The 57671-nt window shown below is 60.8% G+C and carries 51 protein-coding genes and 1 pseudogene (2 of these 52 cut by a window edge); 28 read left to right on the top strand and 24 right to left on the bottom strand.

Annotated features, from left to right (window positions below; genetic code table 11):
• The 3 genes in view from CAF76_RS24690 to CAF76_RS24680 are tightly spaced (at most 23 nt apart) and all read right to left on the bottom strand, a layout consistent with a single transcriptional unit that may run on beyond the window.
• On the bottom strand, positions 1-70 hold the start of the coding sequence (locus tag CAF76_RS24690; protein WP_085648900.1) for a DNA-3-methyladenine glycosylase. It extends 548 nt beyond the left edge of the window; 70 of the gene's 618 nt are visible here — the first part of the coding sequence; the start codon lies at positions 68-70; its stop codon lies off the left edge, out of view.
• A 3-nt stretch (positions 71-73) separates the two neighbouring features.
• On the bottom strand, positions 74-871 hold the full coding sequence (locus CAF76_RS24685; RefSeq protein ID WP_085648901.1) for an isocitrate lyase/phosphoenolpyruvate mutase family protein: 798 nt from the start codon (positions 869-871) through the stop codon (positions 74-76).
• 23 nt (positions 872-894) lie between these two features.
• Positions 895-1977, bottom strand: coding sequence for a bifunctional transcriptional activator/DNA repair enzyme AdaA (locus tag CAF76_RS24680; RefSeq protein ID WP_085648902.1), 1083 nt, complete (start codon positions 1975-1977; stop codon positions 895-897).
• A 109-nt stretch (positions 1978-2086) separates the two neighbouring features.
• Here CAF76_RS24680 and CAF76_RS24675 point away from each other — a divergent pair, with 109 nt between their 5' ends.
• A complete protein-coding gene (locus tag CAF76_RS24675) occupies positions 2087-2500 on the top strand; it encodes a VOC family protein (protein ID WP_085648903.1) in 414 nt (137 codons plus the stop codon).
• Here CAF76_RS24675 and CAF76_RS24670 read toward each other — a convergent pair.
• Positions 2497-3117, bottom strand: coding sequence for a LysE family translocator (locus CAF76_RS24670; protein WP_085648904.1), 621 nt, complete (start codon positions 3115-3117; stop codon positions 2497-2499). The two genes, CAF76_RS24675 and CAF76_RS24670, sit on opposite strands and share 4 nt — an antisense overlap.
• 275 nt (positions 3118-3392) lie before the next feature.
• On the opposite strand from CAF76_RS24670, the gene CAF76_RS24665 reads away from it, so the two are divergent.
• Positions 3393-3998, top strand: a complete 606-nt coding sequence (locus tag CAF76_RS24665) for a biliverdin-producing heme oxygenase (protein ID WP_085613048.1) — start codon at positions 3393-3395, stop codon at positions 3996-3998.
• Positions 3995-6232, top strand: a complete 2238-nt coding sequence (locus CAF76_RS24660; RefSeq protein ID WP_085648905.1) for an ATP-binding protein — start codon at positions 3995-3997, stop codon at positions 6230-6232. Before CAF76_RS24665 ends, CAF76_RS24660 begins: the two co-directional genes overlap by 4 nt.
• Before the next feature lie 8 nt (positions 6233-6240).
• On the opposite strand, the gene CAF76_RS24655 is transcribed toward CAF76_RS24660, so the two are convergent.
• Positions 6241-6996, bottom strand: coding sequence for a type 1 glutamine amidotransferase domain-containing protein (locus CAF76_RS24655; RefSeq protein WP_085648906.1), 756 nt, complete (start codon positions 6994-6996; stop codon positions 6241-6243).
• Between the two features lie 142 nt (positions 6997-7138).
• Here CAF76_RS24655 and CAF76_RS24650 point away from each other — a divergent pair, with 142 nt between their 5' ends.
• Positions 7139-7765: a LysE family translocator gene (locus CAF76_RS24650; RefSeq protein WP_085648907.1), complete on the top strand. Its 627-nt coding sequence runs from the start codon at positions 7139-7141 to the stop codon at positions 7763-7765.
• Between the two features lies 1 nt (position 7766).
• On the opposite strand, the gene CAF76_RS24645 is transcribed toward CAF76_RS24650, so the two are convergent.
• The 3 genes from CAF76_RS24645 to CAF76_RS24635 all read right to left on the bottom strand — a co-directional run bounded on the left by CAF76_RS24645 (position 7767) and on the right by CAF76_RS24635 (position 13365).
• Positions 7767-11420 carry a hypothetical protein gene (locus CAF76_RS24645; RefSeq protein WP_085648908.1) on the bottom strand — a complete coding sequence of 1218 codons (3654 nt, stop codon included), beginning with the start codon at positions 11418-11420 and terminating at the stop codon, positions 7767-7769.
• A gap of 572 nt (positions 11421-11992) precedes the next feature.
• Entirely contained in the window at positions 11993-12826 is an 834-nt protein-coding gene (locus CAF76_RS24640; protein ID WP_085648909.1) for an AraC family transcriptional regulator, read from the bottom strand.
• 35 nt (positions 12827-12861) lie between these two features.
• A complete protein-coding gene (locus tag CAF76_RS24635; protein ID WP_085648910.1) occupies positions 12862-13365 on the bottom strand; it encodes a VOC family protein in 504 nt (167 codons plus the stop codon).
• A 148-nt stretch (positions 13366-13513) separates the two neighbouring features.
• Here CAF76_RS24635 and CAF76_RS24630 point away from each other — a divergent pair, with 148 nt between their 5' ends.
• From CAF76_RS24630 to CAF76_RS24620, 3 genes are all read left to right on the top strand, one after another.
• Positions 13514-14860, top strand: a complete 1347-nt coding sequence (locus tag CAF76_RS24630) for a hypothetical protein (RefSeq protein WP_085648911.1) — start codon at positions 13514-13516, stop codon at positions 14858-14860.
• A gap of 165 nt (positions 14861-15025) precedes the next feature.
• Positions 15026-15274, top strand: a complete 249-nt coding sequence (locus tag CAF76_RS24625; protein ID WP_085648912.1) for a transmembrane sensor/regulator PpyR — start codon at positions 15026-15028, stop codon at positions 15272-15274.
• Between the two features lie 2 nt (positions 15275-15276).
• Positions 15277-16431 carry an NnrS family protein gene (locus CAF76_RS24620; protein ID WP_085648913.1) on the top strand — a complete coding sequence of 385 codons (1155 nt, stop codon included), beginning with the start codon at positions 15277-15279 and terminating at the stop codon, positions 16429-16431.
• A gap of 4 nt (positions 16432-16435) precedes the next feature.
• On the opposite strand, the gene CAF76_RS24615 is transcribed toward CAF76_RS24620, so the two are convergent.
• Both CAF76_RS24615 and CAF76_RS24610 read right to left on the bottom strand, forming a co-directional pair.
• Positions 16436-17107 (bottom strand): bifunctional 2-polyprenyl-6-hydroxyphenol methylase/3-demethylubiquinol 3-O-methyltransferase UbiG, encoded by a 672-nt coding sequence (locus CAF76_RS24615; protein ID WP_085648914.1) that lies wholly within the window; start codon positions 17105-17107, stop codon positions 16436-16438.
• Positions 17108-17145: 38 nt separating this feature from the next.
• Positions 17146-18294 (bottom strand): GGDEF domain-containing protein, encoded by a 1149-nt coding sequence (locus tag CAF76_RS24610; protein ID WP_085648915.1) that lies wholly within the window; start codon positions 18292-18294, stop codon positions 17146-17148.
• A 110-nt stretch (positions 18295-18404) separates the two neighbouring features.
• On the opposite strand from CAF76_RS24610, the gene CAF76_RS24605 reads away from it, so the two are divergent.
• Positions 18405-18797, top strand: coding sequence for a GFA family protein (locus tag CAF76_RS24605; RefSeq protein WP_085648916.1), 393 nt, complete (start codon positions 18405-18407; stop codon positions 18795-18797).
• A gap of 38 nt (positions 18798-18835) precedes the next feature.
• Here CAF76_RS24605 and CAF76_RS24600 read toward each other — a convergent pair whose 3' ends face one another.
• Positions 18836-19666 (bottom strand): alpha/beta fold hydrolase, encoded by an 831-nt coding sequence (locus CAF76_RS24600; RefSeq protein ID WP_039770835.1) that lies wholly within the window; start codon positions 19664-19666, stop codon positions 18836-18838.
• Between the two features lie 240 nt (positions 19667-19906).
• Here CAF76_RS24600 and CAF76_RS24595 point away from each other — a divergent pair, with 240 nt between their 5' ends.
• The 6 genes and pseudogenes from CAF76_RS24595 (at position 19907) to CAF76_RS24570 (ending at position 25893) form a co-directional block, all read left to right on the top strand.
• Positions 19907-20362, top strand: a complete 456-nt coding sequence (locus tag CAF76_RS24595; RefSeq protein WP_085648917.1) for a (2Fe-2S)-binding protein — start codon at positions 19907-19909, stop codon at positions 20360-20362.
• A gap of 17 nt (positions 20363-20379) precedes the next feature.
• Positions 20380-22542 (top strand): xanthine dehydrogenase family protein molybdopterin-binding subunit, encoded by a 2163-nt coding sequence (locus CAF76_RS24590; protein ID WP_085648918.1) that lies wholly within the window; start codon positions 20380-20382, stop codon positions 22540-22542.
• Position 22543: 1 nt separating this feature from the next.
• On the top strand, positions 22544-23122 hold the full coding sequence (locus tag CAF76_RS24585; protein ID WP_064595487.1) for a hypothetical protein: 579 nt from the start codon (positions 22544-22546) through the stop codon (positions 23120-23122).
• Between the two features lie 61 nt (positions 23123-23183).
• On the top strand, positions 23184-24149 hold the full coding sequence (locus CAF76_RS24580; protein ID WP_085648919.1) for a sensor domain-containing diguanylate cyclase: 966 nt from the start codon (positions 23184-23186) through the stop codon (positions 24147-24149).
• A 144-nt stretch (positions 24150-24293) separates the two neighbouring features.
• Positions 24294-24488: pseudogene (locus CAF76_RS24575) on the top strand (LysR family transcriptional regulator); the annotation flags it as partial.
• Between the two features lie 193 nt (positions 24489-24681).
• Positions 24682-25893 (top strand): hypothetical protein, encoded by a 1212-nt coding sequence (locus CAF76_RS24570; protein ID WP_085648920.1) that lies wholly within the window; start codon positions 24682-24684, stop codon positions 25891-25893.
• A gap of 63 nt (positions 25894-25956) precedes the next feature.
• Here the strand turns inward: CAF76_RS24570 and fabI are convergent, their stop codons facing one another.
• The 8 genes from fabI to gloB all read right to left on the bottom strand — a co-directional run bounded on the left by fabI (position 25957) and on the right by gloB (position 36860).
• Positions 25957-26751, bottom strand: coding sequence for an enoyl-ACP reductase FabI (gene fabI / locus CAF76_RS24565; RefSeq protein ID WP_003202751.1), 795 nt, complete (start codon positions 26749-26751; stop codon positions 25957-25959).
• A 19-nt stretch (positions 26752-26770) separates the two neighbouring features.
• A complete protein-coding gene (locus CAF76_RS24560; protein WP_085648921.1) occupies positions 26771-28381 on the bottom strand; it encodes an ABC transporter ATP-binding protein in 1611 nt (536 codons plus the stop codon).
• 1 nt (position 28382) lies between these two features.
• Positions 28383-29402, bottom strand: coding sequence for an ABC transporter permease (locus CAF76_RS24555; RefSeq protein ID WP_007956945.1), 1020 nt, complete (start codon positions 29400-29402; stop codon positions 28383-28385).
• Between the two features lies 1 nt (position 29403).
• Positions 29404-30477 (bottom strand): microcin C ABC transporter permease YejB, encoded by a 1074-nt coding sequence (locus tag CAF76_RS24550; protein WP_039770815.1) that lies wholly within the window; start codon positions 30475-30477, stop codon positions 29404-29406.
• A gap of 4 nt (positions 30478-30481) precedes the next feature.
• Positions 30482-32323 carry an extracellular solute-binding protein gene (locus CAF76_RS24545; protein ID WP_064595499.1) on the bottom strand — a complete coding sequence of 614 codons (1842 nt, stop codon included), beginning with the start codon at positions 32321-32323 and terminating at the stop codon, positions 30482-30484.
• Positions 32320-34152 (bottom strand): extracellular solute-binding protein, encoded by a 1833-nt coding sequence (locus CAF76_RS24540; protein ID WP_085648922.1) that lies wholly within the window; start codon positions 34150-34152, stop codon positions 32320-32322. The genes CAF76_RS24545 and CAF76_RS24540 overlap by 4 nt, the downstream gene beginning before the upstream one ends.
• A gap of 365 nt (positions 34153-34517) precedes the next feature.
• Positions 34518-35993 (bottom strand): transglycosylase SLT domain-containing protein, encoded by a 1476-nt coding sequence (locus tag CAF76_RS24535; protein ID WP_064595503.1) that lies wholly within the window; start codon positions 35991-35993, stop codon positions 34518-34520.
• Between the two features lie 99 nt (positions 35994-36092).
• Positions 36093-36860, bottom strand: coding sequence for a hydroxyacylglutathione hydrolase (gene gloB, locus CAF76_RS24530; RefSeq protein WP_039770970.1), 768 nt, complete (start codon positions 36858-36860; stop codon positions 36093-36095).
• A gap of 65 nt (positions 36861-36925) precedes the next feature.
• On the opposite strand from gloB, the gene CAF76_RS24525 reads away from it, so the two are divergent.
• Both CAF76_RS24525 and rnhA read left to right on the top strand, forming a co-directional pair.
• Positions 36926-37684, top strand: coding sequence for a methyltransferase domain-containing protein (locus CAF76_RS24525; RefSeq protein ID WP_011333614.1), 759 nt, complete (start codon positions 36926-36928; stop codon positions 37682-37684).
• A 92-nt stretch (positions 37685-37776) separates the two neighbouring features.
• Complete coding sequence (rnhA, locus tag CAF76_RS24520) at positions 37777-38238, top strand: ribonuclease HI (RefSeq protein ID WP_085648923.1); 462 nt, start codon at positions 37777-37779, stop codon at positions 38236-38238.
• Here rnhA and CAF76_RS24515 read toward each other — a convergent pair whose 3' ends face one another.
• Entirely contained in the window at positions 38239-38544 is a 306-nt protein-coding gene (locus CAF76_RS24515; RefSeq protein WP_085648924.1) for a DUF2388 domain-containing protein, read from the bottom strand.
• A 188-nt stretch (positions 38545-38732) separates the two neighbouring features.
• Here CAF76_RS24515 and dnaQ point away from each other — a divergent pair, with 188 nt between their 5' ends.
• The 3 genes from dnaQ to CAF76_RS24500 all read left to right on the top strand — a co-directional run bounded on the left by dnaQ (position 38733) and on the right by CAF76_RS24500 (position 42531).
• Positions 38733-39491, top strand: a complete 759-nt coding sequence (gene dnaQ, locus CAF76_RS24510; protein ID WP_039770804.1) for a DNA polymerase III subunit epsilon — start codon at positions 38733-38735, stop codon at positions 39489-39491.
• 155 nt (positions 39492-39646) lie between these two features.
• Positions 39647-41902, top strand: coding sequence for an Orn/Lys/Arg decarboxylase N-terminal domain-containing protein (locus CAF76_RS24505; RefSeq protein ID WP_085648925.1), 2256 nt, complete (start codon positions 39647-39649; stop codon positions 41900-41902).
• A gap of 14 nt (positions 41903-41916) precedes the next feature.
• On the top strand, positions 41917-42531 hold the full coding sequence (locus CAF76_RS24500) for a GNAT family N-acetyltransferase (RefSeq protein WP_085648926.1): 615 nt from the start codon (positions 41917-41919) through the stop codon (positions 42529-42531).
• On the opposite strand, the gene CAF76_RS24495 is transcribed toward CAF76_RS24500, so the two are convergent.
• Positions 42497-43390, bottom strand: coding sequence for a LysR family transcriptional regulator (locus CAF76_RS24495; protein WP_039770801.1), 894 nt, complete (start codon positions 43388-43390; stop codon positions 42497-42499). The two genes, CAF76_RS24500 and CAF76_RS24495, sit on opposite strands and share 35 nt — an antisense overlap.
• Positions 43391-43475: 85 nt before the next feature.
• Positions 43476-43712 (bottom strand): hypothetical protein, encoded by a 237-nt coding sequence (locus tag CAF76_RS24490; protein WP_007956926.1) that lies wholly within the window; start codon positions 43710-43712, stop codon positions 43476-43478.
• A 185-nt stretch (positions 43713-43897) separates the two neighbouring features.
• Between CAF76_RS24490 and CAF76_RS24485 the strand changes: the two genes are divergently transcribed.
• Positions 43898-44455 carry an NADPH-dependent FMN reductase gene (locus CAF76_RS24485; protein WP_039770799.1) on the top strand — a complete coding sequence of 186 codons (558 nt, stop codon included), beginning with the start codon at positions 43898-43900 and terminating at the stop codon, positions 44453-44455.
• Between the two features lie 168 nt (positions 44456-44623).
• The gene (locus tag CAF76_RS24480; protein WP_085648927.1) at positions 44624-45907 is read left to right on the top strand and encodes an arsenic transporter; all 1284 of its coding nucleotides are present in this window, start codon (positions 44624-44626) and stop codon (positions 45905-45907) included.
• Between the two features lie 74 nt (positions 45908-45981).
• On the opposite strand, the gene CAF76_RS24475 is transcribed toward CAF76_RS24480, so the two are convergent.
• On the bottom strand, positions 45982-46932 hold the full coding sequence (locus CAF76_RS24475; protein ID WP_085648928.1) for a DUF1853 family protein: 951 nt from the start codon (positions 46930-46932) through the stop codon (positions 45982-45984).
• Between the two features lie 114 nt (positions 46933-47046).
• Between CAF76_RS24475 and CAF76_RS24470 the strand changes: the two genes are divergently transcribed.
• From CAF76_RS24470 to pepN, 6 genes are read left to right on the top strand one after another with little or no spacing between them, the layout of a single operon-like run.
• On the top strand, positions 47047-47937 hold the full coding sequence (locus CAF76_RS24470; protein WP_011333623.1) for an NAD(+) kinase: 891 nt from the start codon (positions 47047-47049) through the stop codon (positions 47935-47937).
• Complete coding sequence (locus CAF76_RS24465) at positions 47934-48908, top strand: metallophosphoesterase (protein WP_169432621.1); 975 nt, start codon at positions 47934-47936, stop codon at positions 48906-48908. Before CAF76_RS24470 ends, CAF76_RS24465 begins: the two co-directional genes overlap by 4 nt.
• Positions 48905-49774 carry a rhomboid family intramembrane serine protease gene (locus CAF76_RS24460; protein ID WP_064595524.1) on the top strand — a complete coding sequence of 290 codons (870 nt, stop codon included), beginning with the start codon at positions 48905-48907 and terminating at the stop codon, positions 49772-49774. Before CAF76_RS24465 ends, CAF76_RS24460 begins: the two co-directional genes overlap by 4 nt.
• A gap of 30 nt (positions 49775-49804) precedes the next feature.
• On the top strand, positions 49805-50065 hold the full coding sequence (locus CAF76_RS24455) for a YeaC family protein (RefSeq protein WP_085648930.1): 261 nt from the start codon (positions 49805-49807) through the stop codon (positions 50063-50065).
• Positions 50062-50892 (top strand): DUF2797 domain-containing protein, encoded by an 831-nt coding sequence (locus CAF76_RS24450; protein WP_064595529.1) that lies wholly within the window; start codon positions 50062-50064, stop codon positions 50890-50892. Before CAF76_RS24455 ends, CAF76_RS24450 begins: the two co-directional genes overlap by 4 nt.
• 10 nt (positions 50893-50902) lie before the next feature.
• Positions 50903-53560 (top strand): aminopeptidase N, encoded by a 2658-nt coding sequence (gene pepN, locus CAF76_RS24445; protein WP_085648931.1) that lies wholly within the window; start codon positions 50903-50905, stop codon positions 53558-53560.
• 323 nt (positions 53561-53883) lie between these two features.
• On the opposite strand, the gene katG is transcribed toward pepN, so the two are convergent.
• Complete coding sequence (katG, locus tag CAF76_RS24440; protein WP_085648932.1) at positions 53884-56151, bottom strand: catalase/peroxidase HPI; 2268 nt, start codon at positions 56149-56151, stop codon at positions 53884-53886.
• Between the two features lie 324 nt (positions 56152-56475).
• Here katG and CAF76_RS24435 point away from each other — a divergent pair, with 324 nt between their 5' ends.
• Positions 56476-57671 carry the 5' portion of a TonB-dependent receptor gene (locus tag CAF76_RS24435; protein ID WP_085648933.1) on the top strand. Its footprint extends 841 nt past the window's final position, so only the first 1196 of its 2037 coding nucleotides appear in the window; the start codon lies at positions 56476-56478; its stop codon lies beyond the right edge, outside the window.

Below are 57671 nucleotides of genomic sequence, written 5' to 3'. Positions count from 1 at the left end.
CGATGTGGCGCTGCCAGTCGGCGTCGAGGCTGGCCAGAAAATCACTGGCCGGTTGGTAGGAATCGGGCATGAGTTACTTCAGCAGACCGTTGACTTCGCCATAGGTGAAGGCCTTGAGGTCATGGGTGTCGAGCTTGCCGCTGGCGAGGAAGCTTTTCACCAGTGAGCCCATGGCGCCGTACAGGAACTCGGCGATCCCGGAACCGGCGCTCAAGCGGCGCACGCCAAGGGTTTGCAGTTCTTCGGGAGAGGGCAGGCAAGCGAAGCCCAGGACGTTGACCGGCAGGGTCGTACCTTTGCAGATCGCTTCGATTTCGTAGGAGGACGTCACCCCGGCAGCGAACAACCCATCGGCCCCTGCTGCCTGATAAAGCGCGGCGCGGTGCAGGGTTTCGGCGACGCGATCCTCGGCAGGCACCAGACTTTTCAGATAAACGTCGGTGCGGGCATTGATGAACAGCTTCACATTGCGCTTCTCGGCCACTTGTCGCGCGACTTCGATCTTGCGCACCAGCAGTTCCGGCGTGCCGCTGCCGTCTTCGATATTGATCCCGACCGCACCCGCAGCGATCACGGCATCGATCACTTCAGCGACCCGGTCGAGGTCATCGGAATAACCGGCCTCGATGTCCACGCTCAACGGCACTTTGATGACTCGCGCAATCGACTCCACGCTGCTGATCAAACGCTTGAGCGGCAGAGTATTGCCGTCCGGGTAACCGTGGGCCCAGGCGACCGCGGCGCTGCTGGTGGCGACGGCTTTGCCACCCAGTTGCTCGACCAGTCGCGCGCCTGTGGCGTCGGCAACGTTGGTCAGGATCAGCAGGCCATCGTGGTGCAACTGGTGAAACTGAGTGTCGAGCGCGTTCATCGAGATCCCTTCTTGTCGGTTGTTCAGAAAGCCAGTTGTTGCGTCAGCTGCACGGCGGCATTTTCCAGCCTGAGCAAAAACGCCTTGCGCGGTTGACCACCACCATAGCCGGTCAGCGAGCCGTCCGCACCGATCACCCGATGGCATGGCACCACGATCGACAGCCGATTGTGCCCGTTGGCCAGCCCCACCGCGCGACTGGCACCGGGTTTGCCCAGCCGTGCGGCGATGGTGCCGTAAGTGCTGGTGTGGCCGTAGGGGATTTGCCGCAGTTCGCTCCAGACCTGGCGGGCAAACTCGCTGCCGGGCAGGTGCAGCGGCACGCTGAATTCGCTCAGCTTGCCGGCGAAGTACATCGCCAGCTCGTTGTCGATCTGCTGCAAATGCGCATTGTGCCCCGGTGCGACCACGTAGCCGTAGCGGTTCTGCAGTTCTTCGACTTCCCGGGTCAGCGCCGGGCGGTCGAGAAACTCCAGCAGCACCAGTCCACGGCGTTCGGCCATGGCGATCATCGGCCCCAGCGGCGTGGTCAGGCGAGTGAACAGCAGCGGCTCGCTGGCTGCCGCGCGTCCCGGCGTGATGTGGAACGATTTCTGAAACGCATCGCGAAAACCGCTGAGGGATTCATAGCCGGAATCGAACGCGGCGTGGTCGATGGACGTGCCTTGCTTGATCCCGCCCAACGCCATGCCGAGCCGGCGGGTGCGCAGCCACGCGTGGAAGGTCATGCCGAAATGCTGCTTGAACCAGCGCCGCAATTTCAGCGGCTCGATGCCCTCGGCGAGCAACTGCGCATCGCTCCAGCGCAGTTCCGGATCGGCGTCGACCGCTTTGAGCAGCCGCTGCACCCAATCCGGAGCGTTGGCGGCAGCATCCAGCGGTTTACAGCGCAAGCAGGCGCGGTAACCGGCGGACAGGCACTCGTCAGCGTGGGCGAAGAACTCGACGTTTTCCGGTTTCGGCTTGCGCGCGGTGCAACTGGGGCGGCAGAAGATCCCGGTGGTTTTCACGGCCGTGAAGAACACGCCTTCATAGGCAGTGTCGCGTTCGAGCATGGCGCGAACCATTTCGGCGTGAGGGGGCAGGACAGCGGTCTGTATGTTCATGGGCCGAGGATAAAACCAGTTATTCGATGGCTCCACCGAAAAATCGACAGTGAATTTTCGGGCCGCTGCACTACAGTGATCGGGTCGCTACAACTCGGGAAATGAAGGTATGTCACCGTTCACGATTCAACACATCGATCACATCGTGCTGCGCGTCGCCGATCTGCAACGCAGCATTGATTTCTACGACCGGGTTTTCGGTGCCGAAGTGGTCAAGCGCAATGAAAAGTTCGGTCTGGTGCACCTGCGCGCCGGTACGTCGATGATCGATCTGGTCGACCTCGACGGGGAAATCGGCCGCAAGGGCGGCGCCGCTGCCGGCAGCGAACGGCGCAACGTCGATCACTTCTGCCTGCGCATCGAGCCGTTCGATGAAGCGGCGCTGGTCAGTCATTTGCAAGCCTGCGGCCTGACCGTCGAAAAAGCCGCCACCCGTTTTGGCGCCGAGGGCTACGGCCTGTCGCTGTACTGCTTCGACCCGGACGGCAACCAGGTCGAACTCAAGGGCCCTTCCGAGGCTTAGGCGCGCTTGGCCATTAACAATACCGAAGCTGCCGCCGACAGCAGCCCGGCGCAGCAACGGTTGAAGATCCGTTTGCCGCGCGGCTCGGCGAACCAGCGGCGCATGTGCAGGCCCATGTAGGCGTAAGCGCTGATGGCGATCCATTCCAGCAGCAGGAACAGCACGCCCAGCAGCATGAACTGCGGGGTGATGGCGCGGTTCGGGTCGACGAATTGCGGCAGGAATGCGGTAAAGATCAGGATTGCCTTGGGATTGCCTGCCGCCACCAGAAACTCCTGACGCGCCAGGGCCAGAAGCCCGCTCGCCGGCGCAGTAACCGCGTCTTCGGCGGCAGGATTGGCCCGCCACAGCTGCCAAGCCAGATACAGCAGATACCCCGCGCCGACAATCTTGATCCCATAGAACAACAGCTCGGACGTTTGCAGCACCACCGCCAGCCCCGCCGCCGCGAGGGCGATCATCCCGGCGAACGCCAGCAACCGCCCGATCCCGGCCACGCAGGCGCGGCGATAGCCGTAGCGGGTGGCGTTGCTGACCGACAGCAGGTTGTTCGGCCCCGGTGCCATGTTCAGGGCAAAACAGGCGGGCAGGAACAGGGAGAGGGTGGCAAGATCCATGGTGCGGGCTCCGGTGACGGGAGCGGTATTTTTATCACGCGGGCGTGCAGCCCTGAACCGTACAGTCAGGCAGCAGAGTCGCAGTACAGCGATGGACGGGCGCGAATCCGTTCGAACTTTCTGCCGCCCCGTCAACTCTGAAACCATCACAGGGTGATGAATCCGCCAGAAAAAAATCATCTGGCGGGTCAGAAAGGCCAATTGCCGTGTAAGCTTTCGCGCAATGCTTCTCCATTCCCCCATGGCCCCAGGCGGCCCACTGTACGAGCGACTACATGCAAGCAAAGGCCCGCGAGGTTCATGTACCACCGGTGTTGCAGGATCTGCGCGCCGGCACGGCCGAACTGCACATTGCTCTGGAAAAACGCCTTCCTTTCTTCTCCGATACCCTTGATCTGCAGGCTTTCGAGCGACTGATGCGCGCCTATTACGGCTTCTATCAGCCACTGGAAAGCGCATTGCAGGACAGCGGCGAGATCCCCGCCGATTTCGATCTGGTTTCGCGCCTCAAGACCCCGACCCTGCAACGCGATCTGCAGGCGCTGGGCGCAAGCGGCGGAGAGTTTTCGCTCTGCCGCCAGTTGCCCGCCATCGACTCCGCCGCCGCCTGCCTTGGCGTGCTGTACGTGCTGGAAGGCGCAACCCTTGGCGGACAGATCCTGCGCCGGGAGATCGCCACGCGGTTGAATCTCGGCGCGGACAACGGCGCAGCGTTTCTGGACATCTACGGCGCTGCCACGGGCCGGCGCTGGCGCGATTTCATCGAATACCTGGGCAGTCGCCCGATGGACGCCGACGAGCGTGAAGCCGTCGTGGCGGCCGCCCACACTACATTCAGCTGTTTCGAGCAGTGGCTCGAAAGCCAGGAGGTTCTGGTATGAACCCGCAAGACAAAGAAGCCTTTGAAGAGTTGCTGGCCAACTGTGCCGACGAGCCGATCCGCTTTCCCGGCGCGATCCAGCCGCACGGTTTGCTGCTGACCCTGAGCGAGCCGGACCTTTCGATCATTCAGATCAGCGCCAACGTCGAGACCCTGCTCGCACGCCCGGCGCAAGAGCTGATCGGCCAGCCCCTGCAAAGCCTGATCGGCGATGCCCATGCCGCACAGGTTCGCCAGGCCTTGCAGCAACCGACCCTGTCCGATGCGCCGCCGCTGCATTTTCGCCTCAACGGCACCGCGTTCGAAGGTTTGCTGCACCGGCATCAGGATGTGCTGATTCTGGAACTGGAAATCCACGTCGAAAACTTCCAGCCGCGCAACGTCGCCGGCACCGAAACCCATCTGGGGCGGATGCTCGCGCGCCTGCAAAAGGCCCAGAGCCTGCAGGCGCTGTACGACATCAGCGTCAAGGAAATCCAGGCCATGACCGGTTACGACCGGGTGCTGATCTATCGCTTCGAAGAAGAGGGCCACGGTCAGGTCATCGCCGAAGCGTCCGATCCGTCGATGGAAGTCTTTAACGGTCTGTTTTTCCCGGCCTCCGACATCCCCGAGCAGGCCCGGGAGCTGTACCGCACCAACTGGCTACGGATCATCCCGAATGCCGACTACCAACCGGTGCCGCTGGTGCCCAAGTTGCGCCCGGACACCCAGACCCCGCTGGACCTGAGCTTTGCGACACTGCGCAGCGTGTCGCCGATCCACTGCCAGTACATGAAAAACATGGGTGTGCTGTCCTCGATGAGCATTTCCCTGCTCAAGGGCGACAAGCTCTGGGGCCTGATCAGTTGCGGCAATCGCCAGCCGCTGCATGTACCGCATGAATTGCGCACCGCGTGCCAGACCATCGGCCAGGTGCTGTCGTTGCAGATCAGCGCGATGGAAGCACTGGAAGTCAGCCGTCAACGGGAAGAAAAAGTCGAAGCGTTGGCGTTGCTCAATCAGGCGATGATCGATTCGCCACAGAACGTATTCGATGGTTTGGCCAACCAGCCACAAGTCCTGATGGCGCTGGCCAATGCCGGCGGCATCGCGATCATCGAAGACAAGCAATTGCACCGTTACGGCAACTGCCCGGAGCCGGAAGAGATTCGCGCCCTGCACAAATGGTTGCAGGAGCGTGGCGAGCCGGTGTTTGCCAGTCATCACCTGGCCAGCGTCTATCCGCCGGCCGCGCACTATCAGCAGGTCGCCAGCGGTGTGCTCGCCATGAGCCTGCCCAAACCGGTGGACAACGGCGTGCTGTGGTTCCGGCCCGAAGTCAAAGAGAACATCAACTGGAGTGGTGATCCGCGCAAGCCGCTGGACCTGGAAAACTCTGACGCCGGCCTTCGTCTGCGGCCGCGTACTTCGTTCGAAATCTGGAAGGTCGAGATGGCCGGGATTTCCACCAAGTGGAGTCACGGCGATCTGTTCGCCGCCAACGACTTGCGTCGCTCGGCGCTGGAAAATGATCTGGCCCGTCAGGTGCGCCGGGAGCAGGAAGCGGTGCGTGCCCGCGACGAGCTGGTGGCGGTGGTTTCCCACGATCTGCGCAACCCGATGACCGTGATCTCAATGCTGTGCGGCATGATGCAGAAGGCTTTCAGCTCCGACGGGCCGCACACCTCGCGGCGCATCTCCACCGCCATCGACACCATGCAACAAGCCGCCGGACGCATGAACACGCTGCTGGAAGACTTGCTCGACACCTCGAAAATCGACGCCGGCCGCTACACCATCGCGCCGCAGAAACTCGATGTCGCGCAGATGTTCGAAGAGGCGCAATCGCTGCTCGCGCCGCTGGCGCTGGACAAGGACATCAGCATTTCGTTCGAGGCCGATCCCGATCTGAGCATCCATGCCGACCCCGAGCGGTTGTTTCAGGTGCTGTCGAATCTGGTCGGCAACGCGATCAAGTTCACTCCGCGCCTGGGCACGGTCGACGTGTATGCCAAATCGGTCGGTGACGACATCGTCTTCACGGTGCGCGACAGCGGCGAAGGCATTCCCAAGGATCACTTGCCGCACGTGTTCGACCGTTACTGGACGGTGAAGGAAGGCAATCCGACCGGCACTGGGCTGGGTCTGTACATCACGCAGGGCATCGTCGAGGCCCATGGCGGGCAGATCGTTGCCGAGAGTGAGCCGGGGCAGGGCAGCGAATTCCGCTTCACCGTGCCACGTCTGGACTGAAACGCGGATCAGCGCTCGGGTGGCTGCAACATGGCCACCCACTCGGCGGCGAATCGATGGCAATCGCCGGGCCAGCGCGCCGTCAGCAGTTGGCCGTCGCGCACCACAAATCCTGATTGCAGTTTCTGTGCACAATCGCGCTTGGCGATCAGCGGCCCGCGTTTGAAGTCGGCTTTGCTGGCCAGCGCGGTTTTCACTTCCGCCTCGACGGTCTGCTTGTAGGTGCGGTAGTAGCGCCCCAGCCACGCAGCTGTCATCAGCCACGCCGGCAACTCCATGGTTGCCGCGAGCAATGCCGTCACTTTGCGCCCGAACAACACCGACCGCCCGGTATCGGGCTCGAGCGTCCGGGCCAGCAACAGCACGCCATGACACACCGCCGCCACGGGTTTTTCGGCCTTGAAAAATTGCAGGGCGATCTGCTGAGCCTGCGTCGATTCGAGCAGCGTGCGCATCCCTTTGGCGTGGCCGCCGGGAATCAGCAGACCCTCAAATTGGCTCGTATCGACATCGGCATACGCCAGCGGCTGCCTGAACGCTTCGGACTCGATCATCTGCGTGTAACTGTCCAGATCGGCTTTACGCGTCATCAGCATCGGGCTCAACGGGCCGAAACCGATTGTCACCAAACGTGGGTCGGCGTGGGCGGGCAAGCCTTGTGGCGTGGCGAAACGCACTTCGATGCCCGCGTTACGCATCGCCTGCCAGGGCACGCTGCTTTCGGTCGGGTCGTAATCGGTGCTGGGCAGCAGAATCAGAATCATCGAGGGCAGACTTCCTGGTCAAAAGTGATCGCATAGCCAGAGCGTAGTGGGTCTGCGCGTGCGGGGGTAATTTCCTTCAATACCGTCCGGTGTGTGTTGGCTACCGTGGGTGCCTTGTTCCTCGATTTGAAGCAGGTGTGCGATGAGTCTGATTGTGTCGATGGCGGCGTTTGCCCTGGCCGCGTCCATTACCCCGGGGCCGGTGAATATCGTGGCGTTGAGTTCGGGGGCGCAGTTCGGTTTTCGCGCCAGCCAACGGCATGTGGCCGGGGCGACGCTGGGGTTTGTGTTGCTGCTGGTGTTGATGGGGCTGGGATTGCATGAAGTGCTGGAACTGTGGCCAACACTGACCCGTGTGGTGCAACTGGCCGGGGTGGCGTTTCTGCTGTTCATGGCCTGGAAACTGGCCACCGATGACGGCCAGTTGAGTGCAGGTGAATCGAAACGTGCGCCATCAATGCTCTATGGCGCAGTGATGCAATGGCTCAACCCCAAGGCCTGGCTGGCCTGCGTGGCGGGGATGGGCGCGTTTGTCGCCGATGGCGAGGCACGTCTGGTGTGGCAGTTTGCGGCGGTGTATCTGGTGATCTGTTATCTGTCGGTGGGGTGTTGGGCATATGCCGGGACTTTCTTGCGCGGTTATCTAGGGAATCCGGCGGGGATGCGCCTGTTCAACCGGGTGATGGCATCGCTGCTGGCGGTGAGTGCGATTTACCTGCTGGCGCCTCAAGCCCCGTGGGAATCACTCCCACGGGTATTTGCAGGTTGAATCAGTTCAGTCCGCTCAGGGCGTCTTCAGCCGCTTTACCTAAAGGATGAAAGCGATTTTTGCGCAGCTCCGCAATCGCATACACCGCTCGCGCCGTGCGCCCGTTGCCATCGACAAAGCTGTGATAACCGAGCATCGCTCCCAGCATCTGCCTGGAAAAATGTTCACCCGCAGGATCCAGAGCCTTGGCGTGTTGTTCCAGCAACGCTGCGCCTGAAACATTGGAAGGATAGCGTGCCTCCCCCGTTGGACTGCGCAAGCCGCCGGCATCCTTGGGAGCAATGCGTTTGTGCAGCTCGGCGTATACCGCCGGATCGTTCAGTGGCTTGTTGTTACGGCTGAATTCGAGCAGAAGGTCCTTCACACGATCGACGTCGTTACGAGAACTGGATGCGTGAACAATCCAGGCCGCGGCGCGATCTGTGTTATCGGTCAGTCCAGCGGGATTGAACTTCAGTTCATCCAGTAGGCTGTCGAATGGCGCCTTGCCCAAATCCGTGGTCAGCAGTGTGCGCTGGTGGTTGTGCATGAACTGCAGGTTTTTGTATTCAATGGTCAACGTCGTTTCGAACAACTCGGGCAGTGTCTTGTGATTGCTGAACTGGTGGAGATTAGCCAGCGTATATTTTTTCGCCTGTTGCCTGATCAGACTTTCGACCACTTGTGGATCCAGCACTTTCTTCAACGACTGGGCCGCGTCGGACTGGCGCGCAATGTCGCCCAATGTCTTTTCCAATAGGTGCGCGAGCTCCGACTCGGGAATCTTGCTCAATCGTTTTGCGTCGTTTGCATGCAGTTTCTGCAGAACCTGATGCGCATCCTCTATGAGATCATTTTTGAACAGTGCTCGAGCGTGAGCGACGGTATCCAGCGACGTTCGAAGTTGGGTAGCCGAGCCGGTGTGCTCAATGGCTTTGATCAGGTCGTAGCTGTTGGCACCGGTCAGAAACCTGAGTTGCTGCTTGGCTTGATGTGCCAGTGAGAACGTATGGCCGCTCAGTTTCGTCAGCCCTCGTCCGATCAGTTTGCCACCCGCCTTGAGCAGTTGCGGCAAACCCGATAACGGATTGAACAGGCTGAGGGCCGTCTTTGCCAGAACCCGCGAAGCGGACAGCAGTTTGCCGGCGATGGCCGCAGCTTTGCTGGCGGCGGCAGCGATCGCCACAGGCGCAGTGAAAACGGTCATCGCCAGTACGGCGGCATCGACAATGCAGTCGAAAATTGCACCATTCTGTTTTTTTGGATCCCCTGAGCTCAGTCCTTCCACGCAGCCCTTGAAGGGAATGATCAGGTTGAGAATCACGTTGAAGATGGCATCGGTCCTTTCAATCGCCTTTTCCCGTACGGTTTGATTGAGACCCAGTTGGTGAATTTCGCTTTCGGTGATGTAAGGGTTCTTTTCGGCGATCAGGCGCGCAAGCGCCACAATGCGTTCAGAGCTGAAAGAGGGAATCGGGTCGTAGTCATCGGTGTAGACACTGGCAGCAGCAAGCACACCGATCTTGCGTACGTTGATTCTCCTTTTAAGGCCGACCGAGGGGGCTACGTTCGTTAAGTAGGCCTTCAGATCGACAGGAACTTTTGTCATTTCTCGTTGATCGGCGAATCGGCTGTCGAGATTGAAGAAACCGCCGGAAACCAGCGGTGAAAAGAAACTTGTCAAATCCGGGTTGTAGCGACACTCCATGCGCAATGGAAACAACTCAAAGCATTTGATGGTGTGGTTGTGATGTGCGCACAAAATGACGCCGTAACGCCCAATTTCGCCAGGGGTGTAGGTGGCAGGTCTGACACCACCGCGTCCGTTGGTTCTTGCGGGTATGTAGTTGATTTTCTGAACGCAGTAAACGCCAATTGCAGCTTGTTTGAAAAATTCCGAATCCTGTAGAAACACATTGGAAATGGCGATCTGGGCGTTGCGTCTCAGGCCTTCGACAATGGCATTGAAGCTGCGGGATGTTTCTGTTTCATAAAGTTCGGCGACGGGAAACAGAAAGGGCAGGGACGGAAACGATTTGTAGATACTGGTGCCTTTGATTCGGTCCCAATCTTGAGTGTGAAGCTCATCTCCCATGTAAAGATCCAGCACCGATACTTTCCTGCCGGCACCACCGCCACTGCCGCGATGTTTCACCAGCAGTTCATTGGGGTCGCAATTTCGTTCCTGTGACCTCAATTCTTGCAGAGCCAGTTGTCTACGGTCGGGCAATGGCCTGGAAAATCGTTCGGCAGCTTCCAGCATCATGTCGACGTACTGATCGTATTCGCGTATGGCGTGCTCGATCTCTTTTGCGCTGACGTTGCCTTGCGCATCCCGCTTGATAAGTTCGTTCATCCAGGCCCAGGTCACCACCGGATCCACCGAGCCTTCGGCCTGCAAAGCCGCCAGTGGCGCGAGTGATTTCGTCGACTGGCTGAATCCCATCAGATGCTGATAGGTCAATTGGCGGCTGACACCGGGTGTCAGAGTTTCCACCAGATGCACAGCTTGCGTAGCGATCACCCAGGCCGGAGTTCCCATCTGCAGGCTGGACGGCCAGTCGGTAAAAAGATATTCCGGCGCCATGCCCGCCAGGATCATTTGCGATACCAGGGGGGCGAGCGCAGGAGCGACGTGCAGGTTCTTGATCAGATGCGCTTCCAGTTCCGTTCGAACCTGGGTCGGATGCTGTTTGAAGTAACGTTTGGAATACAGATCGAAACCGGCGAAGTGGGTATTGGTGCTATCGAGCGTCGGGTCGAGGTCGAACAGTATCGCGGCAACCATCAGTTGCTCTGAGAGTTCAGTCGACTGTTTTGTTACGGTCTCTTCAGTATCCCAACCGAGCCTGGAAAGGTACCGCTGGCCATGCCGGGAAGCTGCATTTTCGAGTAATTGTTGCAGGCGATAGTTGCTGCTTGTTGTCGCGCCATTGCCCGGCGTGCTGTCAATCAGCAAGTGTTCGCCCAGGCTATTTACGAGGGTTCCAACATTCAGAGTGTCACTCTGTATCAGATCAAGAATGATTGCCCGGTTGTCTCCTTCAAGCTGGTATGGCGAGTCCTCGGGAGCGTCCAGTAATGTCCAGTAGTTTCCATGTTTCGGAGGGGCGGGTAATGTCGAAAAATTCAACAGATCAAGCAAGTTGCGAGTGTCCTGTTCGTTATCCGGGACTTGCAATCCGTTGTAACGCAACCATTGACCGACGGTAACTTCATCTCCCGTAAGGATCCAGCCACCGCTTGCTGCCGCGACCTTGGCCAGAAGTTTGAGGTTGCCATCGAAGTCCCCCAGACCTGTGACATCAATGGTGATTTCTTTTGGAGAAACAAACGTGGTAGCGGGCCGGTCGTTACCGGAGACCAGGTTTCGGTAACTGAAATAGAGTCGCCCATTCTCATCCAGAAGAAAAATTGCGTTGTCCGGAATGCTGCGTCGAGCGCGGACAAACAGAAAATCGTCGTGGCGCAGAAGTATGGATAACGAAAGTTTTCCGCTGCGATGAGTTTGGTCAAGCGCGCTGTCTTCCACGCAGGGGACAAGAATTTCGTTCCAGGCCCAGGCGAGACGTTCAATAGCGTATTTGTCGTCGATAAAGTTTGTAATTATCCGGCTTACTGTCTTTTTCTGAAGTGTGTTAGTGGAGTCGTAAGCGTAGTTGTCTGTTGGCTTCATGATTTGGAATCCATTCTCTAACGGCGAAATAAATAGAATTATTCGTCGCTTGTTGAGTGTCGTGTTTATGAAGTGGCGAGTTTTTAGAATAAGTAGTTAAGGGAGAAGTTTGCGTGGATTAATGTTCAAGGTGTTTCTTTATGGTGGCGGGAACGAGGGGAGAGGCTGTTTTTAAAGGTCTGGAGCGCTGTTAGCGATAAATATGTATATCTTTCCGGGTATGTAGATTTATGAGCGTGATTGGATAAAGTCAGTTGGTCGCTTTAAATACATACTTGAAGTGGCCTGAAAAACGGTGGGGGGAGCAATCGGCTGTGGCGCAACACCGGGGTTGCAGGGGGCGGTTTAAAGGTATTTAAGAATGCTTCCGGCAAGCCGCGACACCGCGCGCCATTATTAAGCGATCGCCAGAATCCGCCGGCTTGTGCGCCTTGGGGGCGGGTTCTATGTTTGCCGGTCTGCAAACCCGCGTACAGCTGCCATCTCCCTTGGTTTCGCAGCGTTTGCGCGTCGAGCGTCGAACCGTCCGCGTGGGAACGATCCGATAAATGGCCATGCGGGCCGTTTTTGCGTTAACCCCGATACTGCCCCGGCGTAGCCGCCAAATGCTGCTTGAACGCCCGCTGAAAATGCGCCTGATCGGCAAACCCCGCCTCTAGCGCCACATCCGCAATCAACTGCCCGCGCCGCAGACGCTCGCGGGCGAACTGGATGCGCTGGTTGACCAAAAACGCATGGGGCGTCATGCCGAAGTGCTGTTTGAAAGCACGGATCAGGTACGACGGTGACAGTTCGGCAGCCGCGCAAATATCGTCGAGGCTGAGCAGCACGGTGCAGTGCTGGCGGATAAAGTCGGCGGCGCGTTCGAGTTTGAAGTTCGGTTCGCGCAACGGAGGTTCAATCGGGTTCAGGCGCAGTTGCAGGTCGCTGAAAAACTCCACCGCGGCACTCTGTTTACGCAGCACGTCTTGCTGCTCGTCGACCAACACGCCGTACAACCCATTCAAGTCGCGATACAGGTGGGTGTCATTCAAATGGGTATCGGAAAACCGCCGAAACTCAAGTTCCGCACTGAACCCCAGCTGATGCTGCAGATCCGTCAGCCACGGCGTTTCCACATACAACATCAAATACGACCACGGCTGGTCATCGATCGGGTTACACGCGTGCACGTCCCCCGGATTCATCAGCACCACGGTGCCGGCCGCCACTTCGAACGAGGATTGCTCATGCACATAGGTGCTGCGCCCGGCGGTGATCGCGCCGATGGAAAAGTGCGCGTGGGAATGACGGGAATAGCAGACCTCGCGGCCATCGGCGATGGCCCGCGCTTCAATGAAGGGCAGGGCATCGTCGCGCCAGAAGCGCGGGGCTTGTTCGGGGTTCTTGGCGGCAGCGTGTTTCATTGTTGGGGTTCTCGGCAGGCCAGGGCCCGAGTGTATTAGCTCTGGCCGACGAAGGCTCGCTCGAGTTCGGCGATGTCGAGTTTTTTCATCCCGAACATGGCCTGCATTGCCCGTTGGACTTTGGTCTGGTCGGGGTCGGTCATCATGTGCATGAACGCCACCGGCACGATCTGCCACGACACGCCGAACTTGTCCTTGAGCCAGCCGCATTGCTGCGCTTGCACCGGCCCGCCGGCGCTGAGGTTGCCCCAGAAATGGTCGACTTCCTCCTGGTTCTGGCAATTGACCTGAAACGAGATCGCCTCGTTGAACTTGAACACCGGCCCGCCATTGAGCCCGGTGAAGGTCTGGCCGTCGAGTTCGAAACTGACGGTCATCACCGAGCCCTCAGGGCGGCCGTGAAATTCCTGGCCGACCTTGCTGTAGTGGCTGAGGGCGGTGATTTTCGAATGATCGAAGATCGAGCAGTAGAACTTCGCCGCCGCTTCCGCCTGATCGTCGAACCACAGGCAAGGCGTCAGCTTTTGAAAGCGTTGCATGGCAGTCATCCTCGGCAGGTTGGACACGCTGGATTAATAGCGTAGTCAGTCCGAAGCGGGTCGTAGGCGCCATAGATCGACAAGTGCGCCCCAAAACGTTTGTCGTTAGACTTGCCGCCCCGATTTTGCCGCAAGGACGCTCTGCATCATGGTTGCCTCTCGTACATGGATTTTTTTCTGCCTGTTTGCCGCCGCGTCGGCCAGTGCCGAACCGTTGAGCTGTCAGCTCTCGGATCCGGCAAACAGGTACAGCGTCGATGTGACCATCGAGCATCCACCGACGCAGAACTTCGAACCAGTGGCGGCACAAGTCATCCTGCGCGACAAGTCCAGTGGCGAAGTGTTGCAACGAATCGACACGGCCGATGCCGTCGACCTGGTTCCGCTCAACGATTCAGTCAAGGCCTTGCGATGCGACGAGCAACGTCTGGTGGTGTTTGGCGACTTCAATTTCGATGGACACCAGGATCTGGCGCTCCGTAACGGTAACGACGGTGGCTACGGCGCGGCGTCCTACGACATCTATCTGTTCGATCCGTCGAGCCCGGTACTGGTGCCGAACAAGGCATTGTCGGAGCTGACTCGCGAACCGTATCTGGGGTTGTTCGAAGTCGATTCCGCCGCTCATCGCGTGGTCACTCACGCGAAAAGCGGTTGCTGCTGGCGCCAGAGCCGTACCTGGCAGGTGCAGAACAATTCGCCGGTCAAGGTGACCGAAACCATCGAGGTGACGCAGCGGCCGTCCGAAGGCAGCCCGCTGATGCCGGCGGGTTATACCGACGTCACGCAGCGGGAGTTGAAGGATGGCAGATGGCTGGAACAGCGTCGCCTTGAGGGGCCCGTGGGTGAAGCGCCGGTGATGCTGCGGGGCAAGCTTGACGGCAAGATCGCATTCGAGCTGTGGTGGCAGATGCTGGGTGGCGTCTACATTGGCGAGGTTCGTTATACGAAAACGGGCAATGGCCAACCGATCCGGCTGGTGGGCGAGACCTACGATGACGGAGCTGTATTGCTGCATGAGCTGGACGCCCAGGGCCGTGTCACCGGCGACTGGTACGTGGCAGGTGAGCCTGATGAGCACGGCTTTCAGGGCGGAACATGGCACGACGGCGACAAGTCTCTGATCTTCGAAGCACGGCCGACGGCATTCCGGGTTGCACCGCAAAAGTTTCAGACGCCCACGGGCGATCAGCGTGAAGGACGTTACGTGATGATGGCGCCGGACGAGCGATCGGCGTGGCTGACGATCAAAATCGTGCCGGCCACCGAGAAGGGCGCGGGTGAGCAGGCGTTGATCCAGATGGCCGTGACGCAACCGGGCAAGCCACCCCGTCAGGAGAACCGGCAGTGGCCGTTGCAGGCGGGCAATCTGGTGATTGGTCAGGATCAGATCGCCGAGCCACTCTATCGATTGCGGCTGCTCGACGGAGCGGTGCAAGTGGAGGGGGCCGGCGAGTTTTCTGATTTCAGAGGGGCTTACGCAAAGCAACCCTGAAGGCGATTGTTGTCGTTATGACAAACATAGAAGTCAATATGACTCTTTCCTGGTCGAGTCATATTGACTTCTTATGGATTATCTAGCTGATTTTTAACGATAAAAAATCTGGCACAAGAGTTGATATATCAATCGTACAAACTGATCCGCTCAGGAGTACGAAACATGTTCACTTTCTTCGAGAATCCGCTGAACGTTCTGCACCTGTCGAGCAAAGTGCTCGCAGCCGGTCTGGTCATGTTGCTGGCCGGAATCTACGGCGCTTATCTGTACCAGGGCCACATGCCGATTGCGTTGCTGGTGGCGATGCATGCGATGACCATCATCGGCCCGACGCTGATCAAAATCGGCTACGTGATGCGCCTCCTGTCGCAATATCGGCTGGGTCAGCATCACGCCGCCGTGGTGGCTTGAAAATGCGCAGACTCGCCGATACACCGCTGTTCAGCCTGGGCTTTCGGCCGCTGTTTCTGGCCGGGTCCGGATTCGCCGCGCTGGCGATCCTGATCTGGGGCCTGTGGCTTTACGGCAATTGGTTCGATCTGCAACCGGCGGGCGGCATGCTTGCATGGCATCGGCATGAGATGCCGTTCGGATTCGCATCGGCGATCGTTGCCGGGTTTCTGCTGACGGCGGTGCCCAACTGGACCGGCACTCCCGGCGTGCGCGGCGGGGCGTTGATCGCTCTGGTGTCGGTCTGGCTACTCGGGCGTGTGGCCTGGTGGCTGCCGTTGCCGACCGGGCTGATTCTGGCGCTGCAATGGGGTTTTCTGCCGCTGCTGGCGGTGATGCTGGGACGGGATCTGGTCGCCGCCCGCAAGCGCGACAACTATCCGATTGTGTTGGTGCTCGGGTTGATGGCGGGTTGTCAGGCGCTGACTTTGATTGGCCTGTACAACGACGACGCCGGGCTGCAACGCCAGGGTGTTCTGGGCGCTTTGTGGCTGGTGGCAGCGCTGATGACCGTGATCGGTGGGCGGGTGATTCCGTTCTTCATCCAGCGCGGCTTGAACCGTCCACCGGCGCCGGCCGCCAACCCACTGCCAACCCGCTTGCTGTTGATCGGCAGCCTGCTGACCGCAGTCACTTTTGCGGCAGGCCTCAATGATTCACCCCGGCTGTGGCTGGCAGGCTTGTTTGTGCTGACCGGCAGTTTGCAGTTGATGCGGCTGATCCGCTGGCATGATCGCGGGATGTGGCGGGTGCCGCTGCTGTGGTCGCTGTATCTGGCTTACGCCTGGATGGCGCTGGCAACCTGGGCCATGGCGCTGTGGCATCTCGGCTTGATCGGCCAGCAAAGCCTGGCGACCCATGCATTGGCGGTCGGCGGGGTGGGCGGGTTGATTCTGGCGATGATTGCGCGGGTCAGCCTTGGGCATACCGGCCGGTTGTTGCAGCCATCGAAAGGCATGGTGCTGGGCTTTGCGCTGGTGCTGATCGCGGCGGGTTGCCGGGTGTTGCTGGTGCCGTTTTCCAGTCTGGGGCTGGGGCTGTCAGTGGTGCTCTGGTGCGCGGGGTTCGCGCTGTTTTTGCGGCATTACACCGCGATCCTGCTCAAACCGAGGCTGTAGCTTTTTAGCCGCGACGCTCGGCAATCATCAGCAACGATTGCGGCACCGGGCTTTGCGGATGCTGCGGTTCGCGCAGGCCGGTCAACTGAAGACCGGCCATGTCCAGCGCATTGAGCCAACTGGACAGGGTGCGGAAATACCATGGCATCGGCTGCCACTGGCCTTTGAACCCGTCGAAGGTTTCCTCCCGCCAGCCATCCTGATAATCACCGGCGGCTACGGACCACGGATGCAGCGTCTGGATCACCAGCGCACCGCCGGGCACAAGCAGGGCATTCATCGCCGCGAGCAGCGGAATGATGTCCTGATGCAGCAGGGAAAAATTGGCGCAGATCAGGTCGTAATCGCGGCCAATGTCGACCTTCGCCTCAACCAAATCTTCGTAGCTGGCGACCTGCGCGGGCGATGATCCTGCCTCGCGCGCGGCCTCGATCAGCGTCGGATCACCGTCCACGCCTAACGCGTCGACCCCGCGCTCGGCCAGCGCCCGCAACAGCCAGCCCTCACCGCATCCCAGATCGAGAACCCGTTCGGGCTGGCGCCCCATCACCGCCAGCAGCATGGCCTGATCGGTCACCTGCCGGCGACTCTCGATGGCGCCGCTGCGCACGGCTTCGGTCCAGGCCCGGGCGTTGTGCTGCCAGCTCTGGAGGAGGGTGGATTCAGGCGAGGACATGACGGACTCCTTGATCGCGGGATGCAGGCAAGGATAGGTCAGGTGTAGTCGGCCAGTTGAATACGGTTGCGACCGCCGCGCTTGGATTCGTAAAGCGCGCTGTCTCCTTGCTCGATCAGCGCTGCGAGGCTGGCCGGTGGTTGATCGAACACCTTGGCGCCAATACTCAGAGTGACCGCTTGCGGAGTGGTGTAGGTCTGGGAAGTCATCTGCTGAAACTGCTCACGCAGCGCACTGCCCAGATCCATGATCTGGGCGTGGGACGCGTCGCCCAGTAGCATCACGAATTCGTCACCGCCCAACCGCGCTGCCAGTGCGCCTTTGGGCAGTACTGCGCGGATCATTTCGCTGAGGGCGATGAGCAACCGGTCGCCGGCGGTGTGGCCGTACAGATCGTTTATCAGCTTGAAGTTATCGATGTCGATCAACAGCAGCGCGCCGGGGTGGGTGCTGGAGACTTCGTCGAGCAGGCGCGGTGCGCGGACTTCCAGGGCGCGGCGGTTGTACAGCGCGGTCAGCGGGTCCCGGGCGGCCAGTTCGGCAATCTGTTTTTCCCGCCGGTAGCGCTCGGTGCCGGTCATCGACAGCGCGATCAGCATGATCGCCATCGCGCCCTCGACCAGGGAAATCTGAATGATCTCGCCGCGCAGCGACGCCAGATCGATCAGCGTGCCGGGAATCACCGCGATGATCGCCTTGGTGAAATAGAACGCGCCGTGGATCAGCAACACATAACGCAACTGCACCGCGCCGACGCTCAACGACTTGCCATGAGGGCGCAGCAACAGGCTGGCCCGCAGCATCGATGCGGCCACCAGCAGCGAGTTGGCCATCAGCATGATCTTCGACCACGACGGATCTTCCGGTAACAGCAGCAACGACAGCCAGAGCAGGAACATCAAGTACCAGGCCCGCGACAACCGTCGCTGCGTAAACCGAGCGACCCCGAGCAGAAACAGCCAGTGCGCGACCACCAGCAAGCCGTTGGCGAACCAGATGCCGATCAACGGATAGCCGTTGGCGCGCAGCAGGGCCAGGCTCGAGCCGACGGTGATGGTGGCGAAACCGGCGCTCCAGAACAGCAGGGAAGATTCCCGGATACTGCGCCATTCGACCGCCAGATACAGGGCGGCCGCCGCGGCCAGGGCGGTGGAAATGGTGAGCATCGTGAGAGGATCGAGCGCCATGAAAGGACAGGTCTGCCTGGATAGTGTTAATGGGCCACGATTGTAAGCGTTCCCCCAATGGGCTGCTATTTTCACTCACCGGATATTCCATTTTCAGGCGGAGGTGTCCCATGGACCGATTGACCGGCGGTTGTCTGTGCGGCGAAGTGCGGATCGAGGCGTCAGGGCGACCCTACAGGGTTGGCGTTTGCCATTGTCTTGACTGCCGCAAACACCAGGGCGCGCTGTTTGCCGCGTCGGCAATCTTTCCCGAGGCGGCGGTGACGATCAGCGGCGAGACCCATGACTACGCGGGGCGACATTTCTGCCCGCGCTGTGGCTCGTCGGTGTTCGGCCGCAGTGGCGATGAAGTCGAGGTCAATCTCGGCGCGCTGGATGCACCGGATCAATGCCAGCCCACCTACGAGCTGTGGACGGTGCGTCGCGAGTCGTGGCTACCGGCCTTTCCATTGGCCAGACATTACGTGCGCGATCGCGAGAGAATGGGGCGAACCGAAGAATAGCCGGGGTCAGGCAGGGCGCCTGACCCCGGCGGATATGATCAGCCGCGAATGAACGCCAGCAGATCCGCGTTGATCGTCGCAGCCTCGGTGGTCGGCATGCCGTGGGGGAAGCCCGGATAGATCTTCAGCGTGCTGTTTTTCAGCAGTTTCGCCGACAGCACGCCGGCGTTTTCATAGGGCACGATCTGGTCGTCGTCGCCGTGCATCACCAGCACCGGAATCGAGATGCTTTTGAGGTCAGCGGTGAAGTCGGTCTGGGAAAAGGCAACGATGCCGTCGTAGTGCGCCTTGGCGCTGCCGATCATGCCTTGGCGCCACCAGTTCGCAATGATCCCTTCCGATGGCTTGGCGCCGGGGCGGTTGTAGCCGTAGAACGGCCCACTGGGCACGTCGCGATAGAACTGCGCACGATTGGCTGCCAGTTGCGCCTGAAGATCGTCGAACACCGACTTGGGCAAACCACCGGGGCTGCTGTCGGTTTTCACCATCAGCGGTGGCACGGCGCTGATGATCGCGGCTTTCGATACCCGATCCTCGCCATGCCGGGCGATGTAGTGAATCACTTCGCCGCCACCGGTGGAGTGGCCCACATGCACGGCTTTCTGCGTCCCCAGATGATTGACCACCGCCGCGACATCATCGGCGTAGTGATCCATGTCGTGGCCGTCCCAGACCTGGCTCGAACGTCCGTGGCCCCGTCGATCGTGGGCCACGACCCTGAATCCCTGCGCCAGGAAGAACAGCATCTGCGCATCCCAGTCGTCCGCGCTCAGCGGCCAGCCGTGGTGGAAGTGAATGACCGGGGCGTCCTTGGGTCCCCAGTCCTTGTAGAAGATTTCGACGCCGTCTTTCGTTGTGACAAATCCCATGTTCGCGACTCCTGGAAAGTGTGAAAGGGCAGTTTTTGCGGTGACAAGCGGTATCAACTGTAGGAGCAAAAACGACACCCTGATCGATGATTTTCCGAACGGTGCCGGATGACCGGTGGTCGCGGCGGCTGGTCGTCGGGTAAAAATGCGCTTAGCTGAAAGGGATAAGCCGAGGCGCGCACCGCCAACGATGGCCGTAGCAGCGCCCTTCAGAACACTGTGAGTCTGAGGAAGTCCCCGATGCTGACCTTGAACATCAATGGCAAGGATCAGGAGCTCGATGTCCCCGCGGACATGCCGTTGCTCTGGGTCCTGCGCGATGTCGCGCACCTGACCGGTACCAAATTCGGCTGCGGCATGGCCCAGTGCGGTGCCTGCACCGTGCACGTCGATGGCGCACCGTTGCGCTCGTGTATCACCCCGGCCACGGCTGTCGCCCATGGCCAGAAAATCCTCACCATCGAAGGCCTGTCCAGCGACGGTTCGCACCCGGTGCAGCAGGCCTGGGCCGAACTGGACGTGGTGCAATGCGGCTACTGCCAGTCCGGGCAGATCATGTCCGCCGCCGCATTGCTGGCGAAAATTCCCAATCCCACCGACAGCGATATCGATCAGGCGCTCTCCGGCAACATCTGCCGCTGCGGCACCTATCCAAGAATCCGCGCGGCGGTCAAACGTGCTGCCGACATCGGCTGAACGAAGGGAGGTGGGTGATGAACAGTCCAGTATCCCGTCGCGGATTTCTCAAGGGCAGCGCCGTGCTTGGCGGTGGTTTGGTGGTGGCGTTCGTGGTGCCGGGCGGCAACCGGTTCGCCATGGCGGCCGAGAATGAAGGCAAGGTGTTTGCGCCGAACGCGTTCCTGCGCATCGCGGCAGATAACAGCGTCACCGTGCTGCTCGGCCATTCGGAAATGGGCCAGGGCATCTGGACCGGCCTGACCATGTTGATCGCCGAAGAGCTGGACGCCGACTGGTCGAAGATCCGCGTCGAACACTCGCCAGCCTCGGCAGCCGATTACGGCATGCCCGGTTTTGGCGGAATGCAGATTACCGGCGGCTCCACTTCAACCTGGATGGAGTTCGACCGTTACCGGCTCGCCGGCGCCACGGCGCGGCAGATGCTGATCGAGGCGGCGGCCAAGCGTTTCAACGTGGCACCGTCGACGATTCGCACCGAAGCCGGCGTGGTGATTGCAGGCGATAACCGCGCCACCTACGGCGAGCTGGCGGACGCCGCCGGTCAACTGCCGGTGCCGGATCCGAAGTCGATTACCTTTAAAGAAGCCAAGGACTGGAAAGTCATCGGCAAACCCACTAAACGCCTCGACACCCCGGAAAAAATCACCGGTCGCGCCAAATTCGGCATGGACGTGCAGTTCGACGGATTGATGACCGCGATGGTGGCGCGCGCGCCGGCGTTCGGCGCCACGGTGAAATCCTTTGAGGGCGCAGAAGCCCTGGCGATTCCCGGCGTGCACAAAGTGGTGCAGGTGCCGACCGGTGTGGCGGTGGTCGCCGAGCATTACTGGGCGGCGAAACTCGGTCGCGATGCGCTGAAGGTCGATTGGGATCTGGGGCCGAACGCTGATCTGAGCAGTGAAAAGCTGTTGGCGAGTTTCCGCAAACTGGCGGCCACGCCGGGCACCTCGGCGGCGCAGGCCGGCGATGCCAAGGGCAATTTCGGCAAGGCAGCGAAGAAAATCGACGTCGAATACAGCGTGCCGTATCTGGCCCACGCGCCGATGGAGCCGCTCAACTGCACGGTGAAGATCAGCGCCGACAAGTGCGAGATCTGGACCGGTACCCAGTTCCAGACGCTGGATCAGATGGTTGCCGGCAAGATCACCGGGCTCAAGCCGGAGCAGGTGGAGATTCACACCGAATTTCTCGGTGGCGGTTTTGGTCGCCGAGCCAACCCGACCTCGGATTTTGTCGCCGAAGCGGTGCAAGTGGCCAAGGCTGCTGCGATGCCGGTGAAAACCGTGTGGTCGCGTGAAGACGATATTCGCGGTGGTTACTACCGCTCGATGTTTCTGCATCAGGCGAAGATCGGCCTCGGCGCCGACGGCCTGCCGCTGGCCTGGCAGCACGTGCTGGTTGGGCAGTCGATCATGGCCGGCACCATGCTCGAGAAAACCATGGTCAAGAACGGCGTCGACCAGACGTCGGTCGAAGGCGTTTCCGACAGCCCGTACATCAAGGGCCTGGCCCATCATAAGGTTGATCTGCACTCGCCGACCACCGGGATCAACGTGCTCTGGCTGCGTTCGGTGGGCCATAGCCACACCGCGTTTGTCATGGAATCGCTGATCGATGAAATGGCCACGGCGGCGGGCAAGGATCCGGTGGAGTACCGACGAACGCTGCTCAAGGATCATGCCCGGCATCTCGGCGTGTTGAACCTGGCGGTGGAGAAGGCCAACTGGAAAGCCCCGCTGCCGGACGGCCATGCGCTGGGCGTGGCGGTGCATGAGTCGTTCGGCAGCTATGTGGCGCAGGTGGCGGAAGTGTCCCAGGACAATCTGGCGATCCGCGTGCATCGGGTGGTGTGCGCGGTGGACTGCGGGATTGTGGTCAACCCGCAAAGCATCGCGGCGCAGATGGAGTCGTGCATCACCTTCGGCCTGGGCATGGCGCTGCACAGCAAACTGACGCTCAAGGACGGCCATGTCGTGCAGTCCAACTATCACGACTATCAGGTGTTGCGGCTCAATGAAATGCCGCTGGTCGAGGTGCACATCGTGCCGAGCAGCGAGAAGCCCGGCGGCATCGGCGAGGCGGGTGTGCCGCCCACGGCGCCGGCGGTGGCCAACGCGGTGTTCGCCCTGACCGGGCAGCGCCTGCGGGAACTGCCACTGCAAATGTCGGGGGTGTGAGATGAAACGACATCTGTTGTTGGGCACGGTGATTCTGCTTGGGCTGGGCGGTTACGCATCGGATCTGTTTGCCGACGATCAGGACGCCTTGAAAGCTTTCGGCACGGTGCAGAAAGTCTTCCAGAGCCCGCGCTGCCAGAACTGCCACATTCCCGGTGATTCGCCGTTGCAGTTCGACGCCGGCATCCCCCACGCGATGAACGTGGTGCGCGGCATGGACGGCAAGGGCGCCGCCGGTTTGCCCTGCGCCACTTGCCACGCCGAAAGCAATCCGCCGGCCAGTTACGGCCCCCATGCGCCACCGGGCGCGCCGCACTGGAGCCTGCCGCCGGCCGCGCACAAAATGGCCTGGATCGGTCTGCCGCCGGATCGTTTGTGCGCAATGATCAAGGACCGCGCCAGCAACGGTGACCGCGATTTCGCCGCGCTGATCAAACACGTCAGCGAGGACAAACTGGTGCTCTGGGGCTGGAATCCCGGGGCAGGGCGCGCGCCGGTGCCGGTGCCGCACGATATCTTCGTGACCCAGTTCAAGCTTTGGGCTGATGCAGGCGGGCCGTGTCCGGTGGCCGGCGGATGAGAGGTTGAGTCATCGCTGATTCGGGCTACGCTCAACTGCATCGAAGACAAAGGAGTGTGTGATGCTGGTACCCGGCAAACCTGCCAATGAAGCTGTCCGAGTTCAAGTGCTGCATGATTTGAAATTGCTCGATTCCGCACCGGAAGAGCGCTTCGACCGGCTGACGCGACTGGCCAAGCGGCTGTTCAACGTGCCGATCGCGCTGGTCACGCTGGTGGACAAGGAGCGGCAATGGTTCAAGTCCTGCGTGGGTCTGGACACGACCGAAACGCCACGCTCTGTTTCATTCTGTGGCCATGCGATTCTCAGGGACGAGCTCATGCTGGTACCTGACGCCCGAGAGGACGAGCGTTTCCACGACAACCCTTTGGTTACCGGGGAGCCGAACATCCGGTTTTACGCCGGTTATCCGCTGACCGTACCCAGCGGCAACAAGATGGGCACCTTGTGCCTGATCGACACCAAACCCCGAGATCTCGACGAAGAGGAGCGCGCCCTGCTGCGCGATCTGGCGGGCATGGCCGAGCAGGAACTGATGGCCGTGCAGATGGCGAGCATGGACGAGCTGACGCTGCTGTCCAACCGTCGCGGCTTCAAGATGCTCGCCCAGCATGCGCTGGATGCCTGCGCACGGTTGGAAAAACCGGCAACGTTGCTGTTTTTCGACCTCAATGACTTCAAGCAGATCAACGACCTCTACGGCCATGCCGAGGGCGACAGTGCGCTCAAAACCTTTGCCGATGTGTTGCGTATCGCCTTTCGCGAGAGCGATGTGGTGGGACGGCTGGGCGGTGATGAGTTCGTGGCGTTGCTGACCGGCTCGAGCCACGTCGAAACCACGGCGATCATGGCGCGACTCAAGGAAATCCTCGAAGAACGCAATGCCACGTTGCACCGCGGTTACGCGATTCGCTTCAGTGTCGGCCAGATCGAATACAACCCGCAGCGCCATGACACCGTGGATAAGTTGCTGGCGGATGCGGATGCAGCGATGTATGCGCACAAGCAGGCGTTGAAGCGTTGTTAGTCCTGACCTCATCGCGAGCAAGCTCGCTCCCACAGCAGGCGTATTTCAACGGTTGGGATGAACTGAGTCTAGCGCCGTGCTTTTCGATTGAAAGACGATAGTTTTTGCGCCGAGCACAAATTATTTCGATCAATCGAGGCGGCCATGCTGCGTGAATTGAAAACCTTTCTGGCAGTGGCGCGGCATGGCACGTTTGCCGCGGCGGGCTTGCATATCGGCCTGACGCAATCGGCGGTCAGTGCGCAGATACGCAATCTGGAGCAGGCCTTGGGCGTGCGTCTGTTCGATCGCACCGGGCGGCAGGCGATTGATCATCCAGCGATACGCAACTTGCCGCTGCGAATAATGTTCAACAAATGTCTGCAGATCGAAAGCGAAAAGCCCTTCTGATGAAAGTCAACTGTCAGTCCTGACAGTGTCTTTATCTGTTTTCAGGCGCTAGCGTGGGCGCTGTAAAAGACATTCTGCTGGAGTCGGGAAGACTGGTTGTTTTTCTCAGGGCGGAGAATATTGACAATCAGAGGAAAACTCCATGTCAACCCTGGCCAAAACACATCGCAATGCTGGTGATCTGGATCCAACTTTTGCCAAAGATGGAGTCATTAATATCGGACCAGGCAGCTGCGGCTCCGTGGTGGAGACAAAAACTGGACGTATTGTTTATGTTTATGATTCGGCAGGCAAATTGCAGCTGATTCGGGCCTACGGCGATGGTTCTATCGACCCTTCATTCGTGAATCCACCTTGGCAATTTGGGCCAAAATATTCCGCTTCGCGTCAACTTGACATTCAAGACGATGGCGGTTTCGTTGCTATCGGTAGCACTGGCGATGGCTTAAACCGGTTAGCTGCAGTCACGAAGTTCAATGAGCACGGCAGTCAGAATCTGGTCTTTGGCACGAAAATCTTTCCCGACATTCCACTTGACCCTGGGCAAAGTGTGATAACTGACGAAGCAAAGGGTTGTGCCCTCTCCGATGGGCGTGTCCTGTTGGGTCAAAGCCACATTCTGCATGATGGAACAGGAGCTGCCGTTGAGGGGAGTGGAACCATCCGCTGCTATCTCCCTAATGGCGATCTTGACGATACATTCGGTGGAAATGGCGAAGTTAAGATCATATTCGACAACGCACGCTACTCGAGTATCGAGAGCATCAAGCCGAAGCTGCAGGGAGGGTTTATAGTCAGTGGATCGCTCGATAACTCCACCGGCAATGAATCAGAACCCAAAAGTGTTCTGGCTAGTTATGACGAAAGCGGAAAGTTGGACAAAGGGTTTGCAACAGGCGGTCTGTACAAGATTTCTGAGGAATACGGTTTATTTAACAACGTGGGCATATCGCGTCACGGAATAACCTTTGCCGCATCCGTACGCTCTGCCGCAGGAATTAGCGTCGCAACTGTACGCTTGCAGAATGATGGAACACCCGATCCCCGTTTCAACAATGGCCAAGTACTGTGGACCGACATTAATGGACGCTTCGTGACTATTCAAAACGTGGTCGTTCAACCAGATGGAAGCATCATTGTGGGGGTGCGTTCCGACCTTGTGCTGACCCTTCTGCGTATTCTGGAAGACGGTAAACTCGATGATAACTTCGGGGTTGGAGGCGTTGCCAGGTTGGAGGGGTGGCGCATGAATGACTGCATTGTCCAGAGCATTACAGGGAGAATCATCGCTGCTGCTGACGAGATTGATCCTGCGGGTAAACCGCTGGCGCAGGTGTTGGGTTTCGTGGGATGAAGGGGCCCCGCGAGCAAAAAAAACCCGCCAGCACTGGCGGGTTTTTTAGCGGCTAGCCGAAGATTACTCTTCGATGTTGCCCATGGCGGTGGTGTTGAAGCCGCCGTCCACGTACATGATTTCACCGCTGATGCCCGACGCCAGGTCGGAGCACAGGAAGGCGCCGGCGTTGCCGACTTCTTCGATGGTGACGTTGCGGCGCAGCGGGGTTTGCGCTTCGTTGGCGGCCAGCATCTTGCGGAAGTTCTTGATGCCGGAAGCTGCCAGGGTGCGGATCGGGCCGGCCGATACGCAGTTGACGCGGGTGCCGTCCGGGCCCAGGGAGCCGGCCAGGTAACGCACGCCGGCTTCCAGCGACGCCTTGGCCATGCCCATCACGTTGTAGTTCGGCATGGTGCGCTCGGCGCCCAGGTAGGACAGGGTCAGCAGGCTGCCGTTGCGGCCTTTCATCATTTCGCGACCGGCTTTGGCCAGGGCCACGAAGCTGTAGGCGCTGATGTCGTGAGCGATGCGGAAGCCTTCACGGGTGGTGGCTTCGGTGAAGTCGCCGTCCAGTTGGTCGCCCGGGGCGAAGCCGACGGAGTGCACGATGCAGTCCAGGCCGTCCCACTTCTTGCTCAGTTCTTCGAAGACCTTGGCGATTTCTTCATCGCTGGCCACGTCGCACGGGAAGCACAGCTCCGGGCTCGAGCCCCAGCCCTGTGCGAACTCTTCTACGCGACCTTTCAGTTTGTCGTTCTGATAAGTGAAGGCAAGCTCAGCGCCCTCGCGATGCATGGCGGCAGCGATGCCGGATGCGATGGACAGCTTGCTGGCGACACCGACGATCAGTACGCGCTTACCGGCGAGAAAACCCATGTGTTGCTCCTCTTTCAGGTTATTGCGCAGTGGCTGGTGCCAGGAAAGCGGCCTCCAGCAACTGCTGTGTATACGGATGTTGGGGGGCGGCAAAGATACTTTGCGCGTCTCCCTGTTCGACCACTTGGCCATGCTTGACCACCATCAGCTGGTGGCTCAGCGCTTTCACAACAGCCAGGTCATGGCTGATGAACAAATACGTCAGGTTGTACTTGGCTTGCAGTGAACGCAACAGCTCCACCACTTGCCGCTGCACCGTCCGGTCGAGGGCCGAGGTCGGCTCGTCCAGCAGGATCAGCGCCGGTTTGAGCACCAAGGCCCGGGCAATGGCGATACGCTGCCGCTGCCCACCGGAAAATTCGTGGGGGTAGCGGTGCCGGGTTTCCGGATCCAGACCTACCTCCTTCAATGCCGCAATAATCGCCGCTTCCTGCTCGGCGGCGGTACCCATCTTGTGGATCCTCAAACCTTCGCCAACGATGTCATTCACGCACATCCGCGGGCTCAGGCTGCCGAACGGGTCCTGAAACACCACCTGCATTTCCCGGCGCAGCGGCCGGACTTCGCTCTGCGTCAGGCAGTCTAGCTGCTTGCCCTCAAAACGGATCCCGCCCTGGCTGCCGATCAATCGCAGGATCGCCAGGCCAAGGGTGGATTTGCCGGAACCGCTTTCCCCCACGATCCCCAGGGTCTGACCCTGAGGCAGGCTGAAATTGATGCCGTCCACTGCCTTGACGTGATCCACCGTGCGCTTGAGCAGGCCTTTCTTGATCGGGAACCAGACTTTCAGATCCTCGACTTCAAGCAGCGGTGCCCCGATTTTATTGCTCGCCGGGCCTCCGCTGGGCTCCGCGCCAAGCAGTTCCCGAGTGTACGGATGCTGCGGCGAACGGAACAGCTCTGTGCACGATGCCTGTTCGACGATGCAACCGCGCTGCATGACACATACACGATGCGCAATTCTTCGCACGAGGTTCAAATCGTGACTGATCAGTAACAGCGCCATGCCCAATCGGGCCTGCAATTCTTTGAGCAGGTCGAGGATTTTCAGCTGAACGGTCACGTCCAGCGCAGTGGTCGGCTCGTCGGCAATCAGCAGTTCCGGCTCGTTGGCCAGGGCCATGGCGATCATCACCCGCTGGCGCTGGCCGCCGGACAATTCGTGGGGCAGGGCCTTGAGGCGCTTGTGCGGCTCGGGGATGCCGACCATCTCCAGCAGCTCCAGCGTGCGCTTGGTCGCGACCTTGCCGGTCAGGCCCTTGTGGATGCCCAGCACCTCGTTGATCTGCTTCTCGATCGAGTGCAGCGGGTTGAGCGAAGTCATCGGCTCCTGAAAGATCATCGCGATCCGGTTGCCACGAATGTGGCGGATGGTCTTTTCGCTCAGCTCCAGCAGGTTCTGCCCGGAATAGGTGATGCTGCCGGCCGGATGCCGCGCCAGCGGGTAGGGCAGCAGGCGCAGGATCGAGTGCGCCGTCACCGACTTGCCCGAGCCGCTTTCGCCGACCAGCGCCAGGGTTTCGCCGCGCTTGATATCGAAACTCACGCCTTCGACCACCCGTTGCACGCGATCACCGATGCCGAATTCGACGGCCAGGTCGCGGATTTCGATCAGATTGTCCTGATTCATGTCACTTCCTCGGGTCGAAGGCATCGCGAGCGGACTCGCCGATGAACACCAGCAAACTCAACATCAGCGCCAGCACCGCAAACGCGCTCATGCCCAGCCACGGCGCCTGCAGGTTGGATTTGCCCTGGGCCACCAGTTCACCCAGCGACGGACTGCCGGCCGGCAAGCCGAAACCGAGGAAGTCCAGGGCGGTGAGGGTGCCGATGGCGCCGGTCAGGATGAAGGGCATGAAGGTCATGGTCGAAACCATCGCGTTGGGCAGGATGTGGCGGAACATGATCGCGCCGTTCTGCATGCCCAGCGCCCGGGCTGCGCGCACGTATTCGAGGTTGCGCCCGCGCAGGAACTCGGCGCGCACCACGTCCACCAGGCTCATCCACGAGAACAGCAGCATGATCCCCAGCAGCCACCAGAAGTTCGGCTGGACGAAACTGGCGAGGATGATCAACAGGTACAGCACCGGCAAGCCCGACCAGATCTCCAGGAAACGCTGGCCGGCCAGATCGACCCAGCCGCCATAGAAACCCTGCAAGGCGCCGGCGATCACGCCGATGATCGAGCTGAGCACGGTCAGGGTCAGGGCGAACAGCACCGAGACCCGGAAGCCGTAGATGACCCGCGCCAGTACATCGCGGCCCTGATCGTCGGTGCCCAGCAGGTTGTCCGCCGACGGCGGTGCGGGGGCCGGGACTTTCAGGTCGTAGTTGATGCTCTGGTAACTGAACGGAATCGGCGCCCACAGCACCCACGCATCCTTGGCCTTGAGCAGTTCGCGGATGTACGGGCTCTTGTAGTTGGCTTCCAGCGGGAATTCGCCGCCGAAAGTGGTTTCCGGGTAGCGCTTGATCGCCGGGAAGTACCAGTTGTTGTCGTAGTGCACCACCAGCGGCTTGTCGTTGGCGATCAGTTCGGCGCCGAGGCTCAGGCCGAACAGGATCAGAAACAGCCACAGCGACCACCAGCCACGCTTGTTGGCCTTGAACAGTTCGAAGCGCCGGCGGTTGAGAGGGGACAGGTTCATCTCAATGCTCCCGGCTGGCAAAGTCGATACGCGGATCGACAAGGGTGTAGGTGAGGTCGCCGATCAGTTTCACCACCAGCCCCAGCAGGGTGAAGATGAACAGGGTGCCGAACACCACCGGGTAATCGCGGTTGATCGCCGCTTCGAAACTCATCAGGCCGAGGCCGTCGAGGGAGAAAATTACTTCCACCAGCAGGGAACCTGTGAAAAAGATGCCGATGAACGCCGACGGGAACCCGGCGATCACCAGCAGCATTGCGTTGCGAAACACATGGCCGTAGAGCACGCGGTGGCGGGTCAGGCCCTTGGCCTTGGCGGTGACCACGTACTGCTTGTTGATTTCGTCGAGGAAGCTGTTTTTGGTCAGCAGGGTCATGGTCGCGAAGTTGCCGATCACCAGCGCCGTCACGGGCAGCGCCAGGTGCCAGAAGTAATCGAGGATCTTGCCGCCCAGGCTCAGCTCGTCGAAGTTGTTCGAGGTCAGGCCGCGTAAAGGAAACCAGTCCAGATAGCTGCCGCCGGCAAACACCACGATCAGCAAAATCGCAAACAGGAACGCCGGAATCGCATAGCCGACGATGATCGCCGAACTGGTCCAGACGTCGAAATGGCTGCCGTGCCGCGTGGCCTTGGCGATCCCCAGCGGGATCGACACCAGGTACATGATCAGCGTGCTCCACAGCCCGAGGGAGATCGACACCGGCATCTTTTCCTTGATCAGGTCGATGACCTTGGCGTCGCGGAAGAAACTGTCGCCGAAATCCAGCCGGGCGTAGTTCTTGACCATGATCCAAAGACGTTCCGGGGCCGACTTGTCGAACCCGTACATCTTCTCGATTTCCTTGATCAGCGCCGGGTCCAGGCCCTGCGCTCCGCGATAGGAGGAGCCGGCCACCGATACTTCGGCACCGCCGCCGGCGATGCGGCTGGTGGCGCCTTCGAAACCTTCGAGCTTGGCGATCATCTGCTCCACCGGCCCGCCGGGCGCGGCCTGGATGATCACGAAGTTGATCAGCAAAATGCCGAACAGGGTCGGGATGATCAGCAGCAGTCGCCGAAAAATGTACGCCAGCATCTGATTACTCCGTGCCCACAGGGTCGGCTTGCAGTTGGGTTTCGACTTCTACCGCAGGTTTCGCATCGGGTTTGACCCACCAGGTGTTAATGCCGATGTCGTACTTGGGGGAGACTTTCGGGTGGCCGATGTGGTTCCAGTACGCCACGCGCCAGGTCTTGATGTGCCAGTTGGGGATCACGTAGTAGCCCCATTGCAGCACACGGTCCAGAGCGCGGGCGTGGGCCACCAGGCTTTTGCGCGAATCGGCGTTGATCAGGTTTTCCACCAGATGGTCGACCACCGGGTCCTTGAGGCCCATTGAATTGCGGCTGCTGGACTTGTCGGCGGCGGCGCTCATCCAGAACTCGCGCTGTTCGTTACCCGGCGAGTTGGACTGCGGGAAGCTGCCTACGATCATGTCGAAATCCCGCGAACGCACGCGATTGACGTATTGCGAGACGTCGACGCGGCGGATCACCAGATCGATGCCCAGATCGCTGAGGTTGCGCTTGAACGGCAACAACACGCGCTCGAATTCGGTTTGCGCCAGCAGGAATTCGATGGCTACCGGTTTGCCAGTGGCGTCGACCATTTTGTCGTCGACGATTTTCCAGCCGGCCTCTTGCAGCAGCTGATACGCCTCGCGCTGTTGCGTGCGGATCATGCCGCTGGCGTCGGTTTTCGGATTCTCGAAGGCTTCGCTGAACACCTGCGCCGGCAGCTGGCTGCGGAACGGATCGAGGATTGCCACCTGTTCTGCATCCGGCAGGCCGGTGGCGGCCATTTCCGAGTTTTCAAAGTAGCTGCGGGTGCGCGCATAAGCGCCGTTGAACAATTGCTTGTTGGTCCATTCGAAGTCGAACAGCAGGCCGAGGGCCTGGCGTACCCGCACGTCCTGAAACACCGGACGGCGCAGATTGAAGACGAAGCCCTGCATGCCGGTCGGGTTGCTGTTGGCAATCTGTTCCTTGATCAGCCGCCCTTCGGTCACTGCTGGCACGTTGTAGGCATTGGCCCAGTTTTTCGCGGCCATTTCCAGCCAGTAATCGAACTGCCCGGCTTTCAACGCTTCCAGTGCGACGGTGTTGTCGCGGTAATAGTCGGTGGTCATTACGTCGAAGTTGTAGAAACCGCGATTGACCGGCAGGTCCTTGCCCCAGTAGTCCTTGACCCGCTCGTAACGCACCGAACGCCCGGCCTTCACTTGGGTGACCTTGTACGGGCCGCTGCCAAGAGGAATTTCCAGGTTGCCCTTGTTGAAATCACGCTCAGCCCACCAATGTTTGGGCAGCACCGGCAACTGGCCGAGGATCAGCGGCAGTTCGCGGTTGTTGGTGTGCTTGAACTTGAACAGCACCTTGAGCGGATCTTCGGCGATTACCTCCTCAACGTCGGCGTAGTAACCGCGATACATCGGCGCGCCTTCCTTGGTCAGGGTCTGGAAGCTGAACACCACGTCGTCGGCGCGTACCGGGTGGCCGTCGTGAAACTTCGCTTCGGGACGCAGGTAGAAGCGCACCCAGCTGTTGTCCGGAGCCTTTTCGATCTTGCTGGCGATCAGGCCGTATTCGGTGAATGGCTCGTCGAGGCCCTGTTTGGCCAGGGTGTCGTAGATCAGCCCGATATCGTCCGCCGGTACGCCTTTGCTGATGAACGGATTAAGGCTGTCGAAGCCGCCGAAGCCGGCCTGACGGAAGATTCCGCCCTTGGGCGCGTCGGGGTTCACGTAATCGAAGTGTTTGAAGTCGGCGGGGTATTTCGGCGGCTCGTTGTACAGGGTCACGGCGTGTTGCGGGGCGGCACAAGCCAGCCCGGCGAACAGCAGACCGCTGGCCTGCACAAGCAGGGCGCGGATAGGCTTCATCGATCTTTCTCCGAAGATTTCAGCCACCACGCGCTCAGGCCCAGGGTGTAGGGCGGCGTGGTGACGAAGGCGAACCGGTTGCGGTACGCCAGACGGTGATAATTGAGGTACCAGTTGGGAATGCTGTAGTGCTGCCAGAGCAACACTCGGTCGAGTGCCTTGCCGGCGGCGACTTGTTCGTCGCGGGTTTGCGCGGCGAGCAAGTGTTCAAGCAAATGATCGACCACCGGATTGGCGATGCCCGCGTAATTCTTGCTGCCCTTGACGTTTACCTGGCTGGAGTGGAAGTACTGCCATTGTTCCAGGCCCGGGCTTAAGGTCTGGCCTAGCGTCATCGAGATCATGTCGAAATCAAATTGATCGAGGCGCTGTTTGTACTGCGCGCGATCGACGGTGCGCAGGCGCGCCTCGATGCCGATACTGTTGAGGTTCTCGATGTACGGCTGATAGAGACGCTCCAGGCTGGGATTGACCAGCATTAGCTCGAAGCGCAGCGGCTGGCCGGCGGCGTTCTGCAGGCGCTGGCCGTTGAGCTTCCAGCCGGCGTCAGCCAGCAACGCCAGGGCTTTACGCATGGTTTCCCGGGGGATGCCGCGCCCGTCGGTCTGCGGCAGCGTGAACGGTTCGGTGAACAGACGCGCCGGCAGTTGATCCTTGTACGGCTTGAGCATCAGCCATTCATGGCCGACCGGCAGGCCGACGGCGCTGAACTCGCTGTTGGGGTAGTAGCTGGTGGTGCGCTTGTAGGCCTCGCTGAACAAGGCGCGGTTGGTCCACTCGAAGTCGAACATCAGGCCGAGGGCTTCGCGGGTCTTGACGTCAGCGAAGGTCGCGCGCCGGGTGTTCATGAACAGACCCTGGCTCTGGGTCGGGATCTGGTGCGGGATCTGCGCCTTGATCACGTCGCCACGGCGCACGGCCGGGAAGTTGTAGCCATTGGCCCAGTTCTTCGCCTGATGCTCGATATAGATGTCGAACTCGCCAGCCTTGAACGCTTCGAAGGCCACATCGCTGTCGCGGTAGAACTCGACTTCCATGCGATCGAAGTTGTATTTGCCGCGATTGACTGGCAGGTCCTTGCCCCAGTAGTCCTTGACCCGCTCGAAAATCAACTGCCGGCCCGGTGTGACCGAGGTGATGCGGTACGGCCCGCTGCCCAGTGGGGGCTCGAAGGTGGTGGCCTTGAAGTCGCGGCCCTTCCAGTAATGCTGGGGCAGCACCGGCAATTCGCCCAGACGCAGGATCAGCAACGGATTGCCGCTGCGCTTAAGCACAAACCGGATGCGTTGCGGGTTGAGGATATCGACGCGCAGTACTTCCTGAAGGGCGGTGCGGTACAGCGGATGACCCTCCTTGAGCAGCAAACGGTAGGAGAACGCCACGTCGTAAGCGGTGATCGGCGTGCCGTCGTGGAAGCGCGCCTGCGGGCGCAGGTTGAACACCACCCAGCTGCGATCTTCGCTGTACTCCACCGATTGGGCGATCAAACCGTAACTGGAGGCCGGTTCGTCACCGGACGGCGCGTATTGCCCGGTGCCGACCATCAGCGGCTCGTTCAACTCGTTGATGCCGTATTGCAGGAAATTCGCCGTGGTGACCGGGCTGGTGCCCTTGAACGTGTAGGGGTTGAGCGTATCGAAGGTGCCAAACGCCATCACCCGCAACGTACCGCCCTTGGGCGCTTGCGGGTTGACCCAGTCGAAGTGGGTAAATCTGGCCGGGTACTTGAGCGTGCCGAACTGCGCATAACCGTGGCTTTCGGTGATCGTCGCGCTGACGGGGGAGCTCAAGGCCAGGCTGATCAGGAGCAGGAGGAGGGGACGCTTCAAGTCAGATCCGATCCAGGCGGCTTGGGCTTTGTGGGCCGTACAGTAACAGCTTGTATGGACAGGAAAAAGACAGAGGTTAATGTGGGGTTAATCGGCAAAGGAAAGCGCTCCCTCATCGGAACGCCGCCCGCCTAACCCTCTCCCGGAGGGAGAGGGAACTGACGGCGATGTCTTGCGTGATACATCGACCTGAAAAACCGAGTCGATTATGGATTCAAAGCAAGTCGTTCAAGTCGGCGTAGATCTCCAATATCCCCGGATCGGTCCCCTCTCCCTACGGGCGGTCCGACGTTTCGGGAGGGCTAGGGTGAGGGAAGGCTTTTGATCCAAGCGAAAAAAAGCCCCTGAAATTCAGGGGCTCCTGGTCAGTGCGGCTGGTAGACCGTGAGCATCTGCCCAGGCTTGAGCGCCTTGCCGGCGCCCGGGTTCCAGCGCTTGAGGTGCTGCATCTCGACGTTGAAACGCTTGGCGACCACGTACAGCGTGTCGCCGCGTTTAACCTTGTACTGGGTCTGTTTACCGTCGTCCTTTTCTCTGGTCTTGCTGCTGGTCTTGCTGTTGGCTGCGATGACCGTGTTGATGCGTCCGCCACTGCTGCGCGCCGGTGTGCGCTTGCTGGTGTCCTGCATGACCAGGGTCTGGCCGACCTTGAGGTTCTTGCCGGTGAGCTTGTTCCAGCGTTGCAGGTCCTTGACCTCGACCTTGTTGGCTTTGGCGATGGAACCGAGGTTGTCGCCACGCTTGACCCGATAGGCACGCTTGGCCTGTGCGATCTCGCTCGGATCGGCGCCTTCGAACACCGGTTTAAGCGAGCGCGGGCTGATCAGTTCGTCAGGGCGCATGGTCTGCAGGCTGGCGGTCAGCAGCTGCGCCTTCGAGGTCGGCACCAGCAGGTGCTGCGGGCCGTCGATGGTGGTGCGCTGCTTGAAGGCGGGGTTGAGCTGGAACAGCTCGTCTTCGTCGATGTTGGCCACCGCCGCGACCTTGGACAGGTCCATGCGCTGGTTGATTTCGACAACCTGGAAATACGGTTCGTTGGCGATCGGGTTGAGGTTCACGCCATAGGCTTCAGGCGTCAGGACCACTTGCGAGAGCGCCAGCAGTTTCGGCACGTAGGCTTGGGTTTCCGCTGGCAGCGGCAGGTTCCAGTAGTCGGTCGGCAGGCCGAGCTTTTCGTTGCGCTCGATGGCGCGGCTGACCGTACCTTCGCCGGCGTTGTACGCGGCCAGTGCCAGCAACCAGTCACCGTTGAACATGTCGTGCAGGCGGGTCAGGTAGTCCATCGCTGCCGTGGTCGAGGCAGTAATGTCGCGACGGCCATCGTAGAAACGGGTCTGACGCAGGTTGAAGTAGCGCCCGGTGGACGGGATGAACTGCCAGAGGCCCACCGCGTCGGCCCGGGAATAGGCCATCGGGTTGTAGGCGCTTTCGATGACCGGCAGCAGCGCCAGTTCCAGCGGCATGTTGCGTTCTTCGAGGCGCTCGACGATGTAATGAATGTAGAGGCTGCCGCGTTCGCCGGCGTTCTCGAGGAAGGAAGGGTTACTGGCGAACCACAGGCGCTGTTGCTCGATGCGCGGGTTCACGCCCAGACCTTCCTGCAGCTGGAAGCCACCGCGCATGCGCTCCCAGATGTCCTGAGGCACCTGCGGGCTGGGCTTTTCCGACAACCAGATGGGCTTCTGCTTGGCTCGCGCAGCAATGTTCGGCGTATGTGTCGCTTCAGTCTGCGGAGCATGGCTGGAACAGCCCGCCAGTGTGGCGGACACAGCCACCGCAATGGCTTGCGCCAGGCGGGTCAATGCATCTGAATTGACGGACTTACGTATGGATGACGACATTGGCTGGAAGTAAGTTCCGGGCAAAAATGTCGGGCGATTCTAGAAAGCGCACCCCCTGCGGTCAACCATTCAGAATTTTTGTACCAGGCAGGGAGCCACTTAGAACGTATCTTTCCATGCCCGCAGAGCCGCAAAAACCTCACTCGGCGCCCGGTTTTGAGGGCCGTTCCGTTCGTCCACTTTTTGTGTAACCAATATTTCACCGGTGCGCAAAAACGGGTTTGTGAGCTTTTCCAGCGCAAGCGTCGAGGGCAGCGTCATCACGCCATTCGCACGTTGCTGGCTGACTTTTTCCAGACGGGCGGCGATGTCCCGGTTGCCCGGCTCCACGGCGGCGGCGAATTTCAGGTTGCTCAGGGTGTATTCGTGGGTGCAGTAGACCAGGGTGTCTTCCGGCAGCGCCGCCAGACGGCTCAACGACTGGTGCATCTGTTGCGGCGTGCCTTCGAACAAACGGCCGCAGCCGGCAGCGAACAGGGTATCGCCACAGAACAGCAGGCCATGATGGTAGTAGGCGATGTGTCCCAGGGTGTGGCCGGGAACGGCATGGACGTCGAAGTCCCAGCCGAGCACGCGCACCGTGTCGTTGTCCTTGAGGGCCACGTCCCGCCCCGGAATACTTTCGCTGGCCGGTCCGTAGACCGTGGCACCGGTGGCCTTTTTCAGCGTCTCGACGCCGCCGACATGGTCGTGGTGATGGTGAGTGATGAGGATGTCGCCGAGCACCCAGCCCGGATGCGCGTCGAGCCACGCCTGCACGGGGGCGGCATCCCCCGGATCGACCACCGCGCAACGCTGGGTGGCATGATCCTGTAACAACCAGATGTAGTTGTCGGTGAAGGCGGGCAGGGCACTGATCTGTATCATCGTCGAATTCGCCAAGCGGGTAACATTGGCGCATCTTAGAGGTTCCTGGCGTGTTGGAGAATGCAATGATCGATAAAGCGTTCGCTCAGGCCGATCCTGACTGGCTCGCGCTGATCGGTGCAGCCCGTGAATGGCTGTCCGGCCCCCTCGGGCAATTTCTGCTGGACGAAGAACGGCGCATGCTCGAAGACGAGCTGGGCCGGTTCTTCGGCGGCTATCTGGTGCATTACGGCCCGTCCGCCGAAACGCCGCCGTCGGCGCCGCAGGTGCAGCGCAACGTGCGGCTGGGCGCGCCCTTGCCGGGCGTGGAGATCGTCTGCGAAGAACAGGCCTGGCCGTTGAGCGAGCACGCCGCCGATGTGGTGGTGTTGCAGCACGGCCTGGATTTCTGTCTGTCGCCCCACGGTCTTCTGCGCGAAGCGGCCAGCAGCGTGCGCCCCGGCGGGCATCTGCTGATTGTCGGCATCAACCCCTGGAGCACCTGGGGGCTGCGCCACGTGTTCGCCCATGACGCCTTGCATCAGGCGCGCTGTATCTCGCCGTCGCGGGTGGCGGACTGGCTTAACCTGCTGGGCTTCGCGCTGGAGAAACGCCGCTTCGGGTGCTATCGTCCGCCGCTCGCGTCACCCAAGTGGCAGGCCCGCTTGGCCGGCTGGGAACGCAAGGCCGGCGACTGGCAACTGTCGGGCGGCGGCTTCTATTTACTGGTCGCGCGCAAGATCGTGGTCGGCCTGCGTCCGGTGCGTCAGGAACGCCGCGAGCCGATGGGCAAGCTGATTCCGCTGCCGATGGCCAAGGTCAATCGCCGGCGCATCGAACCGTAAACCTTCTTTTATTTATGGCCGGGTATATCCCGGCCTTGGCCATCGTCGATCCGTGATCGGCGAGGCCACGCATTTTTTCTGGATAGACTGGCATGAGCGAAAGCGTCGATAGCGTAGAACTGTTCACTGACGGCGCCTGTAAAGGCAACCCCGGCCCCGGCGGCTGGGGCGCCTTGCTGGTGTGCAAGGGTGTTGAAAAGGAACTGTGGGGCGGCGAAGCCAACACCACCAACAACCGCATGGAGTTGCTCGGCGCGATTCGCGGCCTGGAAGCCCTCAAGCGTCCGTGCGAAGTGCTGCTGGTCACCGACTCGCAATATGTGATGAAAGGCATCAACGAGTGGATGGCCAACTGGAAGAAACGCGGCTGGAAAACCGCTGCCAAGGAGCCAGTCAAAAACGCTGACCTGTGGAAGGAGCTGGACGAGCAGGTCAACCGCCACAAGGTCACCTGGAAATGGGTCCGCGGCCACATCGGCCACCACGGCAACGAACGGGCTGACCAGTTGGCCAACCGTGGGGTGGATGAGGTTCGCGGTTACAAGCAGGGTTGATCAAAGCATCAAAATGGCAGTGGCCAGTTGCAGATCGGTATAGGGCTGACCTGGCAGCAGGCTGCGAATTCGCGTCAGCGCCGCTTCCATCTGTGCGCCGCGAATGTTCCCGTCGCTGGCAACGAACGCCGCGGCGTCATCCTTGGCCGCCAACACGATCTTGTCGTCCTTGAACGAACCGCTGGTGCCTTTGCTGGAGCTGAGCGTAAGGCTCATGGTGATGTCGGTGCTGATGACGAAACTGGTGGCGTGCGCTTCGGCCGCCAGCAGGCAGCCGCCGAGCATTAAAACGTATGCAGTCTTCATGACGCTCTCAATCCGCAGGAAACAAGCCGCGCACGCTAACAAGGCGGTTTGCCGCCGACTTTATGAACATTGCTAATGATTGTTAAAAACTGCATGAGCGCCGGTCACCTGACGGCGCGCGACGCGTACCGCGAGCGTGTTAACATCGCCGCTTTTGCACGATTGACCCCGTTGAGAGCTGAACACTGATGGCCACCAGATCCGTTGTACTCGATACCGAAACCACCGGCATGCCGGTGACCGACGGCCACCGGATTATCGAAATCGGTTGTGTCGAGCTGATCGGTCGACGTCTGACGGGCCGGCACTTTCACGTTTACCTGCAACCGGATCGCGAGAGTGATGAAGGCGCGATCGCCGTTCACGGCATCACCAACGAATTCCTGGTCGGCAAGCCGCGCTTCGCCGAAGTGGCCGACGAATTTTTCGAGTTCATCAACGGCGCGCAGCTGATCATCCATAACGCGGCGTTCGACGTTGGCTTCATCAACAATGAATTCGCCCTGATGGGCCAGCAGGATCGCGCGGACATCACGCAGCACTGCACGATCCTCGACACCCTGATGATGGCCCGGGAACGTCACCCGGGTCAGCGCAACAGCCTCGATGCCCTGTGCAAACGCTACGGCGTCGACAACTCCGGCCGTGAGCTGCACGGCGCATTGCTCGACTCGGAGATTCTCGCCGACGTCTACCTGACCATGACCGGTGGCCAGACCAGCCTGTCGCTGGCCGGCAACGCCTCCGACGGCAATGGCACGGGCGAGGGCGCGGACAACTCGGCCACCGAAATCCGCCGTCTGCCGGCAGATCGCAAACCGGGGCGGATCATTCGCGCTACCGAAGCCGAGCTGGCCGAACACCAGGTGCGCCTGGAAATCATCGCCAAATCGGCCGGTGCCCCGGCGTTGTGGACTCAACTGCTGGAAGCCGAAGCTCAGGCGTAAGGCAAAAAAGGATCGCCCGAACATCCAGGCCGTGTTCAGGCGATCCTTTGTTTTTGGCAGTACTGACAACTGGCCACCCTCGCCACATCCGCTCCGACCCTCTACCCTGAGGACATTGGCAGATCACTCTCCGCCGCCTCAGGACACTGAGCCTCATGTACAAAGATTTGAAGTTCCCGGTGTTGATCGTCCACCGCGACATCAAGGCCGACACGGTTGCCGGTGAACGCATTCGCGGCATCGCCCGAGAGCTGGAGCTGGAAGGTTTCAGTATCGTTTCGGCCACGGACTACACCGAGGGCCGGCTGGTGGCGTCGACCCACCATGGTCTGGCGTGCATGCTGATTGCCGCCGAAGACGCCAGCACCAACTCCCACCTGTTACAGAACATGGCCGAACTGATCGGTCTGGCCCGGGTGCGGGCGCCGGATCTGCCGATCTTTGCCCTCGGCGAGCAAGTCACCCTGGAAAACGCCCCGGCCGATGCCATGGCCGAGCTCAATCAGTTGCGCGGCATTCTCTACCTGTTCGAAGACACGGTGCCGTTTCTCGCCCGGCAAGTGGCGCGGGCGGCACGCAAGTACCTGGACGGCCTGTTGCCGCCATTCTTCAAGGCGCTGGTGCAGCACACCGCCGATTCCAATTATTCCTGGCACACCCCAGGCCATGGCGGCGGGGTGGCTTATCACAAGAGTCCGGTGGGGCAGGCGTTTCACCAGTTCTTCGGGGAAAACACCCTGCGCTCGGATTTGTCGGTGTCGGTGCCGGAGCTGGGCTCATTGCTCGACCACACCGGGCCGCTGGCCGAGGCGGAAGCGCGCGCCGCGCGCAATTTCGGCGCCGATCACACGTTTTTCGTGATCAACGGCACCTCGACCGCCAACAAGATCGTCTGGCACTCGATGGTCGGGCGCGATGATCTGGTGCTGGTGGATCGCAACTGCCACAAGTCGGTGTTGCACGCGATCATCATGACTGGCGCGATTCCGCTGTACCTGTGCCCGGAGCGCAACGAGCTGGGCATCATCGGCCCGATTCCGCTCAGTGAATTCAGTCGCGAATCGATCCAGGCCAAGATCGATGCCAGCCCGTTGACCAAGGGCCGCGAACCGAAAGTCAAACTGGCGGTGATCACCAACTCCACCTACGACGGCCTCTGCTACAACGCCGAGCTGATCAAGCAGAGTCTGGGCAACAGTGTCGAAGTCCTGCATTTCGACGAGGCCTGGTACGCCTACGCCGCGTTTCACGAATTTTTCGCCGGTCGTTACGGCATGGCCACCTCGCGCAGCGAGGACAGTCCGTTGGTGTTCACCACCCATTCCACCCACAAACTGCTGGCGGCGTTCAGTCAGGCTTCGATGATTCATGTGCAGGACGGCGGGGCGCGGAAGCTGGATCGCGACCGGTTCAACGAAGCGTTCATGATGCACATCTCGACGTCGCCGCAGTACAGCATCATTGCTTCGCTGGACGTGGCGTCGGCGATGATGGAAGGGCCGGCCGGACGTTCATTGCTACAGGAAACCTTCGACGAAGCCCTGAGTTTTCGCCGGGCACTGGCCAATCTGCGCCAGCACATCGCCGCCGATGACTGGTGGTTCTCGATCTGGCAACCGCCGGGTGTCGAAGGCATCGACCGGGTGCAGACCGAGGACTGGCTGCTGAAGCCTGATACGGACTGGCATGGTTTCGGCGAGGTCAGCGACGATTATGTGCTGCTCGATCCGATCAAGGTCACCCTGGTCATGCCGGGCCTGACCGCCGGCGGCGCTTTGAGCGACAAGGGCATTCCGGCGGCAGTGGTCAGCCGTTTCCTTTGGGAGCGCGGACTGGTGGTGGAGAAAACCGGCCTGTACTCATTTCTGGTGCTGTTCTCCATGGGTATCACCAAGGGCAAGTGGAGCACGCTGCTGACCGAACTGCTGGAGTTCAAGCGCAGCTACGACGCCAACGTCAGTCTCGACACCTGCCTGAAGTGTGTCGCCCAGGAAGATCCTGTGCGTTATCGCGGCATGGGCCTGCGCGATCTGTGCGATCAACTCCACGCCTGCTATCGCAGCAACGCCACCGCCAAACACCTCAAGCGCATGTACACGGTGCTGCCGGAAATCGCGATGAAACCGGCCCACGCTTACGATCAATTGGTGCGCGGTGAAGTCGAGGCGGTGCCGATTGATGAGCTGGAAGGCCGGGTGGCAGCGGTGATGCTGGTGCCGTACCCGCCGGGCATTCCGCTGATCATGCCTGGCGAACGCTTTACCGAATCCACGCGCTCGATCATTGAATACCTCAGGTTTGCCCGCACGTTCGACGCAATGTTTCCGGGGTTTGTGGTCGATGTGCACGGTCTGCAACACGAAGATGAGGGCAATGGACGGCAATACACCGTCGATTGCGTCAAGGAATGAGGGCTTTTCCGAGTATGCAACCGGTCATGAATCCGAAATACCCAGGGTTGTCGGTGCGAGTCGCCGACGACGGTTTTGCCGCTTACATCTGGGGCAGCGATTTCAGCTTCGAGGTGGCCGCCTACGGCACGGCCGAAATCGGCAAACCCGTGGCGCAATGGGCCGTGACGCCTATCGTGCCGTATCGCAAGTGCTACGGCATCGATCCGGAGGAGTTCAGCAGCTTTCGCGACGCCGCTGACAGTGCGATTTTCATGGCGTACCTGGAGGATGAGCCGGTCGGGCATCTGGTGATCAGCACCAACTGGAACGGCTTCGCCCATATCGATGAACTGGCGGTGCACGCTCCGGCACGGCGCCATGGTGTGGCCAAGGCCTTGCTGGACGTGGCGCAGTTCTGGAGTCGCAAGAAAAAGCTGCCGGGGATCATGCTGGAAACCCAGAACAACAACCTCGGCGCCTGCCGTCTGTATGAGCGCTGCGGGTATGTGATCGGCGGCATCGACCACTTGCGTTATCGCGGCATCGATCCGAACACCGCCGAAGTGGCGCTGTTCTGGTATCGATTGTTCGATAACCCGCTGGAGCATCCGATCAGTTCGCCAGCATCGCCTCGGCTTGTTCCGTGACGATCCCGAGCAGCGTCTGAATCGCCGCTGACGGCGTGGCGTGTTTGAAGGTCAGGGCATAGAGGCTGATCGGCACCGCGGGCGACAACGGGCAGACATCGAGACCGCCCGCCCGCGCGCCAAGGGCAGTGAACGGGTCGACGATCGCCAGGCCTTCGCCGGCCTCGACCATGCTGCGCATCATCTGGTGGGTCTGCACCCGGGTCTGGATGGTCGGCGCCGGGCGCAGGGCCTGGAGCTTGTTTTCCAGGGCCGGGCTCAGCGGGTCCTGGCCCTCGAGGCCGACCATCGCCTGGCCGGCCAGATCCTGCAGGGAAATGTATTTCTGCTTCGGTTGCAGCCAGCCGTGGGGCGCAAGCAATTGCAACTTGCCCTGGGCCAGCGGCTGGCAATGGATATCGGGGTGTTGTGGATCGTGCAGGCTCAGGCCCAGATCGCTGTCGCGCAGCAGCAGGTGGCGGACGATGTCGCGGGTCGGCTCGCTGAGCAGGGTGCAGGGCACGTCGGGCAGGCGCCGGCGCAGGGCGGCGAGGCTTTGCGGCAGCAGTTGCTGGGCCAGCGGCGGGGTGCCGATGATCCGCAAGGGTGGGGCGAGATATTGCTTGAGGCTGCTGGCCAGCCGTTGCACCGGTTCCAGCGCTTCATAGATGTGGCCGATCTCGACTTGCAGCGCCCGGGCCTCCGGGGTTGGCTGAAGTCGTCCGCGTACGCTGGCGAACAGCATGAAACCAAGCTGACTCTCGGCTTCGCGCAAACGCTCCTCGACCTCGGGCGCCGCTAGTTGCAGCCATTCGGCGGCGGTGCCCACGTGACCGGTCTGCAAAAGCGCCTGAATCACTTCGATATGACGTAAACGCATGCGTGAAGTCCATGTCCGGCCGTTGGGGTCAGTGGCTGAATCCTACCCCAACTCGGCGCGGATGACTTCTGCTCATAACGATCGGTTATGAAGCGACCGATGGCTCGGGTTCGCGGATCAGGGTGATGCCCGACTGAACCAGCAAAAACTCGTTGTCGTCGATCTTGTTGACGCGGTCGCCAATCGCCAGCTTGTAGGTGGTAACGGGCTCCGTGCCGGTGAAACCGTCTGCCGACGGGTTGGATTCCTGAAACTCATGCACGGAATAAACGCGGCCTTCCGCATCTCTTGCATGGAACTGACCGACGAGTACTGCTGCCATCTGCTTAGAACCTCTGGAGATAAAACGCTTGATTTGCGGCTTGGTAGACCGTCATCGAGCTTGGTAAGTTTTCCTACATGAAAAAAATATTCCAGACGCGGGAAATAACCTTCGGCGTCTGGTGGAATCGTCATCGGATCATCTATAACTACTGGCTCCTCCCACGGACAGTCGAGAGTCTTCCAATGAGCAATGTCTATAACGTCGCAGTAGTGGTCGGCAGCCTGCGCAAGGCGTCCATCAACCGCAAGGTCGCCTTGGCGCTGGCGGAACTGGCACCGGCCAATCTCAAGCTGAACATTGTCGAAATTGGCGATCTGCCACTCTACAACGAAGACATCGACGGCGATTCACCGCCGGCAGCCTACAGCACTTTCCGGCAAAAAGTGGGCTCATCCGACGCTCTGCTGTTTGTCACCCCGGAATACAACCGCTCGGTGCCGGCGCCTTTGAAGAATGCCATTGACGTCGGTTCGCGGCCCTATGGCAAGAGTGTCTGGAGCGGCAAACCGGGAGCGGTGATCAGCGTTTCGCCGGGTGCCATCGGCGGTTTTGGCGCCAACCAGCATCTGCGTCAGTCCTTTGTTTTTCTCAACGTGCCGTGCATGCAGCAGCCGGAAGCCTACTTGGGCGGCGCGGGCACGGCGTTCGACGAGGCGGGCAAGCTTAACGAGTCGGTGAAGCCGTTCCTGCAAAGCTTCATCAATGCGTTTGGTGAGTGGGTGACGCAGCACAAGAAGTGATTCGCTGATTTTTCTGACAAGATATCGACCCTGTGGGAGTGAGCCTGCTCGCGATCTCGGTGTATCAGCTGGCACATCAGTTGAATGACACACCGCCATCGCGAGCAGGCTCACTCCCACAGGTTTTGTGGTGCGGTTCAATTTTTCTTTTACTGAAGGCTGTCGCGAATGCTCGCTGCGTCACTGATTTTCCTGCTGACCATTACCCTGGTGATCTGGCAACCCAAAGGCCTCGGGGTCGGCTGGAGTGCAACGTTCGGCGCCATCGTTGCGCTGATTTTCGGCGTGGTACACCTGAGCGACATCCCGATGGTGTGGCAAATCATCTGGAACGCCACCGGCACGTTCGTAGCGCTGATCATCATCAGCCTGTTGCTCGACGAGGCGGGGTTCTTCGCCTGGGCGGCGTTACACGTAGCGCGGTGGGGACGGGGCAGCGGGCGCAAGCTGTTTGCCTTCATGGTGCTGCTGGGTGCGCTGGTCTCGGCATTGTTCGCCAATGACGGGGCGGCGCTGATCCTCACTCCCATCGTGATTTCCATGCTGCTGGCTCTGCGTTTTTCTCCGGCGGCGACCCTGGCGTTCGTCATGGGCGCGGGGTTCATTGCCGACACCGCGAGCCTGCCGCTGGTGGTGTCGAACCTGGTGAATATCGTCTCGGCCGATTTCTTCCACATCGGATTCAACCGTTATGCGGCGGTGATGGTGCCGGTCAACTTTGTCAGCGTCGCTGCCACGCTGGGCATGTTGCTCTGGTTCTTCCGCCGCGACATTCCCAAGGCCTACGACCCGGAACAGCTTGAACATCCGGAAACCGCCATTCACGACAAAGCCACGTTCTACGCCGGTTGGGCGGTGCTGGTGATTCTGCTGATCGGCTGTTTCGCGCTGGAGCCGCTGGGCATTCCGATCAGTGCAATCTCGGCGGTGTGCGCGGCGCTGTTGCTGGCGATTGCCGCGCGCGGGCACAAGATCTCCACGCGCAAGGTGATGAAAGAGGCGCCGTGGCAGATCGTGATTTTCTCGCTGGGCATGTATTTGGTGGTCTACGGACTGCGCAACGCCGGGCTCACCGATTATCTGGCCGGGTGGCTCAATGTATTCGGCGATTACGGTGTATGGGGCGCGGCGATGGGCACCGGGGTGCTGACGGCCTTGTTGTCCTCGATCATGAACAACCTGCCGACGGTGCTGGTCGGTCTGCTGTCGATCGATGCCAGCCAGGCCAGCGGTGTGGTGAAGGAGGCGATGATCTACGCCAACGTGATCGGCAGCGACCTGGGGCCGAAAATCACCCCGATCGGCAGTCTGGCGACCTTGCTCTGGCTGCATGTGCTGGAGCGCAAGAACATCAAGATCGGCTGGGGATATTACTTCAAGGTCGGGATCGTGCTGACGGTGCCGGTTCTGTTGGTGACCTTGGCGGCACTCGCCGTGAGACTTTCCATTTAGACCGAGTCGGCTCAATCGCTGCGGTGCGACGACTCGACTTGCCAGCGAAGGGGCCGGATCAGACGGCACAGAAATCAGGATTGGCCCGGCACATTCGGCCACAGATCCGACACCAGAAACAGCCGCTCGGCTTCTTCCCACTCGCCCCGGGCATTTTCGGTCAGGCGCACCATCAGTTGCGCCGGGGCCAGCGGTTCGAGTTCATCGAGCCAGGCCTGCAAGTGCCCGTTGCTCCAGGTCTGATCCGCCGGGTAGTGCGCCGGCGCCAGCCAGGCGTGGCGGGGCAGGGGTTGCCAGCGTCCGGCCGGGCGCTGAGCGACAAACGCCGGCCAGTCTTTCTGATGCAGCCAACTGCCACGCAAATGCTGAGGATGGGCGCCGCTGGGTGGCACCGACTGGCCGGGCCACGGATACAGCAAGTATCCGCCCAGCCACAGTTGCGCACTGAACGACCTGACATCCAGCGCCGCCAGCACTTCGCGGCTTTCCGGGCGCGCGGAGATCGGCAGCTGATGTTCGCTCAAATGCGCCAGTTTGCGATCCAGCCGATCATGACAACCCGGCCCCAGCCACGACGCCGGATCATGACCGTCGCCGTTCTGTGGGCCGAGGTAGAGCTTGATCGCCAGTTCCAGGTGGTGCACGCCGTCGCGGTCGCGCAGCAGCATGTCCAGCTCGCCGAGGGTGTGACCTTCGCGGCGGATCGGCAGGTTGGCGGCGATCAGTTCGATGCCTGGCGCGTGCTCCACCGCAAATTGCCACAACCGCTCGTAATACAGGCCCAGGCGCCGGGTGCGGGCCTGGGACAGCCAGTGCAGCAGGCCGTAACTGTCGCGGTCGAGCTGGCGCAACCAGTGTTCCAGGCGCTCGGGGTCGCTGACCCAGTCGCTGCCCGCCAGCGGATGGCGCTGCGGCCACGGGGTGGCGGCGAGCATCGGCGGGGCGAGGATCACCCACGCCAGATCACGCACCTCCGGGTGACGTAACTGGTGGGGCAACTGCAGCAAATCGGGAAATAGGATCATCTTGCGAGCATAGCCTCAAACACCGGTGCAGCCTTGGGGCTGAAAGGATTTTGTCTATCCGGCGCTTTCGCCCATAATCGTGCTTTTCGCCGTCTCAGTCCCCGCAGGAGTCCCATGGAGCAATTTCGTAATATCGGCATCATCGGTCGCCTGGGCAGCTCCCAGGTGCTGGATACCGTCCGCCGACTGAAACGCTTCCTGCTCGATCGTCACCTGCATGTGATTCTCGAAGACACCATCGCCGAAGTCCTGCCGGGCCATGGCCTGCAAACCTCGTCGCGCAAGATGCTCGGCGAAGTCTGCGACATGGTGATCGTGGTCGGCGGTGACGGCAGCCTGCTCGGCGCGGCGCGGGCACTGGCCAAACACAATATTCCGGTACTCGGGATCAACCGTGGTAGCCTCGGCTTTCTCACCGATATTCGCCCCGACGAGCTGGAAATCAAGGTCGCCGAAGTGCTCGACGGCCATTATCTGGTGGAAAACCGCTTCCTGTTGCAAGCCGAAGTCCGTCGCCACGCCGAAGCCATCGGCCAGGGCGATGCGCTGAACGACGTGGTGCTGCACCCGGGCAAATCGACGCGGATGATCGAGTTCGAGCTGTACATCGACGGCCAGTTCGTCTGCAGCCAGAAGGCCGACGGCCTGATCGTCGCCACTCCGACCGGTTCCACCGCGTACGCACTGTCCGCCGGTGGCCCGATCATGCATCCCAAGCTTGACGCTATTGTGATTGTGCCGATGTACCCCCATACCTTGTCGGGCAGACCGATCGTGGTCGATGGCAACAGTGAGCTGAAAATCGTCGTGTCCAAAGATATGCAGATCTACCCGCAGGTCTCCTGCGACGGGCAGAACCACTTCACCTGCGCGCCGGGCGACACCATCACCGTCAGCAAGAAAGCGCAGAAGCTGCGGCTGATCCATCCGCTCGACCACAACTACTACGAAGTCTGCCGGACCAAGCTCGGCTGGGGCAGCAAGTTGGGTGGTGGAGGCGACTGATGCTCGATCCCGCGCGCAGTTATGACCTGATTGGTGACGTGCACGGATGCGCCCTGACCCTGGAACACCTGCTGGACCGTCTCGGTTATCACAAGCAGGGCGGGGTCTGGCGGCATCCGTCGCGCATGGCCGTGTTTGTCGGCGACATCATCGACCGCGGCCCGCGGATTCGCGAGGCGCTGCACATCGTCCACGATATGGTCGAGGCCGGTCAGGCGTTGTGCATCATGGGCAACCACGAATTCAACGCACTCGGCTGGAGCACCCCGGCGCCTCCGGGCAGCGGCAAGCAGTTCGTCCGTGAACACACCCCGCGCCATGCCCGATTGCTGCACGAAACCCTGACCCAGTTCGAAGACCATCCGGGCGACTGGCACGATTTCCAGCAATGGTTCTACCAACTGCCGCTGTTCGTCGACGCCGGACGTTTCCGCGTGGTGCATGCCTGTTGGGATGCCGGCCTGATCGAGCCGCTGCGCGCGCTGTTTCCCGATGGCTGCATCGATGAACACTTCCTCCAGGCCTCGGCGGTGCCGGGCAGTTTCGCCTGCACCGTGTTCGATCGCCTGCTGCGCGGCACCGACATGCGCCTGCCGGATGGCCTGACCATGACCAGCGGCGATGGCCTGGTGCGTTCGTTCTTCCGCACCAAGTTCTGGGAAGACGACCCGCAGACCTACGGCGACATCGTCTTCCAGCCCGATGCACTGCCAGAGCCGGTGGCGCAGAAGCCGCTGACCTCCAGCGAAAAGAATTCCCTGCTGCGCTACGGCGTCGATGAGCCGTTGCTGTTCGTCGGTCATTACTGGCGCAGCGGCAAACCGGCGCCGATCCGCCCCAACCTCGCGTGCCTGGATTACAGCGCGGTGCTCTACGGCAAACTGGTGGCCTATCGTCTGGATCAGGAAACCCGCCTCGATCCGCATAAATTTGTCTGGGTCGACGTCGAGCGGCCGGAGGTGCTGCGATGAGTGCCATAGCCGTCTTGCGTGTGCCGTTGGCGGCGGACCTGAGTGGGTTCGTCAAACTGCTGCAACGCATGCAAGTGCCTCATCGCGTCAGCGAAGAGGCGGGCGAGCAGGTGTTGTGGGTGCCCTCGGAAATCAGCGACGACGTGCGCTCGCTGTACGAGCGTTTCCCGGCGGGCGACCCGGATCAGCAACTGGAAATTCCGGCGGCGCCGACGCTCAAGCGCCCGAGCTTCGCCGAGCAACTGAAACATGCCAAAGCCACCGGATTCATTCTGCTGCTGAGCCTGATCGTCGGCGGGTTGACCTTCCTTGGCGATAACCTCGACACGATGCGTTGGCTGACCTTCCTCGATTTTCGCGTGGTCGGCGACTACATCCACTTCACACCACTGGCCGACAGCCTGGCAGCGGGGCAGTGGTGGCGCCTGTTTACGCCGATGCTGATCCACTTCGGCATCCTGCACCTGGCCATGAACGGCATGTGGTACTGGGAGCTGGGGCGGCGCATCGAGTCGCGCCAGGGCAGCGTCAACCTGATCGGTCTGACGCTGCTGTTCGGCCTGGTTTCCAACTATGCGCAGTTCGCATGGGGCGGCCCGAGCCTGTTCGGCGGCCTGTCCGGCGTACTTTACGGATTGCTCGGTCACTGCTGGATCTTCCAGTTGCTGGCGCCGAACCCGGCCTATCGCCTGCCGCGCGGCGTGCTGGCAATGATGCTGGTGTGGTTGCTGGTGTGCATGTCCGGGCTGATCTCGATGATCGGTTTCGGCGAAATCGCCAACGCTGCCCACGTCAGCGGGTTACTCATCGGATGCTTAACCGGTTTGTTGGGCGGTTTGTACAACCGCCGTAAACTGGCCGCCTGAATTTTTTGAATAAAGAGCACGGAGACCCTGATGTCCTCTTTTAACGATTTGATCAAGAACATCACCCCGGAAATCTACCAGAGCCTGAAACTGGCGGTAGAGATCGGCAAATGGTCCGACGGCGGCAAACTCACCGCCGAGCAGCGCGAGCTGTCGTTGCAGGCGATGATCGCCTGGGAAATGCAGAACCTGCCCGAGGAAGAGCGCACCGGTTACATGGGCCCGCAGGAATGCGCGTCGAAGTCGATCGAAGTGCCGAACATCCTGTTCAAGTCGGACGCCCTCCATTGATCGAGATCGGCCGCGGTGCAATCAGCAAAATGTCGGCGCGCCTGGACGGGCCGAACGTGCAGTACGCGTTTCGTCTGGATGACGTCGAGGTGCCGGTCAACCCGTTGATCGGCAGCACGGTGCGTCTGGAATACCTGGGGGCGATTCACTGCACCCATTGCGGGCGCAGGACCAAGACCAGTTTCAGTCAAGGCTACTGCTATCCGTGCATGACCAAACTCGCACAGTGCGACATTTGCATCATGAGCCCGGAGCGCTGCCACTTCGAGGCCGGCACCTGCCGTGAGCCGGAGTGGGGCGAGAAGTTCTGCATGACCGACCACATCGTCTACCTGGCCAATTCGTCGGGGATCAAGGTCGGCATCACTCGCGCCACCCAGTTGCCGACCCGCTGGCTCGACCAGGGCGCCAGTCAGGCGCTGCCGATCATGCGCGTTTCGACGCGGCAGCAGTCGGGCTTCGTCGAAGACCTGTTCCGCAGCCAGGTGGCGGACAAGACCAACTGGCGCGCCTTGCTCAAGGGTGACGCGGCGGCGGTGGACCTGGCGCAGGTGCGCGATCAACTGTTCGAAAGCTGCGCCCCGGGTCTGCAAGGTTTGCAGGAGCGATTCGGTCTCCAGGCCATTCAGACCATCGCCGATGTCGATCCGCTGGAAATCCGCTACCCGGTCGAGCAGTACCCGGCCAAGATCGTCAGCTTCAACCTGGACAAGAACCCGATTGCCGAAGGCACGCTGCTGGGGATCAAGGGCCAGTACCTGATCTTCGACACCGGCGTGATCAACATTCGTAAATACACGGCCTACCAGCTCGCCGTGCATCAATAAGGACTTCAGCATGCGCACCGAACAACCGAAGATGATTTACCTGAAGGACTATCAGGCGCCCGAGTACCTGATCGACGAAACACACCTGACCTTCGAGTTGTTCGAGGACCACAGTCTGGTCCACGCGCAACTGGTGATGCGCCGCAACCCGGCCCGTGGCCCGGGCCTGCCGCCGCTGGTGCTCGACGGCCAGCAGCTGGAGTTACTCTCGGTGACCCTGGCCGACCAGGAACTGAGCGCCGCCGACTACCAGCTGACGGAAAATCACCTGACCCTGCAACCGGCCAGCGAGACCTTCACGGTCGACACCAGCGTCAGGATCCACCCGGAAACCAACACTGCACTGGAAGGCCTGTACAAGTCCGGCACGATGTTCTGCACCCAGTGCGAGGCCGAAGGCTTCCGCAAGATCACCTATTACCTCGACCGCCCGGACGTGATGAGCAAGTTCACCACCACCGTAGTGGCCGAGCAGCACAGCTATCCGGTGTTGCTGTCCAACGGCAACCCGATCGCCAGCGGCCCTGGCGAAGATGGCCGGCACTGGGCGACCTGGGAAGACCCGTTCATGAAACCGGCGTACCTGTTCGCGCTGGTGGCCGGTGACCTGTGGTGCGTTGAAGACTCCTTTACCACCATGACCAACCGCAATGTGGCGCTGCGCATCTATGTCGAGCCGGAAAACATCGACAAGTGCCAGCACGCCATGAACAGCCTGAAGAAGTCGATGCGCTGGGACGAAGAGGTCTACGGTCGCGAGTACGATCTGGACATCTTCATGATCGTCGCGGTGAACGACTTCAACATGGGCGCCATGGAGAACAAGGGCCTCAACATCTTCAACTCCAGCGCCGTGCTGGCCCGCGCCGAAACCGCCACCGACGCCGCGCACCAGCGGGTCGAAGCGATCGTCGCCCACGAATACTTCCACAACTGGTCGGGCAACCGCGTGACCTGCCGCGACTGGTTCCAGCTGTCGCTGAAAGAAGGCTTCACGGTGTTCCGCGATGCCGGTTTCTCCTCTGACATGAACTCGGCCACGGTCAAGCGCATTCAGGACGTGGCGTACCTGCGTACCCACCAGTTCGCCGAAGATGCAGGTCCCATGGCCCACGCCGTGCGCCCGGACAGCTTCATCGAGATTTCCAACTTCTACACCCTGACCGTGTACGAAAAGGGCTCGGAAGTGGTCGGCATGATCCACACCCTGCTGGGCGCCGAAGGCTTCCGCAAGGGCAGCGATCTGTACTTCGAACGCCACGACGGCCAGGCCGTGACCTGCGATGACTTCATCAAGGCCATGGAAGATGCCAACGGCGTCGACCTGACTCAGTTCAAGCGCTGGTACAGCCAGGCCGGCACACCGCGTCTGGCGGTGAGCGAGTCTTACGACGCCGCCGCGAAAACCTACAGCCTGACCTTCCGCCAGAGCTGCCCGGAAACCCCGGACAAGGTTGAAAAGCTGCCGTTCGTGATTCCGGTCGAACTGGGCTTGCTCGACAGCCAGGGCAACGAGATTGCCCTGCGTCTGGCCGGCGAAGACTCGGCTCAAGGCACCACCCGGGTGATTTCGGTGACCGAAGCCGAGCAGACCTTCACCTTCGTCGACATCGGCGAACAACCGCTGCCGTCCTTGCTGCGTGGCTTCTCGGCGCCGGTGAAACTGAGCTTCCCGTACAACCGCGATCAGCTGATGTTCCTGATGCAGCACGACACCGATGGTTTCAATCGTTGGGATGCCGGCCAGCAACTGTCGGTGCAGGTGCTGCAAGAGTTGATCGGCCAGCAGCAGAAGGGCGAAAGCCTGGTGCTCGACCCACGTCTGGTTTCCGCTTTGCGCACCGTGCTGTCGGACGAAACGCTGGATCAGGCGATGGTCGCGGAAATGCTCTCGCTGCCAAGTGAGGCATACCTGACCGAAATCAGCGAAATCGCCGACGTCGACGCGATCCACACTGCCCGTGAATTCGCCCGTCAGCAACTGGCGGACAACCTGTTCGAGGCGCTGTGGCTGCGTTATCAGGCCAACCGCGACCTGTCGAAGCAAACCCCGTACGTGGCCGAAGCCGAGCATTTCGCCCGTCGCGCATTGCAGAACATCGCGCTGTCGTATCTGATGCTCAGCGGCAAGCCGGAAGTGCTGGCGGCAACCCTGGAACAGTTCGACAGCTGCGACAACATGACCGAACGCCTGACCGCGCTGGCGGTGCTGGTCAACTCGCCGTTCGACGAGCAGAAAGCCACCGCACTGGCCAGTTTCGCCGAGCACTTCAAGGACAATCCGCTGGTCATGGATCAGTGGTTCAGCGTCCAGGCCGGCAGCACCTTGCCGGGCGGTCTGGAGCGGGTGAAAGCGCTGATGCAGCACCCGGCGTTCAACATCAAGAACCCGAACAAGGTGCGTGCGCTGGTCGGTGCGTTCGCCGGGCAGAACCTGATCAACTTCCACGCGGCGGACGGTTCGGGCTATCGCTTCCTCGCCGATTTGGTGATTGAGCTGAACGGCTTCAACCCGCAAATCGCTTCGCGTCAACTGGCGCCGCTGACCCGCTGGCGCAAGTATGACGGCGCTCGTCAGGCGCTGATGAAGGCGGAACTGGAGCGGATTTTGGCTTCGGGGCAGCTGTCCAGTGATGTGTATGAGGTGGTGAGCAAGAGTTTGGCTTGAGGCTGGTCGTTTTGGGTTGGTCTTGAGATGGTGTTTCAACTTTAGATCCAGCCCTCACCCTAACCCTCTCCCGGAGGGAGAGGGGACTGATTGCGGGATGCTTCAGATTTACGCCGACCTGATCCTGCTTTACCGAATCCATAATCGACTCGATTCTTCAGGTCGATGTATCGCGCAATACACCTCGGTCGGCTCCCTCTCCCTCGGGGAGAGGGCTGGGGTGAGGGGGTTGGGTTTCAGCTACACCGCATTACTTCCGCAGAACCGGCTATAAAAAACGCCGCTCAATGAGCGGCGTTTTTTGTGGCCAGATGAAAAAGCCCTTATTGCCGCAAATCAAACCGATCCAGATCCATCACCTTCGCCCACGCAGCAACGAAATCGTTGACGAACTTTTCCTTCGCATCGGAGCTGGCATACACCTCGGCCAGCGCCCGCAGTACGGCGTTGGAACCGAATACCAGATCGACCCGGGTCGCCGTCCATTTCACGCTGCCGGTTTTACGGTCGCGGCCTTCGAACTCGGTTTTCGACGTCGGTTTCCATTCCACGCCCATGTCCAGCAGGTTGCGGAAGAAGTCGTTTGTGAGGGAGCCGGGTTTGTCGGTGAACACCCCGTGTTTCGTCTTGCCGACGTTGGTGTCCAGCACCCGCAGACCGCCGATCAGTACGGTCATTTCCGGGGCGGAAAGAGTCAGCAGTTGCGCCTTGTCGATCAGCAACGCTTCGGCCGGCACGCGGTACGTGTTGGCGGCGTAGTTGCGGAAGCCGTCGGTGTGCGGTTCGAGGAAGCCGAACGACTCGACGTCGGTTTGCTCCTGAGTCGCATCGGTGCGCCCCGGATTGAACGGCACGGTCACCGTATGCCCGGCGTTTTGCGCCGCTTGCTCGACACCGGCGTTACCGGCCAGCACGATCAGGTCCGCCAGCGAGACTTGCTTGCCCGACGCCCCGGCGTTGAACTCGTTCTGAATGCCTTCAAGGACTTTCAGCACCTTGTCCAGTTGCTCCGGCTGGTTGGCCTGCCAGAACTTTTGCGGTGCCAGACGCAGACGTCCGCCATTGGCGCCGCCGCGTTTGTCCGAGCCCCGGAAGGTCGATGCGGCCGCCCAAGCGGTGGAAACCAGTTCCGAAACGGACAGCCCCGACGCCAGTACTTTGCCTTTCAACGCCCTGATATCGCTGTCGTCCACCAGTGGATGCGTGGCTTCGGGAATCGGGTCTTGCCACAGCAGTTCTTCCTGGGGCAATTCCGGGCCGAGATAACGTGACAGCGGGCCCATGTCACGGTGAATCAGCTTGTACCAGGCGCGGGCGAAGGCATCGGCCAGTTGATCGGGATTGGCCAGGAAGCGCCGCGAAATCTTCTCGTAGGCCGGGTCGAAACGCAGGGCCAGGTCGGAGGTGAGCATGGTCGGGTCGATGCGTTTGTTTGGGTCGTGGGCGTGGGGGATGGTGCCGGCGCCGGCGCCGTTTTTCGGTTTCCACTGATGGGCGCCGGCGGGGCTCTTGGTCAGTTCCCACTCGAAGCCGAACAGGTTTTCCAGGTAGTTGTTGCTCCACTTGGTCGGGGTGGTGGTCCAGGTCACTTCCAGGCCGCTGGTAATGGTGTCGGCGCCCTTGCCGGTGCCGAAGCTGTTCTTCCAGCCCAGGCCTTGTTCTTCGAGGCCGGCGGCTTCCGGTTCCGGTCCGACGTTGTCGGCGGGGCCTGCGCCGTGGGTCTTGCCGAAGGCGTGACCACCGGCGATCAGGGCGACGGTTTCCTCGTCGTTCATGGCCATGCGGCCGAAGGTTTCGCGGATGTCCTTGGCCGAGGCCACCGGGTCGGGATTGCCTTCGGGGCCTTCCGGGTTCACGTAGATCAGGCCCATCTGCACCGCGGCCAGCGGGTTCTCGAGGTTGCGTTCGCCCTGATTGGTGCGGCTCTCTTCATTGCCGTGCTCGGCGGGTTCGGCCACCAGCGTGCCTTCGCCCGGCGGCTGCATGGATTCCGGATCCTTGCCGTAGCGGTTATCGCCGCCCAGCCATTTGTTTTCCGAGCCCCAGTACACGTCTTCGTCCGGTTCCCAGACATCCGCGCGGCCACCGGAGAAACCGAAGGTCTTGAAGCCCATCGATTCCAGCGCGACGTTGCCGGTGAGCACGATCAGGTCGGCCCAGGAAATGTTGCGGCCATACTTTTGCTTGATCGGCCACAGCAGGCGGCGGGCCTTGTCGAGGCTGACGTTGTCCGGCCAGCTGTTGAGCGGGGCGAAACGTTGCTGGCCGGAGCCGGCGCCGCCACGGCCGTCAGCGGTGCGATAGGTGCCGGCGCTGTGCCAGGCCATGCGGATGAAGAGCGGGCCGTAGTGGCCGAAGTCCGCTGGCCACCACTCCTGGGAGTCGGTCATCAGCGCCGTCAGATCGCGTTTGAGGGCCTGGAAATCCAGGCTCTTGAAAGCCTTGGCATAGTCGAAGTCCTTGCCCATCGGATCGGATGCGGGCGAGTGCTGACTCAGGATTTTCAGGTTCAGTTGATTCGGCCACCAATCGCGGTTCGTCGTGCCACCGCCGGCGGCGTGATTGAACGGGCATTTCGATTCATTTGCCATGTTCGGGATCCTTATCAGGTCTTCTGCGGCCGGCTCGTGCCGACTTCGGACTAGTAAGGCTAGACCCGACTTGGCAAGTCAGCTAATAGGCCGACTATTGGTGCCTGATAGGCGCAGTCTCTTATGCGAAGCGCAGGGAACCTGCAGGGCAGGGCGCTGAAATGCCCGTGCTTGAGCGCTGGTTTGCATGTGTCTGGGTGAAACGGGATGGTCATTGGAAATGTTATTGTATAACATAAAAATGATTTCATCTGATTGGCGTCGGTAATACACCCTGTGTAGCGCTGGCATCGATCCTTACTTTTCTGCCTGACGGATTCCTGAATGCCTTCCCGCTTCCACACCTTCCAACCCCGCCTGACGCTCATGGCCTCGGCGCTGCTGATCGCTTCGCCCGCATTTGCCGCCGACCCGCTGGAACTGCAACCGCAAGTCATCACCGGCAATCCGCTGGGCAGTCAGACCCTGGCCTCGCCCTCGACCGTGTTGAGCGGTGACAGCCTGACGCTGCAACAAAAGGGCAGTCTCGGCGAAACCCTGAACAAGCAGCCGGGCGTGTCGTCGTCCTACTTCGGCCCAGGTGCCAGTCGGCCGATCATTCGCGGGCAGGACGGTGATCGCATTCGCATCCTGCGCAACGGCGTCGGCGCGCTGGACGCCTCGTCGCTGTCCTACGATCACGCGGTGCCGCTGGATCCGGTCAACGTCGAACGCATCGAAATCGTCCGCGGCCCCGCAGCCTTGCTGTATGGCGGCAGCGCCATCGGCGGGGTGGTCAACACCTTCGACAATCGCATCCCGACCGAAGCCATCGACGGCATCCACGGTGCCGGCGAGTTGCGCTACGGCGGCGCCGACACCACCCGCAGCAGCGCCGGCAAGCTCGAAGCCGGTAACGGCCAGTTCGCCTTGCACCTGGACGCCAGCGCCCGCGAGTTCAATGACCTGAAAATCCCCGGCTACGCCAGAACCGGCCGTGAACGGGCGAACGACGATGGCGATTCGAAAAAGCATCGGCTGGCCAACAGCGACGGTCGTCAGGACGGCGGTGCGGTGGGCGGGTCGTACACCTGGGATGACGGTTACGCGGGGCTGTCGTACAGCAATTACGATTCGAACTACGGCTCGCCGGCCGAAGACGATGTGCGCATCCGCATGGAGCAGGAGCACTACGCGTTCGCCTCGGAAATCCGCAACCTCGACGGCCCGTTCAGCTCGGTGAAACTCGACGCTGGCTACACCGATTACCAGCACCGGGAAATCGAAGGCGGCGAGGTCGGCACCACGTTCAAGAACAAGGGCTACGAGGCGCGGGTCGAGGCCCGGCATCAACCGCTGGGGCCGTTCAATGGGGTGATTGGCGCGCAAGTCAGTCGCAACGAGTTCTCGGCGCTGGGCGAAGAAGCCTTCGTGCCGCACACCGATACCGATGCCGGTGCACTGTTCATTCTTGAAGAGCTGCAAGCCACGGATCGTCTGCTGTTCACCCTCGGCGGACGCCTTGAGCACACCACGGTCGA

The sequence above is a fragment of the Pseudomonas sp. B40(2017) genome, from assembly GCF_002112855.1.
Classification (GTDB): Bacteria; Pseudomonadota; Gammaproteobacteria; order Pseudomonadales; family Pseudomonadaceae; genus Aquipseudomonas; species Aquipseudomonas pharyngis.
The sequence above is the reverse complement of the archived record's forward strand: the minus strand, read 5'-3'. Positions and strand labels throughout refer to the sequence as shown.

Coding starts and splice junctions, on each gene's coding strand:
- CAF76_RS24555 (WP_007956945.1), bottom strand. CDS start 29,402: ATGAACCTGTCCCCTCTCAACCGCCGGCGCTTCGAACTGTTCAAGGCC.
- CAF76_RS24550 (WP_039770815.1), bottom strand. CDS start 30,477: ATGCTGGCGTACATTTTTCGGCGACTGCTGCTGATCATCCCGACCCTG.
- CAF76_RS24505 (WP_085648925.1), top strand. CDS start 39,647: ATGTACAAAGATTTGAAGTTCCCGGTGTTGATCGTCCACCGCGACATC.
- CAF76_RS24655 (WP_085648906.1), bottom strand. CDS start 6,996: ATGATTCTGATTCTGCTGCCCAGCACCGATTACGACCCGACCGAAAGC.
- CAF76_RS24620 (WP_085648913.1), top strand. CDS start 15,277: ATGCGCAGACTCGCCGATACACCGCTGTTCAGCCTGGGCTTTCGGCCG.
- gloB (WP_039770970.1), bottom strand. CDS start 36,860: ATGATACAGATCAGTGCCCTGCCCGCCTTCACCGACAACTACATCTGG.
- CAF76_RS24515 (WP_085648924.1), bottom strand. CDS start 38,544: ATGAAGACTGCATACGTTTTAATGCTCGGCGGCTGCCTGCTGGCGGCC.
- pepN (WP_085648931.1), top strand. CDS start 50,903: ATGCGCACCGAACAACCGAAGATGATTTACCTGAAGGACTATCAGGCG.
- CAF76_RS24500 (WP_085648926.1), top strand. CDS start 41,917: ATGCAACCGGTCATGAATCCGAAATACCCAGGGTTGTCGGTGCGAGTC.
- CAF76_RS24645 (WP_085648908.1), bottom strand. CDS start 11,420: ATGAAGCCAACAGACAACTACGCTTACGACTCCACTAACACACTTCAG.
- CAF76_RS24640 (WP_085648909.1), bottom strand. CDS start 12,826: ATGAAACACGCTGCCGCCAAGAACCCCGAACAAGCCCCGCGCTTCTGG.
- CAF76_RS24485 (WP_039770799.1), top strand. CDS start 43,898: ATGAGCAATGTCTATAACGTCGCAGTAGTGGTCGGCAGCCTGCGCAAG.
- CAF76_RS24635 (WP_085648910.1), bottom strand. CDS start 13,365: ATGCAACGCTTTCAAAAGCTGACGCCTTGCCTGTGGTTCGACGATCAG.
- dnaQ (WP_039770804.1), top strand. CDS start 38,733: ATGGCCACCAGATCCGTTGTACTCGATACCGAAACCACCGGCATGCCG.
- CAF76_RS24680 (WP_085648902.1), bottom strand. CDS start 1,977: ATGAACATACAGACCGCTGTCCTGCCCCCTCACGCCGAAATGGTTCGC.
- CAF76_RS24535 (WP_064595503.1), bottom strand. CDS start 35,993: ATGTCGTCATCCATACGTAAGTCCGTCAATTCAGATGCATTGACCCGC.
- CAF76_RS24595 (WP_085648917.1), top strand. CDS start 19,907: ATGCTGACCTTGAACATCAATGGCAAGGATCAGGAGCTCGATGTCCCC.
- CAF76_RS24475 (WP_085648928.1), bottom strand. CDS start 46,932: ATGATCCTATTTCCCGATTTGCTGCAGTTGCCCCACCAGTTACGTCAC.
- CAF76_RS24665 (WP_085613048.1), top strand. CDS start 3,393: ATGCAAGCAAAGGCCCGCGAGGTTCATGTACCACCGGTGTTGCAGGAT.
- CAF76_RS24615 (WP_085648914.1), bottom strand. CDS start 17,107: ATGTCCTCGCCTGAATCCACCCTCCTCCAGAGCTGGCAGCACAACGCC.
- CAF76_RS24455 (WP_085648930.1), top strand. CDS start 49,805: ATGTCCTCTTTTAACGATTTGATCAAGAACATCACCCCGGAAATCTAC.
- CAF76_RS24600 (WP_039770835.1), bottom strand. CDS start 19,666: ATGGGATTTGTCACAACGAAAGACGGCGTCGAAATCTTCTACAAGGAC.
- CAF76_RS24570 (WP_085648920.1), top strand. CDS start 24,682: ATGTCAACCCTGGCCAAAACACATCGCAATGCTGGTGATCTGGATCCA.
- CAF76_RS24625 (WP_085648912.1), top strand. CDS start 15,026: ATGTTCACTTTCTTCGAGAATCCGCTGAACGTTCTGCACCTGTCGAGC.
- CAF76_RS24590 (WP_085648918.1), top strand. CDS start 20,380: ATGAACAGTCCAGTATCCCGTCGCGGATTTCTCAAGGGCAGCGCCGTG.
- katG (WP_085648932.1), bottom strand. CDS start 56,151: ATGGCAAATGAATCGAAATGCCCGTTCAATCACGCCGCCGGCGGTGGC.
- CAF76_RS24660 (WP_085648905.1), top strand. CDS start 3,995: ATGAACCCGCAAGACAAAGAAGCCTTTGAAGAGTTGCTGGCCAACTGT.
- CAF76_RS24675 (WP_085648903.1), top strand. CDS start 2,087: ATGTCACCGTTCACGATTCAACACATCGATCACATCGTGCTGCGCGTC.
- fabI (WP_003202751.1), bottom strand. CDS start 26,751: ATGGGTTTTCTCGCCGGTAAGCGCGTACTGATCGTCGGTGTCGCCAGC.
- CAF76_RS24560 (WP_085648921.1), bottom strand. CDS start 28,381: ATGAATCAGGACAATCTGATCGAAATCCGCGACCTGGCCGTCGAATTC.
- CAF76_RS24495 (WP_039770801.1), bottom strand. CDS start 43,390: ATGCGTTTACGTCATATCGAAGTGATTCAGGCGCTTTTGCAGACCGGT.
- CAF76_RS24650 (WP_085648907.1), top strand. CDS start 7,139: ATGAGTCTGATTGTGTCGATGGCGGCGTTTGCCCTGGCCGCGTCCATT.
- CAF76_RS24605 (WP_085648916.1), top strand. CDS start 18,405: ATGGACCGATTGACCGGCGGTTGTCTGTGCGGCGAAGTGCGGATCGAG.
- CAF76_RS24670 (WP_085648904.1), bottom strand. CDS start 3,117: ATGGATCTTGCCACCCTCTCCCTGTTCCTGCCCGCCTGTTTTGCCCTG.
- rnhA (WP_085648923.1), top strand. CDS start 37,777: ATGAGCGAAAGCGTCGATAGCGTAGAACTGTTCACTGACGGCGCCTGT.
- CAF76_RS24610 (WP_085648915.1), bottom strand. CDS start 18,294: ATGGCGCTCGATCCTCTCACGATGCTCACCATTTCCACCGCCCTGGCC.
- CAF76_RS24545 (WP_064595499.1), bottom strand. CDS start 32,323: ATGAAGCCTATCCGCGCCCTGCTTGTGCAGGCCAGCGGTCTGCTGTTC.
- CAF76_RS24580 (WP_085648919.1), top strand. CDS start 23,184: ATGCTGGTACCCGGCAAACCTGCCAATGAAGCTGTCCGAGTTCAAGTG.
- CAF76_RS24585 (WP_064595487.1), top strand. CDS start 22,544: ATGAAACGACATCTGTTGTTGGGCACGGTGATTCTGCTTGGGCTGGGC.
- CAF76_RS24480 (WP_085648927.1), top strand. CDS start 44,624: ATGCTCGCTGCGTCACTGATTTTCCTGCTGACCATTACCCTGGTGATC.
- CAF76_RS24685 (WP_085648901.1), bottom strand. CDS start 871: ATGAACGCGCTCGACACTCAGTTTCACCAGTTGCACCACGATGGCCTG.
- CAF76_RS24630 (WP_085648911.1), top strand. CDS start 13,514: ATGGTTGCCTCTCGTACATGGATTTTTTTCTGCCTGTTTGCCGCCGCG.
- CAF76_RS24490 (WP_007956926.1), bottom strand. CDS start 43,712: ATGGCAGCAGTACTCGTCGGTCAGTTCCATGCAAGAGATGCGGAAGGC.
- CAF76_RS24525 (WP_011333614.1), top strand. CDS start 36,926: ATGATCGATAAAGCGTTCGCTCAGGCCGATCCTGACTGGCTCGCGCTG.
- CAF76_RS24470 (WP_011333623.1), top strand. CDS start 47,047: ATGGAGCAATTTCGTAATATCGGCATCATCGGTCGCCTGGGCAGCTCC.
- CAF76_RS24460 (WP_064595524.1), top strand. CDS start 48,905: ATGAGTGCCATAGCCGTCTTGCGTGTGCCGTTGGCGGCGGACCTGAGT.